Annotated in this window: 53 protein-coding genes and 1 pseudogene (1 of these 54 running past the window's edge); 26 read left to right on the top strand and 28 right to left on the bottom strand. The window is 39.4% G+C overall.

Going from position 1 to position 57671, the window contains the following annotated elements:
- A protein-coding gene (locus tag O3C63_00900; protein MDA0771480.1) for a glutamine amidotransferase crosses the window boundary here: on the bottom strand, positions 1-7 show its 5' portion. 722 nt of this gene lie to the left of the window's left edge; 7 of the gene's 729 nt are visible here — the first part of the coding sequence; its start codon is at positions 5-7; its stop codon lies beyond the left edge, outside the window.
- 189 nt (positions 8-196) lie between these two features.
- The gene (locus tag O3C63_00895; protein MDA0771479.1) at positions 197-520 is read right to left on the bottom strand and encodes a hypothetical protein; all 324 of its coding nucleotides are present in this window, start codon (positions 518-520) and stop codon (positions 197-199) included.
- Positions 521-698: 178 nt separating this feature from the next.
- Here O3C63_00895 and O3C63_00890 point away from each other — a divergent pair, with 178 nt between their 5' ends.
- The gene (locus tag O3C63_00890; GenBank protein ID MDA0771478.1) at positions 699-1277 is read left to right on the top strand and encodes a hypothetical protein; all 579 of its coding nucleotides are present in this window, start codon (positions 699-701) and stop codon (positions 1275-1277) included.
- 78 nt (positions 1278-1355) lie between these two features.
- Here the strand turns inward: O3C63_00890 and O3C63_00885 are convergent, their stop codons facing one another.
- Together O3C63_00885 and pheA are read right to left on the bottom strand one after the other, a co-directional pair.
- Positions 1356-2870, bottom strand: coding sequence for a penicillin-binding protein 2 (locus O3C63_00885; protein ID MDA0771477.1), 1515 nt, complete (start codon positions 2868-2870; stop codon positions 1356-1358).
- Between the two features lie 61 nt (positions 2871-2931).
- Positions 2932-3768, bottom strand: a complete 837-nt coding sequence (gene pheA / locus O3C63_00880; GenBank protein MDA0771476.1) for a prephenate dehydratase — start codon at positions 3766-3768, stop codon at positions 2932-2934.
- 285 nt (positions 3769-4053) lie between these two features.
- On the opposite strand from pheA, the gene O3C63_00875 reads away from it, so the two are divergent.
- Positions 4054-4371 (top strand): hypothetical protein, encoded by a 318-nt coding sequence (locus tag O3C63_00875; GenBank protein ID MDA0771475.1) that lies wholly within the window; start codon positions 4054-4056, stop codon positions 4369-4371.
- Positions 4334-5503 (top strand): hypothetical protein, encoded by a 1170-nt coding sequence (locus O3C63_00870; protein ID MDA0771474.1) that lies wholly within the window; start codon positions 4334-4336, stop codon positions 5501-5503. The genes O3C63_00875 and O3C63_00870 overlap by 38 nt, the downstream gene beginning before the upstream one ends.
- Before the next feature lie 14 nt (positions 5504-5517).
- Here the strand turns inward: O3C63_00870 and O3C63_00865 are convergent, their stop codons facing one another.
- Entirely contained in the window at positions 5518-8841 is a 3324-nt protein-coding gene (locus O3C63_00865) for an efflux RND transporter permease subunit (GenBank protein ID MDA0771473.1), read from the bottom strand.
- Between the two features lie 48 nt (positions 8842-8889).
- Here O3C63_00865 and O3C63_00860 point away from each other — a divergent pair, with 48 nt between their 5' ends.
- Positions 8890-9357 (top strand): hypothetical protein, encoded by a 468-nt coding sequence (locus O3C63_00860; GenBank protein ID MDA0771472.1) that lies wholly within the window; start codon positions 8890-8892, stop codon positions 9355-9357.
- Here the strand turns inward: O3C63_00860 and O3C63_00855 are convergent.
- From O3C63_00855 to O3C63_00830, 6 genes are all read right to left on the bottom strand, one after another.
- A complete protein-coding gene (locus tag O3C63_00855) occupies positions 9354-10406 on the bottom strand; it encodes an efflux RND transporter periplasmic adaptor subunit (protein MDA0771471.1) in 1053 nt (350 codons plus the stop codon). The genes O3C63_00860 and O3C63_00855 overlap by 4 nt on opposite strands.
- A 5-nt stretch (positions 10407-10411) precedes the next feature.
- The gene (locus O3C63_00850) at positions 10412-11950 is read right to left on the bottom strand and encodes a gamma-glutamyltransferase (GenBank protein ID MDA0771470.1); all 1539 of its coding nucleotides are present in this window, start codon (positions 11948-11950) and stop codon (positions 10412-10414) included.
- A gap of 20 nt (positions 11951-11970) precedes the next feature.
- On the bottom strand, positions 11971-12852 hold the full coding sequence (locus O3C63_00845; GenBank protein ID MDA0771469.1) for a hypothetical protein: 882 nt from the start codon (positions 12850-12852) through the stop codon (positions 11971-11973).
- Positions 12853-12958: 106 nt separating this feature from the next.
- On the bottom strand, positions 12959-14062 hold the full coding sequence (locus O3C63_00840; protein ID MDA0771468.1) for an O-antigen ligase family protein: 1104 nt from the start codon (positions 14060-14062) through the stop codon (positions 12959-12961).
- Positions 14063-14239: 177 nt separating this feature from the next.
- Positions 14240-15505: a cell division protein FtsZ gene (gene ftsZ, locus O3C63_00835; protein ID MDA0771467.1), complete on the bottom strand. Its 1266-nt coding sequence runs from the start codon at positions 15503-15505 to the stop codon at positions 14240-14242.
- A gap of 201 nt (positions 15506-15706) precedes the next feature.
- Positions 15707-17287: a signal recognition particle receptor subunit alpha gene (locus O3C63_00830; protein MDA0771466.1), complete on the bottom strand. Its 1581-nt coding sequence runs from the start codon at positions 17285-17287 to the stop codon at positions 15707-15709.
- A gap of 113 nt (positions 17288-17400) precedes the next feature.
- On the opposite strand from O3C63_00830, the gene O3C63_00825 reads away from it, so the two are divergent.
- The gene (locus O3C63_00825; protein ID MDA0771465.1) at positions 17401-18870 is read left to right on the top strand and encodes a DUF4331 domain-containing protein; all 1470 of its coding nucleotides are present in this window, start codon (positions 17401-17403) and stop codon (positions 18868-18870) included.
- On the opposite strand, the gene O3C63_00820 is transcribed toward O3C63_00825, so the two are convergent.
- On the bottom strand, positions 18863-20062 hold the full coding sequence (locus O3C63_00820; protein MDA0771464.1) for a HupE/UreJ family protein: 1200 nt from the start codon (positions 20060-20062) through the stop codon (positions 18863-18865). The two genes, O3C63_00825 and O3C63_00820, sit on opposite strands and share 8 nt — an antisense overlap.
- The gene (locus O3C63_00815; protein MDA0771463.1) at positions 20055-20840 is read right to left on the bottom strand and encodes a hypothetical protein; all 786 of its coding nucleotides are present in this window, start codon (positions 20838-20840) and stop codon (positions 20055-20057) included. The genes O3C63_00820 and O3C63_00815 overlap by 8 nt, the downstream gene beginning before the upstream one ends.
- Before the next feature lie 88 nt (positions 20841-20928).
- On the opposite strand from O3C63_00815, the gene O3C63_00810 reads away from it, so the two are divergent.
- The 3 genes from O3C63_00810 (at position 20929) to O3C63_00800 (ending at position 24869) form a co-directional block, all read left to right on the top strand.
- Entirely contained in the window at positions 20929-21330 is a 402-nt protein-coding gene (locus tag O3C63_00810; GenBank protein MDA0771462.1) for a hypothetical protein, read from the top strand.
- A 218-nt stretch (positions 21331-21548) separates the two neighbouring features.
- Positions 21549-23504, top strand: a complete 1956-nt coding sequence (gene nuoL, locus O3C63_00805; protein ID MDA0771461.1) for an NADH-quinone oxidoreductase subunit L — start codon at positions 21549-21551, stop codon at positions 23502-23504.
- A gap of 120 nt (positions 23505-23624) precedes the next feature.
- Positions 23625-24869 (top strand): aminotransferase class I/II-fold pyridoxal phosphate-dependent enzyme, encoded by a 1245-nt coding sequence (locus tag O3C63_00800; protein ID MDA0771460.1) that lies wholly within the window; start codon positions 23625-23627, stop codon positions 24867-24869.
- On the opposite strand, the gene O3C63_00795 is transcribed toward O3C63_00800, so the two are convergent.
- Positions 24866-25051 carry a TatA/E family twin arginine-targeting protein translocase gene (locus O3C63_00795; GenBank protein ID MDA0771459.1) on the bottom strand — a complete coding sequence of 62 codons (186 nt, stop codon included), beginning with the start codon at positions 25049-25051 and terminating at the stop codon, positions 24866-24868. The genes O3C63_00800 and O3C63_00795 overlap by 4 nt on opposite strands.
- A gap of 385 nt (positions 25052-25436) precedes the next feature.
- Here O3C63_00795 and O3C63_00790 point away from each other — a divergent pair.
- Together O3C63_00790 and O3C63_00785 are read left to right on the top strand one after the other, a co-directional pair.
- Positions 25437-25778: pseudogene (locus O3C63_00790) on the top strand (lytic transglycosylase domain-containing protein).
- Between the two features lie 280 nt (positions 25779-26058).
- Complete coding sequence (locus O3C63_00785) at positions 26059-26622, top strand: peptidylprolyl isomerase (GenBank protein ID MDA0771458.1); 564 nt, start codon at positions 26059-26061, stop codon at positions 26620-26622.
- A 97-nt stretch (positions 26623-26719) separates the two neighbouring features.
- Here O3C63_00785 and O3C63_00780 read toward each other — a convergent pair whose 3' ends face one another.
- Complete coding sequence (locus O3C63_00780; GenBank protein ID MDA0771457.1) at positions 26720-27586, bottom strand: hypothetical protein; 867 nt, start codon at positions 27584-27586, stop codon at positions 26720-26722.
- 95 nt (positions 27587-27681) lie between these two features.
- Between O3C63_00780 and O3C63_00775 the strand changes: the two genes are divergently transcribed.
- Entirely contained in the window at positions 27682-28992 is a 1311-nt protein-coding gene (locus O3C63_00775; protein ID MDA0771456.1) for a hemolysin family protein, read from the top strand.
- On the opposite strand, the gene O3C63_00770 is transcribed toward O3C63_00775, so the two are convergent.
- A complete protein-coding gene (locus O3C63_00770; protein ID MDA0771455.1) occupies positions 28979-30013 on the bottom strand; it encodes a Fic family protein in 1035 nt (344 codons plus the stop codon). The two genes, O3C63_00775 and O3C63_00770, sit on opposite strands and share 14 nt — an antisense overlap.
- Positions 30014-30118: 105 nt before the next feature.
- Between O3C63_00770 and O3C63_00765 the strand changes: the two genes are divergently transcribed.
- A complete protein-coding gene (locus O3C63_00765) occupies positions 30119-30550 on the top strand; it encodes a MerC domain-containing protein (GenBank protein MDA0771454.1) in 432 nt (143 codons plus the stop codon).
- Between the two features lie 276 nt (positions 30551-30826).
- The gene (locus O3C63_00760; protein ID MDA0771453.1) at positions 30827-31870 is read left to right on the top strand and encodes a ribonucleotide-diphosphate reductase subunit beta; all 1044 of its coding nucleotides are present in this window, start codon (positions 30827-30829) and stop codon (positions 31868-31870) included.
- 42 nt (positions 31871-31912) lie between these two features.
- Here the strand turns inward: O3C63_00760 and O3C63_00755 are convergent, their stop codons facing one another.
- Positions 31913-32134 carry a hypothetical protein gene (locus tag O3C63_00755; GenBank protein MDA0771452.1) on the bottom strand — a complete coding sequence of 74 codons (222 nt, stop codon included), beginning with the start codon at positions 32132-32134 and terminating at the stop codon, positions 31913-31915.
- A gap of 147 nt (positions 32135-32281) precedes the next feature.
- On the opposite strand from O3C63_00755, the gene O3C63_00750 reads away from it, so the two are divergent.
- Positions 32282-32704 (top strand): DoxX family protein, encoded by a 423-nt coding sequence (locus O3C63_00750; protein ID MDA0771451.1) that lies wholly within the window; start codon positions 32282-32284, stop codon positions 32702-32704.
- Here O3C63_00750 and O3C63_00745 read toward each other — a convergent pair.
- From O3C63_00745 to O3C63_00730, 4 genes are read right to left on the bottom strand one after another with little or no spacing between them, the layout of a single operon-like run.
- Complete coding sequence (locus O3C63_00745; GenBank protein ID MDA0771450.1) at positions 32701-33591, bottom strand: serine hydrolase; 891 nt, start codon at positions 33589-33591, stop codon at positions 32701-32703. The genes O3C63_00750 and O3C63_00745 overlap by 4 nt on opposite strands.
- 8 nt (positions 33592-33599) lie before the next feature.
- Positions 33600-33881 carry a hypothetical protein gene (locus O3C63_00740; GenBank protein ID MDA0771449.1) on the bottom strand — a complete coding sequence of 94 codons (282 nt, stop codon included), beginning with the start codon at positions 33879-33881 and terminating at the stop codon, positions 33600-33602.
- A 42-nt stretch (positions 33882-33923) separates the two neighbouring features.
- A complete protein-coding gene (locus tag O3C63_00735; GenBank protein MDA0771448.1) occupies positions 33924-35003 on the bottom strand; it encodes a hypothetical protein in 1080 nt (359 codons plus the stop codon).
- Positions 35004-35054: 51 nt separating this feature from the next.
- On the bottom strand, positions 35055-35915 hold the full coding sequence (locus O3C63_00730) for a phosphatidate cytidylyltransferase (protein MDA0771447.1): 861 nt from the start codon (positions 35913-35915) through the stop codon (positions 35055-35057).
- A gap of 266 nt (positions 35916-36181) precedes the next feature.
- Here O3C63_00730 and mgtE point away from each other — a divergent pair, with 266 nt between their 5' ends.
- Entirely contained in the window at positions 36182-37552 is a 1371-nt protein-coding gene (gene mgtE / locus O3C63_00725; protein MDA0771446.1) for a magnesium transporter, read from the top strand.
- 57 nt (positions 37553-37609) lie between these two features.
- On the top strand, positions 37610-38464 hold the full coding sequence (locus O3C63_00720; protein MDA0771445.1) for a hypothetical protein: 855 nt from the start codon (positions 37610-37612) through the stop codon (positions 38462-38464).
- Here O3C63_00720 and O3C63_00715 read toward each other — a convergent pair.
- Positions 38430-39260 carry a pyridoxine 5'-phosphate synthase gene (locus O3C63_00715; GenBank protein ID MDA0771444.1) on the bottom strand — a complete coding sequence of 277 codons (831 nt, stop codon included), beginning with the start codon at positions 39258-39260 and terminating at the stop codon, positions 38430-38432. The genes O3C63_00720 and O3C63_00715 overlap by 35 nt on opposite strands.
- A gap of 29 nt (positions 39261-39289) precedes the next feature.
- The gene (locus tag O3C63_00710; GenBank protein MDA0771443.1) at positions 39290-40513 is read right to left on the bottom strand and encodes a CofH family radical SAM protein; all 1224 of its coding nucleotides are present in this window, start codon (positions 40511-40513) and stop codon (positions 39290-39292) included.
- A 72-nt stretch (positions 40514-40585) separates the two neighbouring features.
- Between O3C63_00710 and O3C63_00705 the strand changes: the two genes are divergently transcribed.
- From O3C63_00705 to O3C63_00695, 3 genes are all read left to right on the top strand, one after another.
- Positions 40586-41590, top strand: coding sequence for a class I SAM-dependent methyltransferase (locus tag O3C63_00705; protein ID MDA0771442.1), 1005 nt, complete (start codon positions 40586-40588; stop codon positions 41588-41590).
- Positions 41591-41674: 84 nt separating this feature from the next.
- Complete coding sequence (gene ruvB, locus O3C63_00700; protein ID MDA0771441.1) at positions 41675-42739, top strand: Holliday junction branch migration DNA helicase RuvB; 1065 nt, start codon at positions 41675-41677, stop codon at positions 42737-42739.
- A 7-nt stretch (positions 42740-42746) separates the two neighbouring features.
- Complete coding sequence (locus O3C63_00695) at positions 42747-44438, top strand: hypothetical protein (GenBank protein MDA0771440.1); 1692 nt, start codon at positions 42747-42749, stop codon at positions 44436-44438.
- 138 nt (positions 44439-44576) lie between these two features.
- Here the strand turns inward: O3C63_00695 and O3C63_00690 are convergent, their stop codons facing one another.
- Positions 44577-44906, bottom strand: coding sequence for a hypothetical protein (locus O3C63_00690; protein MDA0771439.1), 330 nt, complete (start codon positions 44904-44906; stop codon positions 44577-44579).
- A 92-nt stretch (positions 44907-44998) separates the two neighbouring features.
- On the bottom strand, positions 44999-45985 hold the full coding sequence (locus O3C63_00685; protein MDA0771438.1) for a KpsF/GutQ family sugar-phosphate isomerase: 987 nt from the start codon (positions 45983-45985) through the stop codon (positions 44999-45001).
- 47 nt (positions 45986-46032) lie between these two features.
- Between O3C63_00685 and O3C63_00680 the strand changes: the two genes are divergently transcribed.
- Positions 46033-48120 (top strand): DUF4968 domain-containing protein, encoded by a 2088-nt coding sequence (locus O3C63_00680; protein ID MDA0771437.1) that lies wholly within the window; start codon positions 46033-46035, stop codon positions 48118-48120.
- A 50-nt stretch (positions 48121-48170) separates the two neighbouring features.
- Positions 48171-48617 carry an AAA family ATPase gene (locus tag O3C63_00675; GenBank protein ID MDA0771436.1) on the top strand — a complete coding sequence of 149 codons (447 nt, stop codon included), beginning with the start codon at positions 48171-48173 and terminating at the stop codon, positions 48615-48617.
- A 110-nt stretch (positions 48618-48727) separates the two neighbouring features.
- Here the strand turns inward: O3C63_00675 and O3C63_00670 are convergent, their stop codons facing one another.
- On the bottom strand, positions 48728-49162 hold the full coding sequence (locus O3C63_00670) for a hypothetical protein (protein ID MDA0771435.1): 435 nt from the start codon (positions 49160-49162) through the stop codon (positions 48728-48730).
- 246 nt (positions 49163-49408) lie between these two features.
- On the opposite strand from O3C63_00670, the gene O3C63_00665 reads away from it, so the two are divergent.
- The gene (locus tag O3C63_00665; protein ID MDA0771434.1) at positions 49409-50575 is read left to right on the top strand and encodes an ATP-binding protein; all 1167 of its coding nucleotides are present in this window, start codon (positions 49409-49411) and stop codon (positions 50573-50575) included.
- Here O3C63_00665 and O3C63_00660 read toward each other — a convergent pair.
- Complete coding sequence (locus O3C63_00660; protein ID MDA0771433.1) at positions 50568-50912, bottom strand: hypothetical protein; 345 nt, start codon at positions 50910-50912, stop codon at positions 50568-50570. The two genes, O3C63_00665 and O3C63_00660, sit on opposite strands and share 8 nt — an antisense overlap.
- Before the next feature lie 198 nt (positions 50913-51110).
- Here O3C63_00660 and O3C63_00655 point away from each other — a divergent pair, with 198 nt between their 5' ends.
- The 4 genes from O3C63_00655 to O3C63_00640 all read left to right on the top strand — a co-directional run bounded on the left by O3C63_00655 (position 51111) and on the right by O3C63_00640 (position 57244).
- Positions 51111-52460 (top strand): AAA family ATPase, encoded by a 1350-nt coding sequence (locus O3C63_00655; GenBank protein MDA0771432.1) that lies wholly within the window; start codon positions 51111-51113, stop codon positions 52458-52460.
- Positions 52461-52693: 233 nt separating this feature from the next.
- Entirely contained in the window at positions 52694-54376 is a 1683-nt protein-coding gene (locus O3C63_00650; protein ID MDA0771431.1) for a glycerol-3-phosphate dehydrogenase/oxidase, read from the top strand.
- Positions 54376-55905, top strand: a complete 1530-nt coding sequence (locus O3C63_00645) for an FGGY family carbohydrate kinase (GenBank protein MDA0771430.1) — start codon at positions 54376-54378, stop codon at positions 55903-55905. Before O3C63_00650 ends, O3C63_00645 begins: the two co-directional genes overlap by 1 nt.
- A gap of 7 nt (positions 55906-55912) precedes the next feature.
- Entirely contained in the window at positions 55913-57244 is a 1332-nt protein-coding gene (locus tag O3C63_00640) for a replication-associated recombination protein A (protein ID MDA0771429.1), read from the top strand.
- Here the strand turns inward: O3C63_00640 and O3C63_00635 are convergent.
- Positions 57241-57606: a hypothetical protein gene (locus O3C63_00635; protein ID MDA0771428.1), complete on the bottom strand. Its 366-nt coding sequence runs from the start codon at positions 57604-57606 to the stop codon at positions 57241-57243. The genes O3C63_00640 and O3C63_00635 overlap by 4 nt on opposite strands.
- Positions 57607-57671 lie beyond the last annotated feature (65 nt).

The raw sequence follows: 57671 nt of genomic DNA, 5'->3' as shown, positions 1-57671 counted from the left end.
TGAGCACATTTCTATTCTAGCATCCGTCTTCACTTTGCTACGACGCAATGAGTATTTCTGAAGCATACCAGCTTCGATATCCGTCTTCGCTTTGCTACGACGCAATGAGTATTTCTGAAGCTTACCAACTTCGATATCCGTCTTCGCTACGCTTCGACGCGATGAGCATTGCTGAAGCTTGCAGCTTCAGCAATGCTCACATAAAAAGTTGTTTTTGCAAAGATTCTTCTTGAGCAATTAGTTTCGCTGGATAACGCAGGTTAAGATCTTCACCATTTTCAACAGCACGCTTGATTGAATCAACTAAGGAGCTGCGTATTTCTGGAGTGTCTTCAATAATCGTCAAAACATTTTTATAATATGTTTCAAGATCACCAAAACTCATCTCGGAAATATCAACCGATTCCTCACTTACTTCATCAGAAGCAACAAGACGACCATTGCTCTTGACTTTCTTTTTATTAATCAGCTCTGATACAAAACTGTATGCGAGCATCTTGCTTACTTGAGAAACTTCCATCTAAACTTCCTGTAAAATCCCTATCCTATGAGCCAAGCTAGTGCTCTGTTGCACACCATATCAGCTTTTTGTCTTTATCCCAACCCTCTAGAACCCGCCGTAAACAAGCTCTAATTTTTATATCGGTCATTTGACCTAGAAGCTTTAGTATAATAAGCAAATAAGCTAAAATTAATTAATGACAAGCCTTATTTGTGCAGCCTGTGTAAGCGAATTACCTAAAAATCCATTAAATTTGCCAAATTTGAGAGGCAAAGAGCCAATTTTAGAGGTCGTTGGTATAGGCTATCTTGAAGCTGCTATCAATCTCTCTAAACTACTTCAATCAAGAAACGATATCTCCGAAATCATCTTTGTAGGCACTGCTGGTGCCTATAGCCAAAATATCAAGATTGGCGAGCAAATCATAGTTAGTGCTGCAGCTCTTTTAAATCTCGGTTCAGTTCAAGGACTTAGCTACACTATCAAAGATATTTATCCTATCCTTCACGCCAGTCAACCAGATTCAAAGAATCTTTTATGTCTCTCAAGTCTTGAAATCACTCAAGACGAGACTATCTCCAAACAAATTATTAAACATTATCAAACAGACGCAATTATAGAAAACATGGAGCTCTACGGTATAGCCAAAGTTGCAAGTGATCATCAAATCCCTTGGTCAGCTCATTTGCGTGTTACCAACTACACCAATAAAAATGCACATGAAGATTATATCTCCAACATTAAAGATGGAGACCCCGGGTATCTCCATTTTTAATGTTGGAGATTATTTACGCGCTATATCAATGATTTAAGGCAAGCATAGATTAAAATGGAGATACCCGGGGTCTCCATTTTATAGATACAAGTCTCTAGTATAAGCAGCGATTTTGTTAAACAAAGGTCCAGCCACAGTATCACCCCAACGACCATCTGTCTTTGGATCATCAATTACAACTAAGGCAATATATTTAGGATTATAAGCGGGGAAGAAACCTAAGAAAGAAGCGACAGTTTCTTTCTTAGAATAACCACCACCTTCTTTAATTTTCTCTGCCGTACCAGTTTTACCAGCGATAGTCAAATTATCAACACGACCAGCAATGCTAGATTTAAATTTCAGATTGTGATCAATTGCTCTTGCCAAAAGGCTTCTAACACCATAAGCATTTTCAGCGCTTATAATGGGCTCAGACTTGTCAGTCGCCAGCGGCTTAGTATCAAGAAACAAAGTCGGACTAACCCAAAGACCATCATTAGCAATCACATTCACCGCTGCTAGCAACTGTAGCGGAGTAACTGAAATCGCACCATGACCCATGCCAGTAGTTGCAGTATCAGAGTTACGCCATTTTTTGTGCTTAATTAAAATACCCTTGGACTCACCGCTTAATTCAATCCCTGTTTTTTGTCCAAAACCAAACTTGTGAATATATTCATGGAAAACCTTAGGTCCCATTGCCAGAGCCAAATGAGCAGCAAAAGTATTACTCGATCTTTCAAACAAATTTTGTAGATTCAATTCTTCAACTTTGGTTTCACCTAGTTTGTATTCATGGTTTTTGATTTTCCATTTATCAATCTCCAAAAAACCTTCATCTACAAAACGATGGCTCAGGTCTATAGTCCCCGACTCTAGAGCTGAAGCAACTGTCACTATTTTAAAAATAGAACCAGGTTGATAAACATCAACCAATGGCCAGTTCTTAATTCGTGACAAACTAAAATCAAAATAGTTATTGGGATTAAAACCAGGACTAGTAGCCATTGCCATCATTTGTCCCGTTGCAACTTCCATCAACAAAACAGTCCCTCTCGTTGCCTTGGTTTCAGCGATTCGTTTCTTCAATTCTTTTTCTGCAAAAACTTGCAAGCGAGAATCCAAACTCAACTTAAGCTTGTGTTCAGGATCTTCTTCTAGCCTCTTCTGGTAATCAACTTCAAGACCCTGTCTTGCTTGTCCATAAAGATCAACATAGCCAAGCACATGAGAAGCCAGTTCATCTTGTGGGTAGAACCTACGCCTAACCTGGCGCAAATAGAGCAATTTAGAATCGAGCTTCCTGATTTTGTTGGCCTGTTCGCGGCTCAAGCCATGCGCAAGAGTCTTACTATAACGAGCCTTAAGATCTTCTGGGTTTTTCAAATCAATAATTTGCTCCAGCCTAAAAGCAAGCATACCCCTATCTTCACTAGTACTAACTGGATTGTATTCAAGTGTATACTTCATCAAATCCAAAGCAAGGACTTTATCATTACGATCAACGATCTCTGCTCTTGCAGGACTAAGTTTGTAAGCCTGTCCATAACGCTTGATGTAGGCAGAATATTTTTGTCCGTCGATGATTTGAAATTGAAATAAACGACCCAATATAGCAAGGAATGCTAAAGCGATAAGTATTTGTATACTGCGGTAACGAAAATTTGACATATTACACTAATGAATAAGATCCTAACCACTTGAAATAACTAAAATGTTGCCTTACTTGACGCACAAGCGTGTCATAGCGCGGGTCTTCTTTGTGCAAATCAAAATCAACCAAGAATAAATACTCGCCAATATTTTTCTTTGCCGGTCTTGATTCAATACGACTCAAATTAACATTGTTAACGGCAAATAATCTAAGTATTACCTGCAAACTCCCTGGCGCATCTTTTGTTTGAAAAAGTATTGTAGTTTTATTTTTGGCTGCTGGATTAAAATCCTCAAGATTTTTGGACAAAATCCAAAAACGAGTTTCATTAATATCACTATCATTAATTGCTTTTGCAATTAAATCCAAACCGTAAATCTCAGCACAGAGTTCACTTGCAATTACAACTTGATTGGGATTCTGCGCTTCATTAGCTTTGAGCGCCTTAGCTGCTGAGCTATTACTAGAGCTTGGCAAGATTTCTACATTCGGCAAATTATTACGAATATAATCCATACACTGCCCTAAAGCCATATGATGGGCTCTGATTTTTTGAGTCTGGGCAAGCTTGCTCTTATCAAAGCTAGGCAAAGCAAGTAAACAATGATCTATCGGCAAAATAAATTCTTGAATCACATAAATATCTTCTGACTGTTGCAAAGCCTCAATCGTCTCGGCAACGCCACCAGCAATTGAATTCTCCACAGGCACAATCGCTCTATCAACTAAACCAACAGCAAGATCATGAACTATATTGGTAATAGTAGAACTGGGTATTAAATCAGCTCCATTAAAGACTTTTTGAGCAGCGATATGAGTATATGAACCTTCGGGACCTAAGTAAGAAACTTGCATTCTCTATAGATTAGCAGATAAATTCTAGCCCATCGTGTTAAGATAAAGGAAATGGCGCCAGCTTTGCCTCGCACATTATGCACTTCCAAACTTACCAACTAAGCAAGAATTAGAAGCATTAGTCAAACAAATTACAAATACTAATCTACCAGATAAGTTTGCGCTAAGCTATTTATAAGACATGGTTTGTCTTATAAGTATAAATAGGAGCAGCCCATCAATATCAAAGAACTCAATCAAGCTCTCGATCAATTCGATCAGACATTCTTTGCCAAACTTGAACCAGTGCTCGAAGAAATTCGCTGCCAATCTAAAGCCCTAGCTTCCAACCTCAAAGAATGTATTACTAGACTTCAGAATAGCGACCGGTATCAGCGTGCTGCTCGCGGCGAAGTTATTGCCTGCAAAGACAGTGACTTAGAGGGCGAAGAATTTGAGATATTTCGCAAATATGTAAGACTACTTAGATCTTGTACAATTATTTGCGGGCAGAATTGCTCTAGAGATTTTAAAGTATTATTTCTTGATTTCTTTAGTGGTAGCCGTTTAGAATTAGCAAAATCATATGAGTCTGGCAAAAACCAAAAAGAAAAAACGACGTAATAAATTATTTGCTTCCGCCAAGCCCAAAGTCCGCAAGAATTATCAACAACTCTATTCTGACAAACACCTCGAAAATTTTTCTAAGTTAATTAGCTTTGATGAGAAGCTCCATCTAGATCTCGCTGAAGGCACTCTAATAATTGGTTTTGATGAGGTTGGCAGAGGCTGCGTAGCTGGACCTGTTTGCACCGGCGCTTATTCTTGTTCTAGTTTTTATGCCGAAAAACAAGATCTACTAACTGAAGTCAAACGATCTAGTCAATTAATGAGTGGTGATTTCATCTCACTGAATGATAGAGATAGATATTACGCTGAAACAATTATCAACGAGACCAGTATTAGACATCCTGCAAAACCTCGTTTTGCTAGTGATGTCGACACAAAAGAGGTCGGAACGGTACGGCGCACTAGTTCCGCTAGTAAAGACAAAGGGAACTTTCGCAAAAGGTCTATTGAAGCAGACTTGCAAGATGTCCAAGAAATTAGTTCATTATTACTGCTCGATGATAGTAAAAAAGTCCTCAAATCCAAACGTAAAGCACTCTGCAAGGCTTTACTCGACCTACCTTATTTCAGTGCCGATCAACACCTGTTTCATTCAACTAATATGCAAAGTGCCGAATATATCGACAAATACGGTATTGTCAAAGCTATCTGGCGCTCTATGACAGAAAACCTCATCAATATCGTTCAGCAGCACCTTGATCTCTATCACCGTTACCCAGATGAGATTCTCTTATTAATTGACGGCACAAAGACCATACAAAACCTAGCAGAACTAAGTAGAGAAATCTTTAAAAAACGCAAAATCATAGATTTTAGTTTCCTAGAACTTGGGCTTGATTACAAGCAAACTCACATACAACTTAAACGCGAGCAAAACGAGATCATCATCAGACAAAAAAACATAGTCAAAGGTGACTCAACGAGTTCTCTGATTGCAGCAGCTAGCAACCTTGCTAAAGACAAGCGTGATGATTATATGAGAGAACTTGCAATCTCACAGCCACAGTATATCTGGGAAACTAATGTCGGCTACGGCACCAGCAAACACATGCGAGCCATTCAAGAACATGGCTTGACCAAAGAACATCGTAAGACTTTCCTGGGCAATATCAACGCCGGGTCGTAACAAAGTAACGAACGTTACTTTGTTACGACCCGGCGTTGGTAAAACACAGCATAAACTGCCGGCACCAAAACCAAGGTCAAAACAGTCGCAACTGTCATCCCAGCAATAATCACGACCCCAAGACTTTGTCTAGATTCAGTACCAATACCTAAAGCAAGCGCGATAGGCAGCAAACCCAAAATCGTAGAAACTGCCGTCATTAATACTGGGCGCAAACGCAAACGAGCAGCCTGTTTGATTGCATCCATTGTCGACATTCCTTGCTCGCGCAGCTGATTCATAAACTCAACAAGCAAAATTCCATTTTTGGTTGCCATACCAATAAGCATAATCATGCCAACTTGAGAATAAAGATTGAGACTAATGTTTTTAAACTGCGGAATTGCATATTGAAGCCAAAAGAATTTCTCACCTAAAATACCAGTCAGGACATGAGTAATCCACGGGAAAAATTGAAAAGCAAAAATACCAAATAACGCACCTACCAGCGCCAGTGGTACTGTAAGCATAATTATTACTGGAGACAAGAAGCTCTCAAACTGTCCAGCCAAAAATAGATAAGCAAAAATCAAAGCTATAACAAAACCGAAATAAAGCGCAGCATTGGAGTCTTGCAATTCTTTAGAAGTACCCAAATAATCCATCTCAAAATCTGCAGGCACATTCTCCATTCCAGCAATTACTGTCTTAGCAAGTCTCTCCAATTCCATAAGCCCATCAGAAGGCGTAACACCCACTTGAGGAGAGGCTTCTATGGTTACTGATTTCTTGCGATTATGATGATTCAGATCCTCAGCTCCAATAGTCTCCCTTACTGTAATTAAATTACTCAATTGAATCATCCGCCCATCTTGGTTACGAAGCGCAAACTCGCCAATCTTGCTGATACTATCTTTCTGGTCTCTAGCGACAGTAAGTATGACTTTATAATTCTCTCCCTTATCATTAAACTCGGTAACATCAATACCGGTAAACAATAATTCTATTGACTTAGAAATATCCTCCATCGACAAACCAAGGCTCTGAGCTTTTTCTCTGTTGATATCAACAGTAAGCTCTGGTTTATCAAGACTCAAATTAGAACGAGCAAACATAATCGCTGGCAAGGTCGCCGATTGCTGAGTAATTGCAGCTGACGCCTTAACCAAGAAATCAAGATTGTTTGATTTAAGGACAAGCTGAATTGGCTGACTACCAAAACCACTATCTGGACCTGATTTGGGCATAATTGGCAAAGTAAAAACCTCAGGCATTGCAAAAAGCTGCGGATAAAGTGGCCCAACGATAGCTCCAACCTTGCGAGCTCTTTCTTTCCAATGCTTAAGCCTGGTGATTATAATCCCTTCTGTCACTTTACCTGGCGCATCACGCCCAAAGGCAGCAACTGAAATAGTTGTAGCAATTTCGGGTATCTTTGCAAGCAAAGTCTCAACTTTGCGTATCTGCTTATCAATTACATCTATATTACTGCCACGTGGGCTTTTAAAGATCACAAAAAAGGTCCCTCTATCTTCATTAGGTATAAAATCCTTGGGCAAGCTATTAAAAAGAAATACTGAAGCAAAAACTGAAACCAATAATACTATTGAAACAAATTTGTTTTTATGTTTTAAAACCAAATCAAGCATTGAAGCATAAGCTTGTTCCAGTCTCACAAAAAGTCTTTCGAGCCATATTTTAATTTGATTATAGAAAGTAAAACCTTGATGGCTAGATCTTGAAGGTATCTTCACAAAAACTCTTGAGCACAACATTGGCACGATAGTGAGTGCCACAAAACTAGAAATACTAGTAGCAAAACACAGTGAAAAAGCAAACTCAGAAAGTAATCTACCAGTAATTCCTGACAGAAAAGCCACCGGCAAAAATATAGAAATCAAAACCAAAGTAGTAGCTATAACAGCAAAAGTAATTTCTTCTGCTCCTTTCTTGGCTGCAGCCTTAGCGTCCATACCTTCTTCTATATAACGATAAATATTCTCAAGAACAATAATCGAGTCATCAACCACAATTCCAATTGCAATAATTAAACCAAGCAAAGTCATTTGATTTAACGTAAAACCAAAAGCTTGAATCCCAATCATCACACCCACAAGGCTAATTGGAATCGCCAAACTTGGAATCAGAGTAGTTCTGATATTACGCAAAAATACAAAAATAACTAAGAGCACCAATAAAGTCGCTTGGAAAATAGTCGTGTAAAGCTCTTGAAGACTCAGGCGAATAAACTGCGCAGCATCATAACCAACCTCAAGCTCAATATCCTCAGGTATCTTCGGCTCTAATTCCTTAATTAATTTGTGAACAGCATCTGAAATTTTGACTGTATTAGACTGAGCTTGTCTTACAATACCAAGCCCAAAACCCTGTTGTCCATTGAATCTCACAAAACTCTTATCATTCTGGGCACCAAGTATCACTTGAGCGACGTCTTTGAGTTTAACTAAACCAAAGCTTGAATCCTTAATACTGATATTGGCATATTCCTCAGGAGTCGTTAGCTTGGCATTAACATTGATACTAAACTCTCTAGTCTTTGACAAAATAGTACCAGCGGGCAATTCTATATTATTAGCGTCAAGAGCTTTTTCTATATCAATAACCGTAAGACCATAATAAGCGAGCTTCTTGGTATCAAGCAGAACTTGAATCGAACGGCGCCGCTCACCACCAAAAATCACCTTGGAAACACCTGGTACATTTTGAAAATAATCCTTAATCTCCTGATCAACATACTCAGCTAGGTCAATTAGGTTTCTCTCGGGAGAGTCTGTTCGAGAAGTTCCCAGATGCAAGGCTTGCGACGAAAGTGATGGCTGAGTTGACTGAGCCGTCAATGATGACATCACTTGAGGAGTGTAACGCAGCAGATGGGGCTTCTCGGATAGACTCTTAGACTGCACTTTGATCCACATGATAGGCTGGGCGTCAGCATCTGCCTTGGCAATAATCGGATCGTCAGCATTATCAGGAAGCTTTCTTGAAATCCTAGCTACTTTATCTCTAACATCTTGAGCTGCAATATCAATATTGCGCTCAAGCACAAACTCAAGCACAACAGTACTCACTTGATCTCTAGAACTAGAGGTCATTGTTTTGATTCCAGTAATTCCAGAAAGCTCAGACTCAATCAAATCAGTAATCTCTGACTCAATAACAGTAGAACTAGCACCTGGATACACAGTAGTAATAGTAATTACTGGCGGATCAATATCCGGGTATTCACGGACTGGTAATTTGCTCCAAGCTAAAAACCCAGCAAAAACAATAACCAGAGACATTACTGTTGCCAGTACTGGTTTTTGGATTGAGAGGTCTGGTAGAGAGCTGATTTTCATTGCTGTTGTTACAATCTTAGCAATTTAGAATATGCTAAGATAAGAAATATGGAAGTAACAGAAACAAGACATAATAGTGCACATGTACAAAGGGGAGTGATGGCAGCGCGAGTATCAAAGGCCTTCACGCATGCTCTTGGCCACGAACTTGTAGCTAGCTCTACAACTATTACTGAGGCTGAAAGCAAAGCAAAAGAAATTGCCAAACGACTTGCTGCAGACACTAGCGCCACAACACCAACTAAGCTACTTCCTGGTGAGCTCACCGAGGCAGAAGATAAACAACTAAGTGAGGGTATCTTCCCTAAAACCTTACTCGATGATAGAGGTTATTTGAAATCTGAAAAAGCTCAAGCACTGCAAGCTAAGCTAATTAAGCTCTCTAAAAATGATGATGATGCTGAATTAATCTACTGTGCATTCGAATCGGCAAACAATCCAAACTACAATCTCGCAACTGCAATACCCCTTTGGCTAAAACATCAGGAACTTGGCGCAGCACAAGAACAGTCCTAGTCTTCAACTATCACCAAGTTCGCCCCCGGATAAATACTATGCAAACCTGCATAAATCACATCATCCCCCTCTTGAATACCTTCTAGAATTTCTACCTTACCCTCTTGTCGGTGACCGGTTTTGACAGCGATACGGGTTGCTGTATATGAAACGTCATCGCGAGCGCCTTCGGCGCGCGGCGATCCAGACTGGATTGCTTCGCCTTCGTCTCGCAATGACGATGAGTTTACCGCCAAATAAAGATACTCCTGTCCTTGATCCAAATAGAGCGACTCTTCTCTAACCAGTAAACTATTACTAGAACTCTCGATCACTTGTTTGACTTTCACGAATTGATTAGCCTTGAGCTTAGTGCTTGGACTTGTGATCTTAGCTCTAAGCAAAACCGTTCTTGTTTCGGGATCCACCCTTGGTGAAATAAAATCCACACTGGCATCAAAAACCTTGCCGGATTCTGAATCTGTCTCAAGCTCTAGTTTTTGCCCAATCATTATTTTCGAAATCAATTTCTCCGGCACAGAATAACTCACTCTCAGAGGATAAACCTTGACCAAGTCAAGTATTTTGTCACCTTGTTTAACATAGTCACCAGGATCAACATAGATCACACCAATCACACCAGAGCTAATTGCAGAGATTTTGAGGTTGTCAATTTGTGACTGAACTCGTTTAAGCTGCGCCTCATAATTAATCAGCTCTTGTTTAGAAATCGCTCCTTGCTCGTATAGATTTTGGTAAGAAGCAAAATCACTCTGAGCTTTTTTAAGATCAGCATCAACATCCTTGCCTTCAATCTGAATCAAAGCATCTCCAGCATTAACAAACTTGCCTTCATAAACATAAATCTCTTTGACCATGCCTTGACGTTCAGCAGCCACTAAAATCTCTTTATCGGCTTTTAGTTCACCAGAAGTCTCAAACTCTCTAGTAATTTCACCAAGCTCTGCTTTTGCTACTTTGACAAAAAGGGGTTTAGCTACAGGTGTTTGTGTAACTTGTTTTGAACAGGCAACAGTAAAGAACAATAAAATTAAACATAGCAGACGCATCTATACTATTTTAACACTAAGCTTGACCCATTCTTACGTCTATCGGCATAAGCCTTAGCATGAGCAAGATCTATTCCATTGACAGCAGTAGGGAAACCAATCTCAGACTCATCATAGACTTTGCCATCACCTTTGATAAAGACTCTTGGTTTTTGAATCGCAGCTTCAAGACTCATCCCTCCATCAACTATATTAGTGAAGACCTGATAAACCGAATTAATAATAGTCCAACCACCAGACGCGCCCAAAACCAAACTTGGTTTATTTTTATCAAAGACAATTAGAGGCGTCATAGACGACCTTGGTCGTTTGGCGCCATAAGTCTTGTTAGCTTCTTGCCCATCACTCGTTAGTCCAATTGCACCAGCCCGTAATCTACGCCCGCTTTGAATTGAATTACATTGACCACGCTGAGGATCAAAATCACTCAACTCATTATTCAAAAGAAAACCATAGCCTGGCAGCAAACGCCCACTACCAAAGGCACTCTGAATAGTGACAGTACCGCTAATTGCATTACCATAACGATCAGTGATAGCAATATGAGTGGTGCCTTTTTCCTCATGAAAGCTAGTAAAACCATCAAGCTGACTCAAATTTTCAAAAGCATCATCTTTTACTCGACATTTACTCTCAGTAAAATCCTCGTCTCCAAAACTTTGCTTCCGTATTTTGTAAGATGCATCAATCGATTTATATTCACCAATACCAGCAAAAACTAAATCAAAAATACGATATAAAGTAGAAGAACCGGAACTCGGTGAACCAATACTCACAACTTGATACTGACCGTAGTTATAGGTTTGCGGCTGGCGAAAAACTGCTCTGTAGTTATTAAGGTCATCAAGATCCATTGCACTAGGGATTTTGTCTTCCTCTCCAAGCTTGACTATAGCTTCAGCCAAAGCCCCATTATAAAAGGCTTCAAAGCCATTTGTGGCAAGTAAATTAAGCGTCTTAGCATAGTCCTTGTTAATAAACAAATCACCAACTTGATAATCTGTCCAAGGATGTAAGTCAGGATATTTTTGCAAGAGCTTATAAAAATACTCCGTCACTGCAAAACCATTCTCGGCAATATCTATTGCTGGCTCAATAATCTGATCTCTATCCAGCTTACCAAAATTCTTATGCAAAACGGCCATACCATCAGCAACTCCAGGAACCCCGATACTCGCTGCACTTGTATACCAGCCATCCTTAGGTTCAGCACTAGAATAATCCCAAAAAATATCTGAACTTAAACTAGCTGGCTGCTCTTCTCTAGCATCAAGCGCATAAGTTCTCTTGGTTTTGGCGTCGTAATAAATTGCAAAAAATCCACCACCCAATCCAGAAGCCTGCGGCTCAACATCAGTGAGCACCAAAACCGCAGTAATAAATGCATCAGCAGCCGTGCCGCCTTGTTTCAAAATCTTGATTGCAGCCTCTGTGGCAAGTGGATCACCTGTAACAACTGCAATTGGTTTGTGAAATAGACTGCAAGAACTTAAGCAAAAGGCTAACAATAGGGCTGTGCAATATCTTAGTTCCAAGACTGACATTGTTATATTCTAGCTTGGTTTTAAGATACGGCTTCTTGTCTTCGTTTGGGAGATGCTCTCTTCCAATCATTCTTAAAAAACTCCTCTGGATCACCACCGCTAGTTCTGTTATTCCAACGCTTAATCCAAGCCACAAGTGAAGTACCACTATGACCACAAGCTTGACCAATCTCTCTAGCAGAAGCTGTTTTATCTAAGGCATATTCTCTCATGGCAGTCAGTTTCATGTGAGTCACCGCAGGTAAATCTGTCCTTATTAAAGCTTCTTCCAACTTATCCAAAAATCTTACATGAGCTTTCAAATCTTGCTTACCCTTATCAACACCAGCATAATCATGCCTAGTGCCCTGCACATCACGAGAAGCTAATTTAATAACGATATCTCTTGGTGGGCTTAGCTTGTCATGAGCCTTACCAAGCATCTCAAAGATATAATTCGTTAATTGATCTGTTTTGATACCAAATTCTTTTTCAAGAAATTCTTTACCATGCCCTTCTTGATACCATTCAAGTAAACGATGAATTTCTTCAATTCGTTCTAAGATCTTCGGGTGCGCTCCAGTATAGTCATAGCCCTTGAGTCTTGTTGCAATTACTTTTGCATCTGCATTTAATTTATCTCTTTCTGTGTGTTTCAAAATAGGAAATCTGCAAAGAGTACTGTTTAATAAATGATCCAAACCCTTGCCAGCTTGTGATTCTTTTAAGTCTCGCAAATATCCGACAAACTTGCTGCCAAGCTCAGCAAATGCTGATCTCACTACTCCATCCTCGCTATTTGTTGGTGAAGTTTCTGCCTGTACGTGTTCAACAGCACAAGCCAATGCAACTCCACTTGAAGCAGACAATTCTTTAACAGATTGCGCTAATTCAAAGTTGCGACTTTGACCTAAACGGCCCAAAAAGGTTGATAAGTAAGATAAACGGTTAAGCGCGGCAATGGACATAATGATAATAGCTCCTGTTCTTATCGTAACAGAGTTCCTGTTGAATTATGTCTTTCTCAAGCTATTCCTTATATTTACTCTGCCCCAGAGCTAGTATCAAAGCCAACAAAAACAAGCTCAATACCTCACCATCACCCCACCAGTTCTCCAAAACCCCCTCGATACTTAGCGCAATAAAGATAGCAAAAAACTCTGGTGCCTGCCTGGCTTGCCGCAATAAAAAGAAACCCGCGACTAAATAAAAACTCAACCAAGCAATAAACCTGAGCCAACCACCAGTATAGAGTTGCTGAAAATAAATATTGTGGGCGTGTCTCAATTCTTCATATTCAATAATTTCATTGATGCCAGTTAAGGGCTTTGCTTGCCATGCCTGTTTATTAATCTCCCATAATTTCTGTCTGACTTTAATACTATTAGCCTGAGTCCAATAATAAGGATTCACAAAACGTTCAACCTTGCGACCAACACGCTCAGAACTTGAAATCACCAAACTGCCAGTAAGCACCAAGAGAATTAACACTAACCAAAAACTTTTTTTGAGATATTGTTTAGTCATAATCAAATAAAATAGCAAAGACAAAATCAAGCCCGTCCAGACAGAACGCTGTCCTAAAGCAAATAGTGCAATCAGTTGCATAAACAAAGATATTTTTAACAACAGGTTATTGCCAGCTGCAGTAAGCAGTGTAGCAATCCAGCCCGGTGCATTAGATTGCTTCGTTACAGTACCCGCTCCTCGCAATGACGATAAGGTCATAAATAATCCAACTAAAATCATCCCCGAACTAGTAAAAGCCTGAGACAAAATCCCAAAATAATCTCCAACCATTGGCACTAAACCAATCAACTGCAACACAATCACCACACTACTAAATGACGATACTCCAATCACGGTTAATTTGATTTTGTTTTGAACATCAAACTTGAGACCAGCCAACAAAGCAAGAGCCCAAAACCATTGTGCGTAAGTGCCAAGTAAAGTCTTAATCCAAACAAAAACACTCAAGTCATGAATATAAGCAAGAATAGAATTGATACAAATATATATAATGAACAGTTTGTTTAATACTTGTAACTCGTTACCAAAATTGGACTGGATTAACTTGATCCTCTTAGGATCTTGTAATAAAGCAATAGCAAACAAAGCTAAACCAGCAAGCAAAAATACCGTTCTCGCTGTTGGGCTAAAAAAGCTTGTAGCTATAAAAGCGAGAAAACAGTAATAAGAAGATTGCAACAACATATGAAACTATTGAGAAAATTTTCTCAAGTACAATTCTGAATGAATTAACCTAGATTTATCCGTCTTCACTACGTTTCGACGCGATGATGCTTCGCATCATTTTTTCATGCGTAAAAAGTCTGGAATATCAACATTACCCGAAAACTTGCTAGTAGTTTGAGCAGTAGGAGCAGAACTAGGCTGAGCCTGTGGGCGAACCTTCATTTCAGTATCAACTTGCGCTTCCAAAGCAGTTTCTTCAGATCTATTTGAATTAGAAAAAAACATATTGTTTGGACTTGTAGCTGTTTTTGCATATGTGTGCATCTGCGGCTTAGCTTTAGTAGTTGCACCGAAGTTACCACCGAAGTTGAGGTAGAAAGGTGTTTTTTCTTTTTCACTAGTTGTTTGAGCAAGGCTGTCACCTTTTTCGACTGATTTAAAACCAGTTGCAATAACAGTGATCTGAATTTCACCTTGAAGTTTTTCGTCGATAACAGCACCAACAATAATATTGGCGTCCTCTTTAACATCCTCGTAGATTGACTCAGCAGCTTCATTCACTTCATGAAGAGTAAGGTCTTTACCACCAGTAACATTGAAAATGATTCCAGTTGCACCAGCAATCGAATTCTCAAGCAATGGAGAATTTACAGCTTGCTTAGCAGCAGCAACCGCTCTACCTTCACCGCTCGCTCTACCCATTCCCATGATTGCGTTACCAGCATTAAACATCACTGATTTAACGTCAGCAAAATCAACATTGATCAAACCAGGAACTTGAATTATGTCACTGATACCTTGTACAGCTTGAAGTAAAACATTATCAGCAAGAGCAAAAGCGTCTGTCATGCTAGTTTGACGTTCAGTGATTTCTAATAATCTATCGTTAGGAATGACGATTAAAGCATCAACCTTATCTCTAAGTTGTTTGATACCTTCTTCAGCAAGCTTGACTCTGCGACGTCCTTCAAAACTAAATGGCTTTGTTACAACACCAACAGTAAGAATCCCTTTATCTCTAGCAACGTCAGCGATAACAGCAGCACTCCCAGTACCAGTTCCACCGCCCATTCCAGCAGTAATAAAGATCATATCGGCGCCATCAATGGCTTGAGAAATAAATTCATAGCTTTCTTCGGCAGCCAATTTGCCTGTTTCTGGGTTTCCACCAGCTCCAAGTCCGCGAGTTAACTTCTCGCCAAGTTGAATTTTGTTTGCAGTTTGAGAAACTTCTAGAGCTTGCCTATCGGTATTTGCCACCCAAAACTGAATGTTAGATAGACCGTTTTCGATCATCCCATTAACTGCGTTTGATCCTGCGCCACCTGCGCCTATAACTTTGATATCCGCCCCTACTAAACCTTGATTTGTATATTCCATATGACCTAGCGTATATGTAAAACACAAGTTCGTCAAGGCAGAACTTGACATTTTTCTAAAAGATTTTTAAGCCCAAACCCGAAGGGCTGCGTCGTAGCAACTTGCCGCGTCGTAGCGGAGCGTAGACGAGTGGACCTTATTTAAAGACTTCGGAGGGGGAATTTAGTTCCTCTCAAATGCAGGAAGTCTAATGAAATTGCCCTAGCTACTAAAACCCTTGATTCCAGGCTTAGTCCCTTTCTTCATTTTTACACCAGGATTCTTAGCTTTACCAGGCAACATTCCCTTGGCACGCATAGCTTTTTGCTGTTGCTTCGACATAGACGCAGTTGCCATTTGTCCCATCATTTGTTTTGGATCCATTTGCCCGCCACCTTGTTGCATCATAGACATCATTGGGCCAATTTTTTTGAAAGTCTGTGCCATTTGACCAAACTCTTTAATCAATTGATCTATGTCAGATTCTTTAAGACCAGAACCTCGAGTGATACGGGCACGGCGTGACTTTGCAGTAGTGTCAGTAGCAAGTAAATCAACTTGTTTGCGTTCTTGTTTGGTCATACTATTGATAGCAATTTTGAATTTAGTCATCTTAGTTTGAGTTTGATTAAGAACTGCTCCTTGATCAGCAGACTTGAGCCCAAATTGAGAGAGCATACCGCCCATTCCCATCATTTGGAAGATCTGTCCAAAATCTCCGAGCTTAGACATCATGTTTTGAAAACCAAGAAAAGTCTCATAATTAAAATTACCCTTCATTAACTCAGCTTCAAGTTTTTTGGATTCTTCTTCGTTTATTTGCTCTTCGGCACGTTCTACTAAACTGAGCACATCACCCATACCCAAGAGCCTAGAAGCCACTCTGTCAGGGTAAAAGACCTCTAGGTCCTCTAGTTTCTCGCCAGTTGAAGCGAGCTTAATTGGCTGCCCGGTTGCTTCAACAACAGAAAGCGCAGCACCGCCACGAGTATCAGCATCCATCTTAGTAAGAAGGATCCCAGTAACACCAATTTGAGTATGAAAACTGTCAGCGACATTGGCTGCTTCTTGTCCAATTAAAGAATCAATTACTAATAATTTGGAACTAGCTTTCACTTGTTTTTCAAGAAGCAAAAGTTCTGCCATCAAATCAGTATCAAGTTGCAAACGTCCAGCTGTATCAAAAATCAATACATCATTATTGTTGGCGGCGGCTTGTGCTGTGGCTAATTTGGATAAGTCAAGTGGGCTCTTGACTATATAGCCTTGCTCATCAGTTGTAATGATATTAAGGAAGTCAACATCAGCTTGCCCAGCTAGAATCTGCAATTGTCTTACAGCAGCTGGTCTTTGTAAATCGCAAGGAACCAACAAAGGATTCTTACCTTCTTTTTTGAGATTAAAAGCAAGTTTGGCTGCAGCAGTAGTTTTACCTGCGCCTTGAAGCCCCAAAAGTATAATTGATTGAACAGCTGAATCACTTGATAAACCTATTGTTTCTACCAAGGGAACCTTTTCTTGCTTATCGGATCTAACGTCTCCTCCTAGTCTTTCGACCAGTGCTTCATAAACTATTTTTATAAATTGTTCACCTGGCTTAACTCCACGCAAAACTTTTTCATTGAGAGCTTCTCTGCGAACTCTCGAAATAAATAATTTGACAGCCTTGAGTGAAACATCAGCTTCTAAGAGCTGGCGCCTAATTTCTTCAAGACTACTATCAATATTGGCTTCAGTGATTTTGTCCTGACCACGAAGTTTCTGTAATGTATCTTGCAAATTGCCTGAGAGAGAGTCAAACATAGCAATAAATAATAGCATTGCTACCTGAAAGTTACTGACGGCACTTTCAAGATAAATGGTATAGCAAACCAAATTCAGCAGGGAAATACCAACCTATGTTAATATTTTAAATAATGAATAAACTATTTTCTGTTGTACTAGCTCTCCTAATAATGATCGGGACGAATCTCTCCGTGATGGCTTCAAGTCACCGCGAGGCACCACAAATCACTCATAGCCCCAAAATAGACGGGACAGATCTCTACTTATTTAGAAGTTATGAAACCGGTCGTGATGGGTTTATCACGATCATTGCTAATTACGACCCACTACAAGATGCTTACGGTGGACCAAATTATTTTACACTCGACGAAAATGCTCTTTATGACATCAAAATCGACAACGATGGTGACGCAGTGGAAGACATCACTTTTCGTTTTGAGTTTACCAATGAACTAACCAACCAAGGCAAGGGTCAAGTACTAACTATCGATGACAAAGAAGTTTCAATCGCTCTTGCAAATATAGGTTCTTTCTCATCAACAGACGAAAGCAATCGCTCTAGACTTTCTACTTACACAATTGGACAAATCAAAGACAGAGCAGCTTACAAATATGGCACTACGTCAAACAAACCACGCAAAACTAAAGCAATCACTGGAACAAACTCGATCACCGAATTTTCAATACCAGAAGACAATATCGGCAACAAATCAGTAAGTGACTATGCAACTTATGCTGCAAGTTTTATTCACGACATCACAATCCCTGGCTGCGATACAGCCGGCAGAGTTTTTGTTGGACAACGCAAGGAAGGATTCCAAGTTAACTTAGGAGAAGTATTTGACCTTGTTAATCTCAACCCACTTGGTGCCGAAGATGGAGAAGCAAGTGACACCGCAGATAAAAACATCACTTCAATTGCTCTTGAAATACCAACGTCTTGCTTAACAGAAAGCGATGAGCAACCAATCATTGGCGCTTGGACTACAGCTAGCTTACCTGCTAGACAAATCCTCAAAAACAAACCAAGCTTCTTAAAAAATATAATTGGCTCTACAACAGACTACGTTCAAGCCTCTCGCCTGGGAGCTCCTTTAGTGAATGAGCTTGTAATCGGTCTCCCTGACAAAGATCTATTCAACAGTTCTCAACCAAAGGACGATGGTCAATTTGCAACCTATGTAACTAACCCAACAATACCTGCAATTCTTGAAGCCTTGTTTGGAGTAACTGCACCAACTCTCTTCCCTCGAACTGACTTAATTTCAATCTTCTTGACTGGTGTAACAGGCTTGAATGAAGTAGATGGAGTTACAGCTTCTGAGATGCTCAGACTCAATACTTCAACTGCTATTACAGCAAGTGGTTCACAAAACAAGCTCGGCGTAATCGCAGGTGACAATGCTGGTTATCCCAATGGTCGCAGACCTGGCGATGATGTCGTTGACATTACCCTAAGAGCCGCAATGGGTGTCTTGCTTGATATAGCAGACGCACCCTCAAAGGATCTTGCTTACACTGATGGTGCATTGAATGATGAAACTCAGTTTGATACTAGTTTTCCTTATTTGCTAGATCCACTACCTGGTTCGCCTAACTAAGCCTCTCCAAAAACCACCACATTGCCATCACAAAGATAGCAAGCGAACCAAATCTAAAAACAATCACCTGATAAAACCAAGTGTCTCTAAGCCAATAGGCAAGGGGTACAAAGCAAGCAACAATTGCAAGTTGTCCAATTTCCACTCCAAGATTGAAACTAAACAAAGAAACCAATAAAGCCTTCAAGGGCAAACCAAGGTCTTGAAGTGCCCCAGCAAAACCAAAGCCATGAATTAAACCAAAACAAAAAGGGAGAAGGGTAACGGGAAGAGAGAAAAGGGATCGAGGGACTAAATTCAATAAAGCGCTGAAGGCAACAGACAAAGCAATCAAAATTTCAACCAAACGAGAATTAACTTCAACAATCTCTAAAGCTGCCAGAGACAAAGTAATGGAATGTGCAATAGTAAAAGCGGTAACTATTTTTACGACAATCCAAAAAACAGATTTCAAAGTTACTTCTGTCTTCTTCCCTTTACCTGTAACGAATACAGCTGGCAATAAAAGCGCAAGTAAAAACAATATATGATCAAAACCAGTCCAGATATGCCATTTACCCTGATCTAAGAAATTGAAAATTTGATACTTGTAATCAACATTGCCTAGCTTCGCTTTAAAATGTCGCTGATCTTTAGTCAAGGCATAGCTTTGAACCTGACCATTATAATCCAAACTCACCAATGCTCTATGTTCTGGATCAGCATCAAACAGTAAATTATAATCGACACTGAGTTTATCAAGCTCAAGCCTGCATTTATAGTCAAACAATAAAACAGCATAGTTAAGCTCACTAAGTTTATCCACTAATAAATCAACTTGCTCTGATCTCTTACAATATGCTCCGATCCATTTCCTCAAGCCAGTCTCATGGTGATGAGCTGAAGACGAATGAACATGACTATGCGCATGATGATGAGCAGCTACTGATTCAGGCTTCAAAAAAGCCTCTAGTTTAATTTGTGAAAACAGATAGTCTCTAATCTTCTGTTCTTGATTTTTAAATTCAAATCCACTAATCTCAGAATCATTATCCAGATCCAAATCAATCAAATAATCTAAATCCCTAATTGCCACGTTCCATTCAATAGTTATTGCTTGACTAGCAGCTTGGATTTTCAAAAAACTTTCGCTTGGCTTATGTGCTTGCGCCGGTAGCACAAACAAAACTAGCAAGAAGATTAACCTAATCATGATTCACCCCTTGAGCCATTCTATATCGCAAAGCCAAACTCTCTACTTCTCGTATCTCTTCAAGCAAATCAATCACTGCTTGATTCTCGGCTTGATCCAAAAGAAAATCAGCATAGGACCCAAGCAAATAAATATCATGATCATTAATCGCAAGTGCTCGTTGATAATATTGCTCAGCCTCTTCATACTTTGCCAAGCGTGCCGCAACTTCAGCTACAATCGTAAGTGACCAAAGACTAGCTTGATCATCACCAAAACTTAAGGCTCGCAGATCTTCATAAGCCTCTACTGGATAGCCGTTGAGCGACTTGTTTAAAGCCAAACAAGTTGTTTCAAGACCACGATCTTTGAGCTGACGGCAATCGTCATCAGAGCGCGAATACTTGCCAAGCTCGGTATAAATTGCTGCTCGCATCAAAATTGCTTCTTGATAATTTGACTCAGCTAATAAAATCGCATCCAATAATTCCAAAGCTTCATTAAATCGATGTTGATATTGTTTAATATCAGCAAGTAGTAATTTAATACTCACTGGACTTTTTTTCTGCTTCTCCCATGGAGCTAATGTCGCAGTAGCGTAACTGTAATAACGAGGATCACCCTGGGCCTTGCCTAATGCAATATATTGTTTTGCAAGCAAATGAGCCAAATCAATATTGCTTGGATCCTGTTTCAAACTTGCATTAAGTTTTTTGAGTTTCTTTGAAGAATCAATCTTGGTTAATACTTCAGTATCAGCAGGTAAATATGGCTTAGCCTGGACAGACGCCAAACTCAAAAATAAAATCAACCCAAAGTACCTAAACAAAGTAATATTAAGTATAGTCTCTCGGATCAATTAAGGATATTTGTCGTCTCTTTTCTTAATGGCTACCTGTGTAGTCTATTTTGCTATGGTGCAATTTAATTACCCACATAATATCGATTTTCAAACCCAGGCTATCCCAAGCCTTGAACTAACGCAGCCAAATAAAACCAATCAAGCAAGCCTTTCCCATAACCAATCCAAGACCTTGTTTTGGTTTATTTTGGCTATTTTGCTATTGCTACCATTTTCAAAGAGTTTTTTCGTTAATTTTTTTGACTTAAGTCAAAATATCAAAAAAAATATAGAGCTAAGAGTCAAACGCAAAGAACTTATCCAAGACAATCAAAACCTCAATAACAAAATCAAAGAATTTCATTCATTTCTTGGTATGAAACGAACCATTAAAGAAGAGATCAAGGTTATTGAAGAGAACGAGATTTTGCTCAAAATCACACCCTAAACCCTATAGTCAGACTTTAGGCATTATGCTAAAACCATGAGCTAAACAACGCATATTATTGCTCATTTGATCTCAAAATCAGCCACGCAACACTATGTCAGTGGAACTCACTAATACTTTATGGCAAAAAAGATCTCAACACTAAATTAAGACTGGTAATCCAATCGCAATTCCGATTTACATACAAATCCCCCGAAATACTATAGAATAAACCCTGTATGAATAATATTGATAATGCTTGGTTAATAGCTATATATCCTCTTGTCGCTGCTGTGGCGATTATGTTTGTTACCCACAAAAGCCGCATAGTTTCCATGGGACTTTCGGTTGGCGCTGTTGCTTTGGGTTTAGTTCATTCCGTCATAGTTTTTCTTAATTTCCACGGGCACCATCCATATGAAATCAACTTCAATTGGATCAGTGCCGGCGATTTTCATCTAGAGCTTGGCTGCTTAATTGACCCACTAGCTATTGGCATGCTACTAACTGTCAACTTGGTAAGTTTGCTTGTACAAATCTATACTCACGGCTATATGGCTGAGGATGAGGGTTACACTAGATTTTATTCTTACCTCTCTTTATTTACCTTCTCGATGTTAGGCTTGGTTATTGCAACTAACTTGTTCCAGATGTATTTTTTCTGGGAGCTTGTTGGCGTTTGCTCATTCCTCTTAATTGGTTTCTGGTGGCACAAACCTACCGCAGCGCACGCTTGTAAGAAAGCTTTTGTCGTCAACAGAGTCGGTGATGCTGGCTTTTTACTTGGCTTATTAATGCTCTACAACTTCACCAAGGATTTCTGGACTAGTAATCAAGAACAAGCGACGCTTAGTTTTGGTAAATTAGCTGCTGCAACTCAATGGGCAATTGCTCACAATGAGCTTGCTGTTACTGGCATAGTTTCAGTTACTGCAATTGGCTTACTTATTTTTATGGGCGCAGCTGCAAAGTCAGCCCAGTTCCCGCTTCATATTTGGTTACCTGATGCGATGGAAGGTCCTACTCCTATTTCTGCTCTAATCCATGCTGCAACGATGGTTGCTGCTGGTGTTTATTTACTAGCTCGTATCTTTCCGATACTTGGGATCACTGGCTCAGAAGCATTGCCAGTCATTGCTTGGGTTGGTGGAATTACCGCGATCTTTGCAGCGACAATTGCTTTCTCGCAAAACGATATCAAAAAAGCTCTAGCTTATTCAACTTGCTCGCAGCTTGGCTACATGGTTCTAGCAGTTGGACTTGGTGCCCCGATCATTGCGATGTTTCATTTGATCACTCATGCAATGTTCAAGGCGATGTTGTTCTTAGGTTCTGGCTCAGTGATTATGGGCTGTCACCATGAGCAAGACATGAATGAGATGGGTGGCTTGCGCAAAGATATGCCAATAACTGCGATTACATTTTTGGTTGGAACCCTCTCTATTGCTGGCTTCCCGATGATGTCAGGTTTCTGGTCTAAAGACATGATCATCGCTAAAGCATTTGAAGTTAGCCCGGCTCTTTTCTGGATTGCCACTATCACTGCTGGCATGACTGCTTTTTATATGTTTAGAATTTACTTCAAAACATTTGAAGGTAAGTACCGTGGTCACGCGCATCCACACGAACAACCTCTTTGTGTAACAGGACCACTAATGGTTTTAGCTATCCCTTCAATTGGACTTGGGCTTTTGGGTTCACCTTTGATGGGTTATAAATTACAACACTACTTCGATCATCATTTCCATTCTCATATGGCACATGGTCAAAGCGGTTGGGAATTCTTCCTTCACGAACTAAGTCAGCCAATGGGTTACCTGCCGTTCTTGATGTTTATTTTTGGTACTATCGCTGCTTACCTTACCTATATGGCACAAACTAAAATCGGTGATAAAACAATCAACGAATGGTTCAAAACTCAATTCTCAATTATTTATCAAGGCTCACTCAACAAGTGGTATATCGATGAGATTTATAATTTCATCGTTGCGATCTTGATGGGCTTCTTTAGAATCACTTTCAAAGCCTTCGAGCGCTTCTTTATTGAAGGTATTTTTGTTGATGGACTTGCTTGGCGCGGCACTGAAGTGATTGGGGAAGTTCTCAAGACTCAACAATCAGGTAAGTTACAAAACTACGTCTTGATTATGGTTAGTGCAGTTGGTTTAATGCTTGCTTGGTTTATTCTTAGATAAATCCAGACAAGACTATCTCGTTTATGGAAAGACCAGTGTATTTTGTTAGGTTTGAGGATGTGGATCAGCTTGTGAATTTATTAAGCCCTCAAGAAGAATAACTTGATATACTAATCAGCAATGAAATCCCCTTACAACAAAATCCTGCCCTCCCTGAGACTTGTCGAAATGCCTTCATACGCCTTTGGGCAACTCGATGCGACCAAAGAAAAACTACTTAAAGAGGGCAAAGAAATCATTGATCTATCGCTCGGTTCACCAGATAGGGAAACTGATCCTAGAGTTTTGCAAGCACTGACTGATGGTATGGCAAAACCTCGCAATCAAAAATATCCGATCTTTACCGGGCTGCCAGCTTTTAAGAAAAAATGTGCTGCTCATTTCAAGCATAGATTTGGTGTGGATATAGATCCAGAGACTGGAATCCTGCCTCTCAATGGTTCCAAAGAAGGTATCGCACATATCGCTTTTGCTTATATGCAAGAGGGTTTGCTGACTATAATTCCGTCTCCTTATTACCCAGTGCATATGCGCGGAACTGTGCTTGCTGGCGGGCATGTACATGAGTTGCCGCTTAATGCAGAGAACAATTTTGTTGCTGACCTTGATGCAATCCCCGAAGATATTTTATTACGCGCGCGAATGATGATCTTGAGTCACCCAAATAATCCGACAGGATCTGTTGTCGACAAAGCCTATCTTGAAAAAGCTGTGGCTATTTGCAAAGACTACAACATACTACTTATTAATGATTTAGCTTACGCAGATATTTGGTTTGACGAGCCGGGCGATAAGCCTGGCGACAGACCAAAAAATAAGCCTCACTCTATTCTTGAAGTGCGAGGTGGAGCCGATATTGCAATTGAGTTTCATACCTTCTCTAAGGTCTACAATATGGCTGGAATGCGCCTGGGCTATGCCGTTGGTAACACTGATATCATCAACACTCTCTACAAACTCAAAACCAATATCGATTATGGTGTTTGCATGGGAATTCAAGAAGCAGGAATGGCTGCAATCGACCTGGGTGACGAGTATCGCGAGGAAGTGAGACTTGAGTATCAAAACCGCCGTGATTTTATTTATCAAGCGCTTTGTGATATGGGAGTCAAGGTCAACAAACCTGGTGGCGCGATGTATTTTTGGATGCCAATTCCAAAATCATATATAGATCAAAACAAAAATTCATTTGACTTTGCCGCAGACTTACTTGCAGAGACTGGTGTTGCTCTAGTACCTGGGCTTACTTTCGGTAAATTTGGCGAAGATTATGTGCGCATAGCAATGGTTCAACCAATGGACAAAATCAAAATTGCAATGGAAAGATTGGCTGGGTTTTTAAGCTCAACTAAGGTGAAATCTTAGTTCTTAGATTCTTCTACTTCAGCTTTAAACTCTTCAGTAGCTTCTGAAAGTCCTGATTTAAAACTCTTAAGACCTTTACCTAGATTTTTACCAAGCTCGGGTAGCTTTTTAGGGCCAAAAATAATTAGCGCTAATACTAGAATAACAATGAGTTCTGGAATGCCGATACCAAATGGGAGCATAGTTTCATCTTAGCATCAGCATGATAAGAGGGCAAAATAGTCCCAAAAGCCTATAGAGCCCAATCTTTTTGGGCTTTTCGGGCTAGGTAACTGAAGCTAGAACGTGGCTAAATTTCTATAGGTAGCTAAAATGTCGATAGATTTCATACAACAAAGACTGTCACAAATTGATAACTATCTAAATCAGATAGACAACAAATTTGCTGCCAAGTTTAAAGCAAATGACCCAGGCAAAACTATCGCTAGTGGTTTTGCAAATCTCTTACAAAGTAGTATCAACACTCAAGAAGTCAGAGCAACAGTCAAAGCGACTATTAAGCAAGATGATTTTTCTAAATTACCTAACAAGTTTGAAGACTATATAGATCAAGTCAGCAATGAAACTAGTCTACGTTATGGTGTTGAGCTACCGAGCAACTTAATCAAAAGCGTCATCAAACAAGAGTCTGGTTTCAACCCGAACGCCAAGAGCCATGCTGGTGCTGAAGGCTTGATGCAATTAATGCCAAGCACTGCTAAATCAGTTGGCGTCTACAACTCGATGAACCCTTATCAAAACCTCAAAGGCGGAGTAGAGTACCTAGCTCAGATGCTACAACGCTTTGATGGTAATTTACAAAAATCTCTTGCCGCCTACAACGCCGGGCCCCAAGCTGTCGAGAAGCACGGAGATATCCCTCCATACAAGGAAACTCAAAACTATGTCAAAAGCATCATGCGTGATTATTTAGCAAGAGAGGATTATCAGTCAGTTGATATGGTTGGTTAATTATGAGTCGTAGAAAGGAAGCAACTTGTCCATTGCCTCAGATAAGGTCTTTTTCAAGTTGAATCACACTAATATTAGGTATAAAAGCTAATATAAATAAGAACCTTGTCATATTATGTCGAATCTCAACAAATCTTAATCATAAAATCAAAAAGAAAACTTTTATATTGGGTAGATAATGTTGTAGACTAATATGGTCTTTAAAGATAATCAGTAAATACAAGGAGTATTTTTCAATATGAAACAAATCAAATTATTAGTAGCAGTATTGCTAGCAGTCTCAATAACTGCATGTTCAACAGCACCAAAAATCACAAGTGGTTCTGTAGTTAAAGTAGAGTACAAAGGTACACTCAAAGACGGTACAGTTTTTGATTCAACAGATGGTAAAGCACCGCTTAGTTTCCTTATGGGATCTGGTCAAGTGCTTCCTAAGTTCGAAGAAAATATCGCCAAGATTAGCACAGGCAAATCTTCCAAGTTCACACTTAAGGCTGAAGATGCTTATGGCGTTACTGATCCAGCTAAAATAGTCAAAATTCCTAGAGACGAAAGATTCAAAGGTGTTGACCTTAAAGAAGGCGTAGTTATATTTGCAAACAACAAACTTGCTAGTGGTGAGATCAAACAAACACCAATGAAAGTAGTTGGAGTTTCTGATACAGAAGTAACAATGGATTACAACCACCCATTAGCTGGTCAAGATCTAACTTTTGAAGTTAAAATCATTGACGTAACTGCACCGCAAAGTGCTGCTCCAGCTGCTGAAGAAACTCAAGAAGAAGCTCAAAGCGAAGCGTAAGTTACAGTCATCAATAGACCTGTACATCAAAACAAGTCTAATAGACATAAACTATCTAAAAGCCCACTCTTCGGAGTGGGCTTTTTTTTGACCAAATCTAGTTTTCTATATAATTAAGTGGGATCGATTCCAAATTCCCAATCCTGTCGTAAGCGAATCCAGGATCATTATTCACATCCACCTGCAATTCTTGTTCATTAGGAAAATCTTTAGTCAAGTTGCGGGCAAGCGCGTGCTCTTCAGCAAAAGTCTCAAGTGCAGGTGCGTCCATAATCATTTCTAATCTTGTACCAGATTCAATTCTCATATCGTCTTTGGTTATCATCTTAGTTGCTAGGTAAGCCCCCGTCAGCCCGCTACCTAAAATGAAGACATTGTCTAACATTCCTCCTATCCCGTAGCTGGCAAACGGTCTTACAAACTCAATAACACCATAACCTGTGGCAGCACTTGCAATACCTGCTGTGGCACCAAATATTTTTTTCTTGGTTTTATAAGTCATCTTGCTATCAGTCACAGGCGTGCTATTTCTTTGCAAAGCAACCTCCTTGACACTGGCTTTGATGTTTACAAAACGCCTATTCGTTCCTGAAGGAAGCGAGATAGTATCAAACTGGATTTCCAATTTAGGGTCTTTGCCCCAGTTGCCTGGTCCCTTGAATTCAGAAATATAACCATGCACAAAACTATTCGCTGGAATAATTACATAATCACCAACCAAAACATCCTCAGTCACTTGTGCTGTCACTTGATCACCTTCCTTGGTAAGTCTTGTATCAAGCGGGGTGTTTAAACTAATCGGTACTTGCATACCTTTAGGTAAATAATAGCCATCTTGATGAACGATCCCAGCTGAAAGCGTCTCTGGATTCAAGCCAGAAGTTCCTGTTTCAGCAGCCTTGGCCATTGAACTAGAGAGTAAAATAGAGATCATCACGACTAGCCTAATTAAAGAGAAATTCATATAATAGTTAATCGGCTTTAACTGGGATATCTCCATAGTCTAAATAGGGGAGGCTGCGAGCGACATTGGGCATTGGGTATAATATAAGCAGCACAATGCTAGAAAACCTATACTCAATACTACTAATTTTTGGATTAATACTTCTCAATGGTAGCTTTGTAGCAGCAGAATTTGCTATTGCCCGAGTTCGTAAAACTCACATAGATCAAATTGTCGAATCTGAAAACAATAGCTATTCACCAAGTCAAATCCAAGCAGCTAAGATTCTGCAAAAAATGATAGTCAATATCAATGACTATATCTCTGCTTGCCAAGTTGGTATTACTATTGCCAGTCTTTCTCTAGGTGCCGTTGCTGAAGCCAGAATAGAAAAATGGATCACCCCACTGATACACCAATTTGCTTTGCCGCTCGACGAGCATGTTGTATCAATTATTATTGCAATCTCCATTATCACTTTCTTCCATGTAATTCTTGGTGAGGTAGTTCCTAAAAACATCGCTATTATTAACGCTGAAGAAACCAGTCTCAACCTTGCCTATTTCCTGCGAGCACTTTATTGGCTATTTAAATTTCCAGTACATGTGCTCAACACTTGTGCCAACCTCGTTCTAAGACTTCTAGGCGTAGAGCTCAATTTCGATGACACAGCTCACTCTGAAGCTGAACTTAAAATGATACTCAGTTCTTCTCAAGCACAAGGGGTCTTGGAAGCAGAAGAAGAACAACTAATGCAAAATGTTTTTCACTTCAATGACACTATTGCTCGTGACGTCATGGTGCCACGCTCAGACTTGGTTTGCCTGAATGACAAACTCTCGATTGCTGAAGCTGCGCATGAAACCAACAAAACCACTTTCACACGCTTCCCGGTCTATCACGAAAAAATCGATAATATAGTTGGCTACATCAGCATCAAAGATATTCTCAAATCCTACGAAACTGGTAACACCGACAACAACATCAAATCTATTGCAAACGACGCACTCAAAGTTACTGACGGCATGTATCTTATTGATCTAATTAAAGTCATGCAGGAAAACAAAAAACCTGTTGCCATGTTAATTGATGAATTTGGTGGCGTAACTGGTTTAGTCACAATCGAAGATATCGTAGAAGAAATTTTTGGTGAGATCGACGACGAGGATGAAGAAGAAACATATGAAATTCAAGAACTTGCCAATGGTGATTATTTAATCGATGGTTTAACCAATCTTGAAGACATCAACGAGGCGCTAGGATCTCATTTCAAGTCAAGTCGCTTTGATACCATTGGCGGTTATATTTTTGGGCAGATTGGTACTGAACCAAAAATCGGCGATACAATTCAAATAGACGGCTACACTCTATGCGTTGAGCAGCATGGTAAAAATAGGGTTAGGGAAGTTAGGGTTAGTAAGATCTAACTTGATACCAAGTCCCACGCCCACGCCCATTGCGGCTAATAAACTCCTTCTCAACAAGAAGCTCTAAATCGAGACTCATGGTAGACCTTGGAATCTCAGTAAATTTAGCAACTAAATCCTTCATACGCAGAGTTTTTTGAGAAGCTATAAAATCTAAAATCTTTTGCTGCCTATCGTTTAATCCAATAGCCACCCATTGTTTAACGCCAATCACTTTCTTGGAATTATTTTTCAATCTTTCAATCGCTAGTTCAATACAATCCAAAAAGAAAATAATCCAAAGATCAATATCCTCCTCCTCACTATATCTATTTTTCTGTCCATGCATTAAGTATTGGTAATAGTATTTCTTACGCTCTTCGATGATCTTTTCAAGCGAAATATATTGCACAAAATTGTAACCAGCTCGCATCAAAAGTAAATTAGTCAAAATACATGAAAGTCTACCGTTACCCTCTTGAAAAGGATGAATAGAAAGAAACTCATAAATAAAAATTGCAACAATTACCAATTGGTGAAAATTAGTGTCTGAGAGCTTTTCATTAGTCCAAGCAACTAGCTCAGACATCTCCTTTGCTGTAAGATGTGGTTCAGTCGTATTAAAAATCACTTTTGAAGTCCCGTCTGGATATTTAACTACTACCTTATTAGTAAGATGCTTATAGTCTCCCTTCGGTCTAGTATCTTGTGAGCTGTACTTGAGCAAAATTCCATGCAACTGTTTTATAGATGATTCTCTTAAGGCAAATGTATCATAGCTCTCAAAAACCAAACTAAGCGCTTCGTAGTAACCAAGTACTTCTTCATCACTCAAACTAGAGCCTTCTATCCTGGTGGAAGAACCCACACTAGCAATGGTTGATAGCTGCTTTAGCTCTTTAAGTAAGTCAACTGGTTTCTTCGCTAAATCAGTTTGCCAGTGAAAATTAAAGGCTTCAATACGACAAATACGCTCTTGACTAAGAAGAACGGTTTCCTCATCAAATAAAATTTTTCGATCTAGATGTATATAATTAGACATAATTATATACAATTATACATATTTATCCACAAATTCGTCAAAAAACCACTTAATTTGCAAATATAAGTTATGTCATAATCTTTGCATTGATTAAAATCTAAAAAAATGTCCAAACACAAACTAATTGATAGAATCGGCATGAGCGCAAGTACACTCTGTGCTGTGCATTGCGCACTAACGCCTTTGTTAATTACCATCGCACCACTAGTTGGACTTGGCTTTTTGTTTGAAGAAAAGTTTGAAGCGATTTTCTTGATGGTCACCGTTGGACTTGCCTTCCTGAGCATCGCCTGGGGCTTTCTGAAAAAACATCGCAGCTTTGAACCGTTTTATTTATTACTACTGGGAGCCGCACTTTTCTTTCTCTCACACTACTTTGAGGCTAATCAAAATATTCAAAACATCATGCCTCATCCAATCTCTATGGGCCTTGGTGGGCTTTCAATTGCCATCTCCCATTTTATTAATCTAAGACTTTGCCATCACTATGACTGCAAAACTAGCTGCAGCAATCCTCTCCACAGTCAAGAGCACTAAAGCATTAAACTCTTTTAATGACTGCAGTCTCGGGAACAAAGCACAGAGCCCAACAGGCATAGAGCAGATTCTTCGCCAATATTAGATTTTTATCACTGACTTACCCCTTGAATTCAAGATCAAAAGGCCCTATATTTAATAGACCCTCTAGCCAAGGAAAAAGAAGCTGCTAGAGAAACCCTAGATCCAGTGTTCAATTAAAGAATTTTAAGTATCGAAACACTATATCCGGGATCTAAAGAAAACCTTAAGCGTCTTAAAAACTAAAGAATAAATATGAGCCCACAAACACAAGTACTAATAGATGATTTCGAAACAGAAACAAAAGAAACTGTTGAAGTTGAAGAAAACCGCGTATATGAAAGCAGTGAAACCACTGGTCTATTAACCTTGCGAGATTACTATAAGCCCTTTGAATATCCACAATGCTTTGAGTACTTCAAACTACAACAACAAGCGCACTGGCTGCCAACTGAGGTGCCGATGGCTGATGATATCGTTGACTTCAAAACTAAACTAACGGCTCAAGAATCCAACTTGATTATCCAAGTCTTGCGCTTCTTCACTCAAGGTGACTTGGAAGTACAAAACAACTATAACCAACAACTCGTTCACGTTTTTCCAAAACCAGAAATCACCATGATGCTTACTAGTTTTGCGGCCATGGAAACTATCCACGTTTGGGCTTATTCTCACTTGAATGACACTCTTGGCTTGCCAGAAGTTGAATACAAAGCCTTCCGTGAATACGAGGCCATGAAAAACAAGTACGAATACCTACAAAACTTTTCAATCAAAAACGATCAAGACATCGCACGCAACCTCGCTATCTTTGGTGGCTTTATGGAAGGAGTTAGCCTCTTTGCAAGTTTTGCTATTCTAATGAACTTCCCGCGTCGCGGTCTGCTCAAAAATGTAGGGCAAATTATCACTTGGTCAATTCGTGATGAGTCGCTTCATTCTGAAGGTATCTGTAGTCTTTTTAGAGAATTTATCAAAGAGAAACCAGAACTTTGGACTGAAGACTTTAGACAAGAGCTTTATAAAGCCTGCGATGAAATGGTTTTACTTGAAGACAACTTTATTGATACTTGTTTTGCACTAGGAGCAGTAGAAGGACTCTGTCCAAATGACGTCAAACTCTATATTAGATATGTTGCCAATAAACGCCTCGGCGATTTAAATCTTGAAGCAATTTATGATGTCAAAGAAAACCCTCTACCTTGGCTCAACCTCATGGTCAATGGCAAAGAGCATGCTAATTTCTTTGAGACGAGAGCGACTGAGTATGCCAAAGGCGCAATTATCGACGACTGGTAGTTTACCGCGGTCCTGTGTTTCAATTACAAGGAGGAGCACAGTTTACTCTAAAATCTTCACTTCAAAAATCTCTTTAGGCTTCTCAATTTTTTTATCCAAAGCCTTGGTAAAAACCTGATACTTTGTCTTAAGCAAAACAAATTCTTGCAAGATATATTGATATTGTTTTTGACTAGTTTGATTAGCCTTGATTTTCAAATTACTCAGGTTCTGCTCAGGCAGAACAGCCCTGCTCCAATTAAACAAAAAACGATTTAACTTCATTAATAAGCCAAAAAATAACTGATTTAAATTCATCCTCTCTCCAAATGCAGATCCCGGGTATCTTCATTTATTCGTTAACCGATACAGATACAACGTCAATACTTATTAATTTTTGACAGCCAAGCTCCGCAGGTTTATGCTTAAGCCATGAACAGTTTAATAGCCTTCTATAATAGAATTACTAGCTCTTTTGCTGATCTCTCTTTACTATTAGTGCGCCTCACCTTAGCTTATGGTTTTTATGAACCTGCTCTCAAAAAACTTGCTCACTTTGATAACATCGTAATTTGGTTTGATCAAGGTCTGCATTTGCCTTTCCCTTATCTCAACGCCGTCATGGCGACAGGTGCTGAGGCACTAGGTGTCATCTCATTAGTACTTGGTCTCAAAACTAGAATTTTTTCACTGCCACTCATGGTAACAATGCTGGTTGCAATTTTTATGGTGCATTTTGATAATGGCTTTGCTGCTAAGGCTAACGGTTTTGAAATTCCTTTTTACTACTTTATAATGCTTTCTGTTCTGCTAACTCACGGGGCTGGCAAGTTTAGTCTTGATGGTAGAGACTAAACATCACGTAGTAGCGCAGCAAAAACAGACTGAGCGATCGCTGGTATCAAATCAACACACTCACTCAAATTCTTAGTCATGATTGCCAAAATAAACTCTTCTCCAGTTTGCATTTTTAAATAAGCAACATCATGCCTGACTTTAGAAGTCCAACCTGCCTTAGAGTAGTATGCCTTGATTTGATTTTTATAATCACGCAAACCTTTGGCAATAAACTGAGTTTGTTCATCCTCTGTATCATCAAGCTCTCGTTTCATCAGTTCTAATAATTCAGGGAAATCAACTTTGATCGCATAGATAATTTGCACAGCATCCTGAACACTCATACTATTGCGTCCCAGACCACCTAGTTCCAAACTTAGCTGAGTCTCTCTACCGTAAGGTGCAAAGCTAAAGCACTTACCTGGAATATTCAAGCTCTTGGTATAGCCGCGCTCATGAAAAAACTCACTAAGCGCACCGCGCGCTTCTTTAAAAGCAGCAAAATCTTCTTCGCCAAGTCGAGGACCCGAACAAGTACCACTATTATAATCCACCAAATAGCTCAAAGCATCATTATCAGAGTCTTTGAGGCTCGCTTCAATTGCCTGGTAAACATCTTCCATGTGATTTAATGAAGCAAAAGAATCTGGCTCAGCAATTTTTTCTCTAGCAAAATCAACAACATTGCTTTGGATTGTATATTTAGCTAAATATGCTTGAAATAATTTAATCAGACTAGCAGGATGATAATTCTCATCGCCATGTAGGTGGTAATAAGTCATTGGCAAAGCGCCAAGTTTGAATAAAGCCAGAGAGACATTAGCATCAGCGTCTAACTGTTCCGGGACCGTCTGTTGAATCGCTGCATTAATAAGATCTTTCAAATTAAGATTCTGAAGCTGCATAGAAATCATTATAAAGCTAAAATGGCAAGATCTTTATAAGGAACATGTTTGATTGCAAAAACAGCGACCTTGTCAGCAGCTGTCGCTTTCACTCCGGCCTTGGCTGTTGACATAGCTACTTTAACTGGCACCGAAACAACTTTGTAAACGACCTTCGTTGCAAGTTTGACAACAGTAAATGGAACTTTGAAAACTAACTTAACCGGGTTAAAGGCTCGCGCCGGCCCCTGGGCCAATAAAATCAACAATAAAACAATAATAATCCGCAAAATCTCCCTCCCGATAGACACTCCTATCTTATTCCCAGTTTCAGCCTCTCAAATCATAAAATCCTAAGCAGCCTGTAAAACCGAGGTTTGTACAGGTGTTTTGATGTTTTTCTTACCATTGAAAGCATTCCAAAGAGCATAAGCCGATACATTCAATGCCGAGCCCAAGTGAATTAAAACCCTTGAAGTATCATCACTCACCCAACGTTTAACGACATCAGCACAAGCACCAATCATACATAAAATACCACCGGTCAATTTATATGGATTATGTGGTTCACCCCAAATCCAACCAATGTCTCCAAGGATTCCACCAGCGTTGCGAATCAAACCTAAAGCCCTAACCAATAAAGTATCGCGTGACTTACGTGCAAAAAGCATAATTGGCAAAGCGCCAGCAAGTATCATTGGGCAATTAATAAAAAATATTCCTTTCTTTGGATCCATCTTGCCTTGCACAAACTCTTTCACCAATTCCTGAAATACTTCCCATGTGAGCTTGATATTACCAGTATTAGTACTATTGGCTTGTTGAGCATATTTAGCATAGCTGGCAGAGCTTTCTGACTTTTCTTCGATACGATCTAGAACCATGTCATAGGGCTGGTTAAAGCCCGTACTACTACCATAGACAGTATCAATATTGGCATCACCAACAAAAGGTAAAAACGAAGGTGGTACCAATTTCAAAATAGCCTCAATTGGTTTTTTGTTTCTAATTGCTTCAACAGCAGCATAGCCATATGAAACGATGGGAGCGATCCAACGCGTAAATAAAAATGCCGCATTATTAGATACTTTGTTTACACTGGTCATTAACGAACCAGCAGTTGATTTATCAAATGATGTGATGGTTGCAACAAAATGCAACATTGCATTTATCGAGCTAATAAAAATATTGCGATGGTTTGGTTCAACCAAAAGCTTGTGCAATAAAGAACGATCATCTACTGGCACTTTGGGTTTAATAATCACCGGTTGTTCAATTTGATGGAATGCTTTTGAACTTGCTGGTTCTGGTTTAAGTGCAATTTGCAAATCCTGATCAGCGTCATCTGTTTTATTTTCAGGCACAACAAACTCTGCACTCGGCCGCTTAGGCAATGCAGGCATAGTTTGTACATCGATGGTTGTATTTTCCATCCGTTGTGTTTATTTGGATCCCAAACGAAACCCGCTATATATATTAACAGATTAAGCCAGGAGATAAGCAAAAATAAAATAAGCAAACCAAACCGCAAAGAAATGGCTGTCGATCCGATCTAAAATACCGCCATGAGACAGTAATAATGTCCCAGAATCCTTAACACCTGCTACACGCTTCAAAGCACTTACCATTAAGTCGCCGACCTGGGCCACAATTGCAAACAACAAACCAAGAGCAATTAAAACAACTAACTTAGCGTTAGTAAACGAATCCAAAGCCTGGTAATAAGGAGCGATACAAGAATCAGAAAATACTGAACTCAACTCAAAACCCCATAAACTGGTCAATCCACAAAAAGCAAGTACCGCAGAAAATAAACCACCAAGACTTCCAGTAACAGTTTTATTTGGGCTAATGCGCGGAGCCAGTGGTGTTTTACCAAACAAACGCCCGAACAATAAAGAGCCAACATCATTTGCAGAAATTACCAAAATCATCAAGAGTGTATACTCACAACCGTGATCCATCATGCGGATCCAAGTAAAGAAAGAAGGCAAGAGTCCAAATTGAAACACCGCCCACAAAGATGCTGTAAGATCTTCAAACCTTGTATAGTCCTTTTTAAGCAAGATACGCGGGAAAATAATTACATAAGCAGCGATAACAGTTGTCAATAAAAAACTATAAACAATACCAGTGTCATGAGCATGACCAATTAAAAGTGGTACCAGAATGAAAACCGTAATAAAAAAATAAATCCATAAATCTTGCGGGAAGACTCCTAAGTTATTACAAAGAGCCTTAAACTCTTGGTAAGCCAGAACGCTAAAAAGCAAAATTACAATAGCCCACAGAACTGGACCCAAATAAACGGCACAAAAAGCAAAAGCAATTAAAGCCAAACCAATTAAAATTCTATTTGTAAGATTACCCAGTTGTAGCTCCTTTTATTTGGTATTTTATATTACTCTATAGATTTTCACACGAAATCACTATCTAGTACAAGCTTAAGGATTCTGTAAAAAGGTCGGAACGCTGCTCACTAGTTCCGTTAGTAAAGATAAAGGGGGTTTTACAGTAGACCTGTACATCCTTCCCAGGATAAGATCAGCCATCTCAAGCTAATAGTTTTGCTAGTATGATGCTCGTGGCTTAATGTATTTAGGATTATTAAATGTCCCAAAACCCTCTCAATTTAAACAATATGCTCAGTGAGATCGATAATTGCGATCTTCAAAAGTTGCGCGCAGTTTTAGATGAATTTTTTCCACAAGATATTGCAGAAGAATATCACAATCTCGAACAAAACAAAAAAGCACTTCTTTTCGATATTCTTTCATACAAACAAGGTGCAGAGGTTCTTATTGAATTAGAGAATCATGAGATCCAAGAAGTGATGTTAACTTTGTCTGATGAACAAATAACCAAATTCGCTAACAATTTGGAGCTGGATGATGCTGCCGATATCGTCAGCCTACTTGATGACAAACGCATGATGCGCATCTTGGAAAACATTCAAAGACCTTATGAACTCAAAGAACTATTGAGCCATGAGCCTGATACCTGTGGTGGTATCATGAAGCCCAGTTTTATCAGCGTACGTGAAGACCTCAAAATAGCTGCTGCATTACGTTACGTAAGGCTTAAGGCGCGCGAAGAAGATATTGAAATCAAGTATGTTTTTGTCACCAAAAAATTTGGCGAGTTAGTTGGCATCATGAGCCTAAGAGAATTATTCTTAGCTGCAGACACAGACACAGTAGCAATGCATATGAACACAGAAGTTATTGCTGTTCACACTAGTGATGACCAAGAGCTTGCAACTAATTTATTTGTGAAGTATAAATTCCTTGCGATACCAGTTACCAATGATCATGACCAACTAGTCGGTATCATTACCATTGATGATGCCTTTGAAGTTCTTGAAGACGAAACAACTGAGGATATATATCAATCAAGTGGTATTAATGTTGAAACTGAAGATAGCTCAAACGTAGTCACATCCTTAGTTAAAGATTATGCCAGTGCCTACAAAGCAAGAACTCCTTGGATCATCATCACCTTGCTTGGGCAATACTTGGCAGCTTCTTTAATTGCGAGTTATGACGCAACAATCATGGCAATCCCAATTGCTATTTCGTTTATGCCACTGCTCTCTGGATTATCGGGTAATTTAGGCAACCAAAGTTCTACCATTATCGTTCGTGGGATTTCCACTGGTGAAATTCAAATGGGCAAAAGCTCTCAGATACTGGTTCACGAGCTTATTATTAGTTTTAGTATTGGACTTACTTGCGCGCTGATTACTGGGCTAATGTCATTCTATAGTTTTCATAATCAAACTCTCTCTATTTTAATTGGACTATCATTAATTATTTCTATGATGCTCGCCGTTGCCTTTGGTACTATCACTCCATTTTTATTCAAGAAACTTAACCTTGACCCAGCAGTTGCAAGTGGTCCTTTGATTACTACAGCTATTGATATCATCACATTTGTGGTTTACCTAAGCTTGATTACCAAATTTATTTCTAGTTTGGTTTAACTTCATAAAGATAAGACCCTAGCTTGAGCGGCAACGATCACGGGTATAATATCTACAATGAGAATCCTCCTTAGTTTAACTTTATTGCTGCTACTAGCAAGTCCAGCACTAGCAATTCAAAAACCAATTTCTTTAAAAAGTTACCAGCTCAAAGAACTAGCACCACATCATGACCTTAAAGAAGCAGTAATGGAAGGCAGAGGTGTCTGGGTCAATGTTTGGAATTATCCCCAAGACGTTAACGCATTTATGGACAGACTTGAGAAGTTTGATATGAATACAATTTATCTTCAAGTCAATAGATCAACAACTGATATTTTTAAATTACAGGATGGTGTTGATGGAATCCTCAAAGCTGCTCACCAACGTGATATCAAAGTCATAGGCTGGACTTACTGCTACCTTAGAGATATTCCAACTGACGTTCGCAAATTTGTCGAACCAGCACTTTATGTCAGTAAAGACGGCGAGAAACTTGACGGCATGGCAGCCGACATTGAAGAAAATACTGCTCTTTGGGCAGTCAGAAGCTATACCGAAAAAATCAAAGCGCAAATCCCTTCTAACTATCCAATGATAGCAATTGTTTTCTCTCCAGAAATCAAAACTCTATACCCGTGGGAATATATGGCAAGCAACTGGGATGTTTTGATGCCAATGACATACTGGCATGGGCTCAAAAACCGCAATCACGATACCGTCTACAACTTTGTCAAAGACAGCATTATAGGACTTCGCAAATTAACCAAAAAAGACGATCTCAAAATTCATTTAATCACCGATGGTGATAGAACCAATAGTGAAGAAGTTAAAATCTCCCTACTCGTAGCCAAAGAACTTGGTGTCGGTGGAGTAAGTATCTATCCAGAGCATCTCGCTACTGATGCAATGCTAAAAGAGATGGGCAAGTAGAACTTTTCAAAACCCGACTAAACTTGTCTGTAATATCAATTAAACCAAAATAAACACTATTGGCAACCAAAGAATGTCCGATGTGCAATTCTCTAATCGACTCTAGCTTCTCTAACAATGGCGGCAAGTTAGGAATAGTCAAACCATGTCCAAGATTGGTTTTCAACCCAAGCTCTTGAGCAAATTTCATAGCGGCATCGATTCTCAATAGCTCATCTTGAACTGGCTTCACTAAATCATTGAAAGCAAGTGGCATTAAATCTCGAGCCAATAAATAATTTGCTCTATCTGCATGATATTGAATAAATAAGTTGGCATAGGTACCAGTATGAATTTCAACAAAAGCTGCTCCAATTTCTTTACTAGCAGCAATCTGCTCTTCAACAGGATCTACAAAAAAAGAGATCTTGGTTCCATTGTCCATAATTGGTTTTATAAACTCCGACAAAAATTCTTTTTGCGCAGTAAGATTGAGCCCGCCTTCAGTTGTTAGCTCCTGACGCTTCTCTGGGACTATTGTTGCCAACTTCGCTTCAGTAGTCAAACATATTTGGCGGATCTCTTCAGTTGCACCCATCTCAAAAGTCAAAGACAAACGAGATGATCTCAAATATTGATCAATCTCTTTAATATCCTGATCATTAATATGACGTCTATCCTCACGCAAGTGAGTAGTAATACCAGCAGCCTTAGTCATCTCCAAAAGCTTGACAGCCTCAAGCGGACTAGGCTCAACAGTTTGACGAGCCTGTCTTAGCGTAGCTATGTGATCGATATTAACGTGAAGTTCTTTCATAGGGATGATTATAGCAATAGAGAAGATATCTAATGATTAACAAGCACCCGGTGCTCACTCAACTCAATTGGATTATAAGTCGTGTCTCTTTCAATAGCTTCAAAACCCGCTCCTTGAATAAGATTGACAAGATTGTCTTCAGCAAGTGATCTTTTATTAGCACCCGCAGCCCGAGTAATTCTCTCTGCCTTGACTGTACCATCAAGATCATTAGCTCCAAAACTCAATGCAAGTTGTGCCATCTTCTCGCCAAGTTGAATCCAATAAGCCTTGATATTGTCAAAGTTGTCGAGCATGATTCTTGAAACTGCAATATTTTTGAGCTGATCGTAACCAGTCAAAGGTTTTACACCACGCTCAAGTAAATCATTACCTTCATAATGACAAGAAAGTGGAATAAAAGTTTGCCAGCCTCCGCTTGCGTCTTGCGCCTTACGTAAAATATCCAAATGCTCAACTCGTTCTTCAGCCTCTTCACCAATCCCTGCAAGCATTGTTGCGTTAGTCCTCAAACCCAATTGGTGAGCGACTTGGTGAATCTTAATCCACTCATCAGCGGGGATTTTATCCGGGCACATCTCGTCTCGCACCTGACGAGAAAATATCTCAGCCCCGCCACCAGGCATACTATCCAAGCCTGCTTCTATTAATGCTTCAAAAACTTCTTTATAAGAGGTCTTAGTAAACTTGGCAAAAAACTCTATTTCAACAGCAGTAAATGCTTTGACATGAATCCCTGGAACTTCTTTTTTGATAGCCCGAATCAAATCACTATAGTACTCAATCAAAGTCTTAGGATTCAAACCGCCAACTATATGAACTTCAGTTGCACCTTCAGCTCTTGCAATAGCAACTCTATCCAACGCCTCGCGGATAGTCATGGTATAAGCACCTTCTTCATTAGGTTTACGAGCAAAAGAACAAAAATCACACTCGCCAATACAGACATTGGTTGGATTAAGATGCAAATTAGTGTTCCACCAAACTTGAGTCATGCGTTTAACTGCAGTCGCTTCATCAAAACCACGAGCAATTGCTGTGTCATAAGCCTTACGCTCACGAACAAAGTTGCCCATGTGTCCGAGAAGAAAAAGCTCAGTAGAGTTAATTAATTGGACACCCTCGTCATAAGTCACTCTCTCTTGATTCACAATCTTGGTTGCAATCGGTGCAAAAGCATGACTAGAGTTGGCAAGCTCATTGATAAAAAAGCTCGAACTCGTCTGAATATCTTGATTGGTTTTGAGTGCCATCCATCGTAATGATATCACGGAGCCATCCTATAATTGCTTCGCTTCGCTTGCAATGACGATAAAATATAAACAGTGAAACTAGAACTGATACAAGACTGGACTGATTACAATAAATCATTACTTTGTAGCCACGATTACTACACCGATAACGGCAATAAGATTTATCAGCTTGATCATCCCTATCCCATTCCTAATCTATTAACCAATAGCCAAGCTCACGCATCTAGTCTTTTTGAAATTCTTCAAGCTAATATCCCAAACTATCCTCCTGATCATAAAATCACAATTCTTGATATCGGTTCCGGTCAAGGACTCTTTGCAAGAGAGCTATTAATCGCTGCCAAAGAATCTGGTTTACTAGATCGCATAGAAATTATAGTTAGTGACATCAGCGTGAAAGCACTTGAAGATATAGCTCAAAGCAAAATCCTAGATGAATTCACAGGACACTATCAGCTCATGGAACTTGATGCCTTTAATCCACCTACATCACTCAAAGATATTTCAATGATCACCATGAACTATGTCTATGACGCTCTTGAAATGCAGCCTCTGAGATACCAAGATGATCAATTCCAAAAGATGCAAGTTAAATTATTGAGACCAGTGGATTTAGAGCCTGGTCCTTTCCCATTACAAACACTAGTCATGGAAAGCCGCTGGCAAGACTATAAAGCCGAAAGCCCAAACGAAAAAAAATACTTCAAGCACCTCAATCAAGATCCTGAGCAACTCTACAGCTACCAAGCAATCGCCATAACAGAAAAACTGGCTAGCTTACTTGACGAACATGGTTTTATTTTTGTAGCAGAGATGCTCGAAGCCAAATCCCCTGATTTATGTTTTGATCTTTATGGTAATTGCTGTGCCCACGAAACTAATGAACTATTGATTATTAGAGCGATGGAGGCTCAAGGAATGGAAGCTCTGCTAGCAAAGGACTCTCAGTTGATGAGAATATTTTTCTTTCAAAATGCAGAAATCAAAGCAAGACTAAAAGATATCCTTTATAAGGAATTTAATGGAATAACAAGAACAGATAAATTTCTAAAGTCAATACAACAAAAAGAACTATAGCTGTTAAACCATACCTTATAGAGCAATAGGGTTTGAAAACTCTCTTCTCATAATCCGCATAACATGCTATGCTTACAAAAGTAAGTGGCTATCAACTCATCACATCAAGAATCCAACAATAGTCTGCTTAACGCTGAGCCAACTAAAGTCGATCTGAGTATTGAAAATAAGAGTGGCAACAATCTTAGACCACACAATTTTGATGAGTATATTGGTCAAAAAGAACTAATCAAAAGCCTCAAAATCTCAATAAGTGCAGCTAAGAAACGCAAAGACATCTCTAGTCTTGGACATTTGTTACTTTACGGCCCGCCAGGGCTTGGCAAAACCTCTCTAGCTTATTTACTTGCTAGTGAGCTTGGCACCGAAGCCAAGATTTTTTCAGCACCAGCACTTGAGCGCCCCAAAGATATTCTAGGGATATTAATGTCAGCCAATGATGGAGATGTGATTTTTATTGATGAGATTCATCGTCTTAATAAAATCACTGAGGAGCTTTTATATCCAGCGCTTGAGGATTATCAAATTGATATCGGTAGCGGCAAGGGCACTAGCTCACGTTTGATGCGCCTTGAAATTAACAAATTCATTTTGGTAGGAGCCACTACCAAACTAGGTTTCATCAGTGCGCCACTGAGAGATAGATTTATTCATATACACAGAATGGAATACTACTCCAAAGAGGAGCTTGCTCAAATTATTCAAACTAACGCCAAAACACTTGGGCTCAAGCTCGATGAGCCAGCAGCTCTGGTGATTGCAACGAGAAGTAGAGCAACACCGAGAATCGCCAACCGCCTACTAAGACTAGTGCGCGACTTTGCTGAACACAGTAACATCAGTGAAGTTAATCAAGAAACTTGTAACCAAGCTCTTAATTCCTATCGCATTGATCAAACTGGCTTAGACAATATGGACCGCAAGATACTTAGCTCCATGCTCAAACACTATAACGGCGGACCAGTGGGACTTGAAACGATTGCGGCGATTACTGGTGAAGACAAATCCACTATCGAGGATTACTATGAGCCTTTTTTGATTCAATCAGGGTTCTTACTCAGAACTCAACGCGGCAGAATGCTGACAGAGCAAGGCATCAAGTATTGCACTCACCAAAACGCTCGCAATGACGCCAATTCTACCGTATAATAAAAACATGAATCAAAAGCGCATCATCGTCGGCTGCTTAATTGGAATTTTGAGTTTTACTATAGTCTCTTGGATCAGTCCCAATAGTTGGAAAGGGGTCGAAGGGTTTTTACTTTCAACTCAATCATTGCTGAGAATATTGAACCCTTTTCAAAAAAGCAAGTACACTGTTTTTGAATTCACCGAAGACGAAAAAATAAACCTCGCCGACAAGACCGTTGCTCAACAAAAAGAACTCATCCTAAACCTAATTACCGAGCTATCAAGCAAAGGAGCTGAATCAGTAGACCTGGTAGTTTCTCAAAACAATGTTTATCAATTCAGTGACTCCGATTTAGAGCTTGCAATTGGCGGCACTGATACCATGTATCGCAGCCTCAGCAGTAAAGATATTGAAGAAGATATGGTAAGGGAAGAAGAGGCGAACCTCTGGTTAGATCAAAAACAATACAATATCAAAAAAAGACCAGTCAGTGACATCCTCAGAACTGACTTTGACAAAGAAGTTGTCAACCAACAAAAGATCATTATCCTTTCACCCAAAATAGAACTAAACAAAAACGGCTTAAGCCTAATCATCAACTATCTTTCAGACCGCTGGGTCAACTACGTACCACTCAATCCTTTTTTTAGTTTCACACTTCTTATTGCCGCTGGTATTTTTCTTACTGCTCTAATTTACTGGGCTAGAGTAATTAGTTTCATTGCAATCTCAGCGAGTTTATTAATACTTGGTCAAATTGGACTCTCGCTATTCAACACTCACCTAGAGATAGTGCCTCTACTGGTAGCCCTGACTAGCATCTTGATTGTCTCAAGTCTTTTTGATCTCAATCTTTTCAATTTTGAATTCCAAAATATTTTCAACAAAAAACTACCAATAAGCCCGCGAGCCAAAACCAGTGAAGATCCACAGAGAGTACCCGCAACACCGTTGGTCGAAACTAGTGACAACGTTAATCATAATCAAATCGCCGCAATCCAAGCTACTGTCTTTCGCCAACAGGAGCAATTACTGGAAGACATTGCCCTTAGTTTTCAAGAAAGAGCAGTCCCCTCTGTTGTCAGTATGCAAAAAAACATTGCCGATATCATTAGCTCAAACACAATGATAGCCAGTGACCCAGCTCAATTAAACTTGCTTCAAAATGATTTCAACCAGTTGGTTGAAGAAATTGATACCATACTTTTTGATCTAGTACCATTTAAATTCGAGGATGAAAGGGGACTAATTTGCCTACTAGAGATTTATGCAACTAAGCTCTATGGCCAAACTGATCACAAAGTACATCTGATGATAGAGACTGAATTTAGCAAATTACGCCTCTCTTCAGATGAAAGAATCAATAGCTACAGAATCATCCAAAAGCTTGTAGAACTCATACTGGAAAACAACACGAGAAACTCTGAATCCAAGTTTATGATCAATCTACAACTTATGGTTGAAAACCACAACCTTGTTTGCAAAATCAACTATGAAGGTAAACCAGTCCGATCTGATAGCGCCAAATTAATTGACCTAAACAAAAGACAAGGCACTTTGACTAAAGCCAATATTAATTATGGAATTACAGAGCTTGCTGACCTTGCAGAAAATATAATTAACCGATTAGAATTTAGTTTTGAGGCTGCAAGCCTTGAATATGACACCTCGCCTAGAATCTTGCTCACTCGGGGTCAAGCCCACCGAGTTCCCTGAGCAAGATTCTTCACAACCTAAGATTGTGACCGGCTCGACGGCTTTCTTCGCTACGGATAAACTCCGTGAGCAAACTCCGTGAGCAAGCTCCCGAGTTTGCGCCTACGCTCAGAATCAAAAGCATCAACGAATCACTGTTTAGATGTTGTAATCGTCTTTTTTAGAAGGGTCTTTAATTGGCTCTGATTTTTTAGCTTCCTGTGTTTTAAGTTGCATATTTTCAATTTCTGCTCTTAACTCAGGATCATTGATTGACTCAACATCAATTGACTCAAGAGATTTGAAATCAAGCTTGAATTGAAAAATTCCTGTCATATACAATAAACTAACTAAAGCTCCCCAAAGCAAAGAAGCTTGCCAGATCTCTATGCTCATATCTTTGACAATATTAGCTGAAACAATAGAGTTCCAAAAATTTTGAATCATAAAACTTGGCAAAGCAATTAATACAGCGGCCGCTATGATCATGAGTAGTATTCCAAAAAAGTTAAGCTGGAAAAGTTTCACTATGTATATTTTACCAAATTCTTGAGAGAAATTAACATTTTATCCAAATTGGGCTATATAACAAAGCCTTCAGCTAACATATCCTTAAGATCAATGACGCCTAGAGCTTTTGAATCGTTGTCGACCACCACCAAACTTGAAATTCTATATTCTTTCATAATCTCCGCAGCTGTAATTGCCAGCGCCTCCGGACTTATTATTTTAGGGCTAGAGCACATAATGTCTTTGGCTTTTTTGTTAAAACTATCAGCACCATAATTAATTTGCGCCCTGCGCAAATCACCATCAGTAATAGTTCCAATGACTTTATTGGCTGGTGTAACAACAGTTGTAAAACCAAATTTTTTGCTATTGATTTCACGTAAAATAGCTTTCATATCAGCATCAGCTTCTACGCTGGGAATTGCTTCCTTGCGCATAATTTGTTCTACCTGAACAAAGCTTCTACCTAGAGATCCAAGTGGATGCGACTGCGCAAAATCCTCTTTCTTAAAATCACGACGCTTCATCAAAGCTACCGCCAGTGCATCGCCCATAACAAGCGCGACCGTAGTTGAAGAAGTAGGAGCTAAATCTAGCGGGCAAGCTTCTTTACTGATTGGTGTATGCAAAACGATATCTGCAAAACTAGCTAGTGAACTATCTTTGCCACCAGTAATTGCAATCAACGGCAAATTACGTTTTTTGATCGCTGGCAAAACCTTACGCAGCTCTTCTGTGTTACCACTAAAACTAAGAGCCAAAACCAAATCATCAGTCTTAAGCATTCCAAGATCGCCGTGTCCCATTTCAGCAGGGTGAACAAAAAACGATGGCGTTCCGGTACTAGCCAAAGTCGCAGCGATCTTGGCACCGATATGACCAGACTTGCCCATTCCAGTAACAACGACTCTGCCTTTGACTTTGAGCACCTCTTCGACAGCCTGCTCAAACTCACTACCTAGAGAATCGAGAACCTGATTAATTGAATCAAGCTCTATTTCAAAGACTTCTCGGGCGATATCAATCGAGCTCATCTTATTATTTGTACTTGTGTGCATATGCTAATTATAGCGTATTACATGGGAATATAACCACTAAGCCTTCAATGCCCTCAGAAAATACACAATATGGACTCAAAAATCGCTTGATTCTTTCAAGTATAGAAGAAGCTGGAGAGAATCTCTACACACTTAGACTCAATCACATCACAGGCAAAGAATTATTTTTGCATATCTGTTTTATCTCAGAAGAGATAGTGAGGTTTCATTATTCAAATAATGATGATTTTGATTTATATCATCCTAATACTCATCTTGAGTTTCAGAATTTTGAAGATCTAGAAATCAGAAGCAACTTGTCGCGTCGTAGCGATAGCGAAGACGGAATTCAAATTATTGAAACAAGCAAACTAGTAGTCAAAATCCATCCTGATCCTTTGCAAGTGCAAATTTTTAATCAAGCTGGCGATTTACTAAGCTCTGATGAACCAGGGCTTGGCTTCTGGTCAGGTCAACTTGATTATGATAAAACAGAGATTCGCTGCTACAAACAATACAAAACCGCACCCAATATTTATGGACTTGGCGATAAGACAGGCTCTCTCAACCGTTGGGGCAGACGTTTTCGCAACGCACCACTAGACGCGCTTGGTTATGATTCAGAGTTTACAGATCCACTTTACAAAGACATTCCGTTTTTTATTGAATTAAATCCCGATACCCAAAAAGCACATGGAATATTTTTTGACAACTTCAACCCTAAGTTTTTTGACTTTGGTCGTGAGCGCAAACCCTCTCCATATTATTACTTTGGAGCTGAAGGCGGCGATTTAAACTACTACTTTATCAATGGTCCACAAATAAAAGATATTGTTTCTAGATATTTAGAACTTACCGGCAAACCCAATCCTGTACCGAGTTTCACCTTTGGTTATTTAGCTTCGGGGATGTCGTATACAGAAAATCGTCATCCTGAGGAGGGTGAAACCCGACGTCAGGACCTCCCTGCTGCAACGCATTTACTAAATACTTTCAAGCGCTTCAAAGACAAAAACATCCCAGCTTCAGCCTTTCACCTTAGCTCCGGCTATATTCAAGACTCCAATGGACAAAGACAACAATTCATTTGGAACAAGGACAAATTCCCAGATCCTAAAGCCTTTGCCAAAGCAGCTAAAGAGCTTGGTGTCGAGCTTTGCGCCAATGTTAAACCAGTACTATTAACGACTCATCCACTTTATCAGGAAGCAATCAAGCTTGATTTATTCATTAATAGACCTGATAATTCAACTCTAGTAATTGACTATTGGGGTGGACCCGGATCAAGTTTGGATTTCCGCAAAACTCAAACTCAAACTTGGTGGAAAGAAAAACTCAAAAGCCAAATTCTTGATAACGGCATTTGTGGTATCTGGAATGACAATAATGAATATGAGATTTTTGAGCCACATCAAGCTCAGGGTCATGAAATGGAGATGTCAATCATCATGTCTCGATTAGCGCACGAAGCTTACCAAGAATGGGCAAAGGGAATAGGGAATAGGGAGATGGGACCTTGGATTTTGTCTAGAAGCGGCTACGCCGGCATTCAAAAATACGCCCAGACCTGGACTGGCGATAATAACTCTAGCTGGAAATCACTACAATACGACAACACCATCTTAGCTTCAATGGGGCTCTCTGGGCTGATTCACGCGGGCTGTGATATTGGTGGTTTCTGGGGAGAAACACCAGATAGTGAACTGTTACTAAGATGGATTCAAAACGGTATCTTCACTCCGCGCTTTTGTATTCACTCCTACAAAAATATTCCAACTGAACCCGACTTACATCAAGCTACTCACCCTGAGCATTTTAAAATCATCCAACGCTTTATGCAATTGCGCAACGAATTAATTCCCTATCTTGAACAAGAAAGCGTGAAAGCAAGCACACTAGGAATCCCAATCATGAGACCTACTGTCTATGATTTTCAAAATGAAGCAGAGACCTATAATCAAAGCTTTGAATATATCTTTGGTGATAAATTCTTTGTGGCTCCAATTTATGAACCAGGCGCCAAGACTCGTGAGTTTTATTTACCAGGCAAGGGCGTGACTTGGACTCATTATTTTAGTGCTGAGCAATATCAAGGTGGTCAGAAGATCACTCTTGACGTGAGCCTAGAGAATATACCAGTTTTTACTAGAAATTAAGCTCTAATTAGTGATATTCATGAATATCCGTGGTATCACCCTAGATATTCATGGATATCCAGTTTAACAGGGCCCTTAATTTACCCCAAAATCCATCCAAAAGTCTTTTCTTATGGGGGCCAAGACAGACTGGCAAAAGCTCTCTACTAAAAAAACAATATCTTAATTCAATTTATATAGATTTTCTGCAAACAAATACCTATATCAAATACCTTGAAAATCCACACCTGCTAAGAGAAGAACTACAATATCAACTTGATAAATCACTGCTTGATAAATCACAACCCATCATATTAGATGAAGTACAAAAAACTCCTGTAATCCTTGATGAGATTCACTGGCTAATTGAAAATTTAGATCTCAATTTTATTCTCTGTGGTTCCTCTGCACGCAAATTAAAAAGAGGACAAGCCAATTTACTTGGAGGAAGAGCTCTAAGATACGAGCTTTATGGTTTATGCATGCATGAACTTAAGCACAACTTTGATCTAAATTGATACCAATAGAATCACAGAAGATGGGATTGAGATTATTAACTATCAAAGTTTTATAGAACAAATGTGGCAGGGTAAACTATTTAACTAGCCATAAATTACTGTTCATGAGCTTACTCTAGCGGAATGGAATCACAAACATGCCCAGCAAAATTAGAAGTATAAGCCCATAAAGTATCAAAATATTTCTTCAAGTCTGAATAAATTTCTTTCAAACTATCTTTATTAATTTGCTCATCACCCTCTCCAAGTTTCTCTAACGCGCGCATTCTAGAAAATACTCCTGTCGCAATATTTTTCATCGTATGAGAATAAGTTTGAAAAAAATAATGATAAAGCTCATTAGGACTTTTGCTTGGTGAAGAAATTACTACATCGTCTGGAATTATTGCTAATATCTCTCCAACTTTCTTCGCCTCCAGTTCATCACCACTCCTCTGCAAACGCACTTGAAGCTCTGTTAATTCTCTCCTAGTTTTTTGACCAGTATTAATTCCGAAATTACCATCAGGGTGGGGAGTATTGTCTTGTCTAGAAATACTTGTCATAATATCTAGAATAATAGCAAACACGTGAAGTAAACAGCTCATACTGTCATTTTTTATAACTTAAATAGACTTCCTGCGTAAGTCACTATTATCTCCACTGGCGGAACACATGCTCCGCATGGTTCCGACCTTTTTTGTGTCGACATCTCTAGCAAAACAGAGTTTTGCAGGATGTCTATTTATTCTACTATAATAACACCATGCAATTCTATGTTAAACCATAAAAATACATGGTATAATTATAGTATGGCTTCTAAAAAACGCCTACTTGAATTACCTCAACAAGCTCATTTTTTTCTCTTTGGGCCAAGACAAGTCGGTAAAAGTACATTAATCAAACATAGTTTTTGCAAAGAAAGTTCTGCATACTACAACCTATTGCTTGAAAAAGAATATACCAGGTTAGTTGCTCACCCAGAACTACTAGCCGAGGAAGTTCGTCAACTTGATCCTCAAATTAGCCATGTAATTATTGATGAAGTACAAAGAATCCCAGCCTTGCTTAATGAAGTTCATAACTTAATTGAAAACTTGGATAGGCAGATTTATTTTGTACTTAGCGGCTCTTCAGCTCGCAAACTCAAACGTGGGCAAGCTAACATGCTTGGTGGTAGAGCCTGGACTCGTCGCCTCTACCCACTTAGTTATAGTGAACTTGGTGAGGATTTTGACCTTGGGCGCGCCTTGCGCTTTGGAACTCTTCCTGCTATTTACCTTAACGATGATGAAGCAGCTCAAGAAATGCTTCAATCATATGTTGAGACTTACCTAACAGAAGAAATCAAAGCTGAAGCAATCGTCCGCAACATGGGAGCTTTCACACGCTTCTTGAGACTTGCAGCTAGTGAAAGTGGTAACTTACTTAATTACTCAAATATCGCCAGGGAAGCAGCTACCAGTAATCAAAGCATTAAAGAATATTTTCAGGTGCTAGAAGACACGCTTATTGGCAGCTTCTTAAAACCCTACAATAAGTCTACTCGCAAGCGCCTCGTCAAACATCCCAAATTCTATTTGTTTGACAATGGCGTGCGTAACGCCTTACTCAACAACCTTAGCGATGACATTATTCCAGCAACATATACTTATGGTGTTGTTTTTGAACATTTTATTATCAATGAAATAATCAAACTCAATCGTTATTACAAAAAAAACTGGGATCTTAGTTTTTATCGCAGTTCCAATGATACAGAAGTCGATCTAATTATAGAAAAGCCTGACGGTCACACCCTCGCCATTGAAATCAAATCAAGTGAAAACCCAAGCAAAGCAGATTTGCGTGGTTTATTTTCCTTTCAAGAAATTAATCAAGATTCAGAATTAATCTGTGTCTCAAGAGCAGCTCGCGCCAAAGAACTTGGAGAGATTACTGTTTATCCTTGGAGAGATTTTCTGGATAAGCTTTTTAGTTGATGTCTTCATCTATTGGTCTAATAGCAGTTCTATCCATAAGATTAATCAAAAAAGATCTTACTTTATCACGCACATTAAGAGTTGTTTTAGCAGCTAAGCGTGAGTTTCGATAAACGTCAGCAAGGTAAGATTTTAATTCTTTTAGTTCTTCTGTTGGTGTCATACCCTTAACAAAACTCGAGAACTTTTTCATGAAGTCTACTAAACTAAGCTTTGTCCAGTTTGCAGCACAAGCTGCTTGAGAGCAATCTAAAGCACTATGCACCATAATTTCTGTCCATGCGTCAGAGGTTCTTCTATCCATACCTGGCGCAACAGCAGCAAAGGTCAGAGGCAAATCAATTTGTTTTGCAAATGCTGAATCGATAGCCTGTTTTCGAACTTGCCGCGCTAACTCTAACTGATTAATGGGGGGGGGGTATTACTTTGTTCAGGAATACTTGTCATAATAAAGAACAATAATAGCAAATTTAGAATTATGCCACAAATGTCATTATTCATGCGTAAATAATGCCATTTGTGGCATAATATACGCATGAAACGTGACATCCTAGCCAAATTGCAGGAATGGAAGCAAAAAGCCAAACGCAAGCCCTTAATTCTTCAAGGGGCCAGGCAAATTGGTAAAACCTATAGCCTGATAGATTTCGCCAAGAATAATTTTGCTCACTATACTTACATCAACTTTGAAGAACAAAAAGAACTTAGGACAATTTTTGATGACAATATAAATCCTCAAACTATAATCCAAAGACTTTCAATTAGTCTTGAGCATAATATCTCTGAGCAAGATCTAATTATTTTTGATGAAGTACAAGAATGCCCTCGCGCTCTTACCAGCCTCAAGTATTTTTGTGAGCAAAAGCCCAATCAAGCGGTGATCTCCGCTGGTTCCTTGCTTGGAGTCAAGCTTAACGAGCTTTCATACCCTGTTGGTAAGGTAGATCACATTGAAATGTACCCTATGAATTTCACTGAGTTCTTGCAAGCCTTAAATAAAAACATTCTGCTTGAAGCATTAGAAGAAGGAATAAGCCAAGAACAAATCTATCCTGAACTACACCAGAAACTCTGGAACTTAGTCAAGCTTTACTTTATCACTGGTGGCTTGCCAGAAGTCGTGCTTGAGTTTATAAAACACCAAGATCAATTAGCAACAGCGTTTGAGCAAGTGAGATACAAACAACAAGATCTCATTACTGATTACTTGGGTGACATGGCAAAACATGCAGGTAAAGAAAACGCTGTCCACTTACAAAGACTCTGGAATAATATCGGTGAGCAGCTCTCTCAATCACAAACAGCTAACGCCAATAAATTCAAATTCAAGTCAGCCATTCCCGAAAAAAATAGATATTCAAGATTAATTTCTAGCATAGACTGGCTTGAAGCAGCCGGCCTCATTATCAAAATCCCAATCCTTGACCATATCGCTCTTCCCCTTAAATCAAATCTCAAAGCAAGCTCGTTTAAATTATTTGTTTTTGATATTGGTCTATTAGGAGCAATGATTGATCTTGCCCCCAAAACAATTTATGACTATGATTATGGAACTTACAAAGGATTTTTCGCCGAGAACTATGTCGCGCAAGCACTTGTCCAAAGCCTCTGTAACAATAAGCCTATTTTCTCATGGCAAGAAGCCCAAAAAGAACTTGAGTTTGTGCTTGATCTTGACGGAGAAATTACTCCAATAGAAGTCAAAGCTGGACAAGTAACCAAAGCCAAAAGTATATATTTATTTAGAGAGCAATATCACAATAAAATCAATACTATTGTCAGTGGACAAAACCTTAATATCGATCACAGAACTAATGTTTATAAGATACCTTTGTATCTTGCAGGAAGACTTACAGAGATTGTTTCAAAAAAGCATCCTAAGTAATTTCTTCATCAACCTGTCTAATACCAGATCTGTTCATAATATCGATTAGCAAAGTTCTTACTTTATCCCTCATAAACATCCCTGCTGCTGCTTTAGAATATTGAGAAGCTACTTTTGATTAAAATTCGTGCGGCGTATTACCTTGTCCAACACTTGTCATACAAATAATACTAGCAAAAATATCCTCTAATTACCTGAAAAACCAATGGGCATAACAGTAATGCAGGTAAAACATGCGAATAGAACACCGGCTAGATCAATACAACTTAGCACAACTCTTTGATCTCATCATAATTGGTGGGGGGATTAATGGAGCTGGTGCGGCCCGTGACGCAGCAGAGCGAGGGCTCACAACTCTGTTAATCGACAAGAATGATTTTGGTTCTGGTTGTAGCGCTCATTCCACTCGCTTAATTCATGGTGGTCTTCGCTATCTTGAACAACTTGAGTTTAATTTGGTTTATGAAAGCTTGCAGGAACGTGAAATTTTATTACAAAACTATCCTCATCTGGTAAACCCAATCGGTCTTTTGGTTCCAGCCTACAAAAAAAGCAAATATAGCCTAAGTAAACTCAAACTTGGCATGATGTTTTATGACTTACTTTCTGCAGGTAAAAGTCTACTACCTTACCAAACTGTCAGCAAAGAACAAATGGCAAGTCTCAAGCTTGATATCAAACAACAGGGCCTCAAGGGTGCTGTGTTCTATCATGACGGGCAAGTACCATTTGTGGAAAGACTAGTACTTGAAAATATCAGAACGGCTCAAGAGCTAGGAGCTATCTGCCTCAATCACTGTCAGCTAACGGATATTCAGTGCAGCAAAGTCAATGATAATTATCAAGCAAGCTCGATTAAATTCAAAGATATGCTCAATGGCAAAAAACCATACACCGTCTATGGCAAAAACATTATCAATATGACCGGACCATGGCTAGACGAAGATCATGAATGGCTCAAAACCAATGAAGGTTTTAGACTTAGTCACAGTCCAGCTAAACGCATTGGCGGCACCAAGGGATCACATATTCTAGTCAAATCCTTTGCTGGAGCACCTGCCAAATTTGGAATCTATAATGAAGCCAAAGCAGATGGTAGACCCTTCTTTATTCTTCCCTATAAAATCGGTATGAATGAAGATCTTTATTTAATTGGCACCACCGATATTTTTCTTGGAGCACATGACAATCTTGACAATCTAAAAATCTCAGCAGAAGAAGTCCAATATCTTCTCAACGAAGTTAATGACTTATTTCCCAATGCAAATCTCAGCTCAAAATCAATCACCAATAGCTTTTGTGGAGTGAGACCGCTGCCCCTAAGCAAAACAGGCAAAGAAGGCAAGGTTAGTCGCAAACATTCAATAATCAACCATGGTAAAAAAGATCATATCTCAAATTACTACTCAGTAGTAGGAGGCAAAATCACAACCTTCCGCAATCTTGCAAAAGAAGTAGTAGACAAACTAACCAAAAACAAGTGTCACACAGACCAAAGTAAAACAACTGGCTGCAAATATCCACCGAACTTAAGTTTTTATGACTATGTACAAAATATTTTAGCTGATTATAGTTCAAGGTATGAGATGGAAGCTCATACTATCTTGCATTTGTTAATGCTCTACGGCACTAACACGCCTGAGCTACTTGATCTTTGCCTCAAAAATCCTCTACTCAAAAACAAAATCTCACCAGACTATGAAGATATTGAAGCGCAAATAGTTTATGCAATTCGCAACGAATCAGCCTATACCCTTGAAGATATTCTCAAAAGACGCTTAACAATTGGCTTAAGTAGCGATAAGATAGAGAAGTCAGTGATTCAAACTATCAGCCACTATCTTAGTCAAGAATTTGAATTGATGGCAAGAACAAGAGACAATGTGACTAAAGAACTTCTGACCAAGGGTTATTAATGGATTATGTGTTAACTATTGATGAGGGGACGACAAGCACTCGGGCATTATTAATTGACGCCCAAGGTAAAATCCTTGACATTGTCCAAAAAGAAATCACACAGTACTATCCTCAACCTGGTTGGGTAGAACATGACGCTTCAGAAATTTGGGACAAGACTTTAGCTTGCTGCCGTGAGTTAATTAAACAAAACCTAGACGCTTGTAAAATCAACAAAGATTCTATCAAATCTATAGCAATCACTAATCAAAGAGAAACGACCGTGGTCTGGGACCCACGCTCAGGGAAACCTGTCCACAAGGCTATTGTATGGCAATGTCGCAGGACTAGTGACAGATGCAAAGAACTTAGCAAAACCAAAATCGGCAATATTGATTTTACCGATTATATCAAAGCCAAGACAGGGTTGATTCCAGATGCTTATTTTTCTGCGACTAAATTAGAATGGATTTTAAATAATCGTCAAACTAACGCAGAAGCTGGACAAAGCTGTCCCCTCTTGTTTGGAACTATAGACACTTGGTTGCTATGGAATTTAACTTTGGGCAGAGCCCACCTCACAGAACCAAGCAATGCATCCCGCACCATGCTCTATGATATTAACGAAAACAAATGGGATGAAGAAATTCTCAAAACGCTCAAGATAGATAAATTAATGCTTCCAGATGTCATTGACTCTAATGGCAATTTTAATTCAAGCCCATTGTTTCAAGACTTGCTTGATCAAGAGCTGCCAATCAAAGCCGTTCTAGGAGACCAACAAGCTGCGCTCTATGCCTATGACAACCAAGCCAAATGCACTTATGGTACAGGGACTTTTGTGATGATTCCCTACAGGAAGGGGCTAGCAAAAATGGGAGACACTGCTCAAAGCAAATCTCGCATTGGTAACGAACGCGACTCCATGTCATTCTCACTAGCAACCAATAATGACGGCTTACTCAAAAGTGCAGCTTACAAAACAGAAACAGCTCAAGCCTTTGCGCTTGAAGGCAGTATTTTTATTGGCGGCTCTATTGTCCAGTGGCTCCGAGACGAACTGCAATTCATCGAAAAATCAGCAGATATCGAAGCACTAGCTAATGAAGTCTCAGACAATGGTGGCGTTTATTTAATTCCAGCACTAGCTGGTCTAGGTGCACCTTTCTGGAAGGGAGATGCCAGAGGCACTATTTTTGGAATTACTCGCGGCAGCAACAAAGCCCATATCGCTAGAGCCGCCATTGAATCTATCGCTTATAGAGTCAGGGATATTTTTGAAGCTCTTGACCCAGAGCTGCGCAAGTCAATCACCCAGCTCAATGTAGATGGTGGTGCTAGTCTCAATGATACTCTCATGCAGTTTCAAGCTGATCTCTTGCAAATCCCCATTCAAAGATATACAGAAACCGAAATGACAGCTCTTGGAGTTGCCAAGATGACTGGTGAGATTGAACTAGAGCTTAAGGCAGACAAGGTTTTTGAGCCAGGACCTAACCTAGATGCTCAGTATCAAGTTTGGAAAAACTATTTAAGCAAATTGCTATAATTAGTCCATGTCCAGCCAAGCAAGCCTCTTTTACGTTGAAGCTCAAGATTTTGAGCCACTAGCTTACAAACTAAGACCTGGTTCTCTTGATGAACTAGTTGGTTCAATCAAAAACAATCCTGGCTTTATTAATTGGCTTGAATCGGGAGTAAAACAATCAGCTATTTTTTGGGGACCACCTGGCACCGGCAAAACCTCTATCGCCCAGCTTGCTGCCAAATATACCCGAAGAGAATTTATCAAACTACAGGCCTTTAATTCCGGCGTCAAAGATCTTCGAGAAATTATTGCAAGAGCAGAAAAAATCCCAAACTCAATAGTGCTCTTTGTCGATGAAATTCATAGCTTCAATAAAACTCAACAAGATATTTTACTTAATGCAATTGAACGCGGGATTTTGATTTTGATTGGAGCAACCACAGAGAATCCTGCTGTTAGTATCAACAAGGCTCTTTTAAGCAGATCACTTTGTTTTGAACTAAGACCGCATCAATACTACGATCTAGAGAAGTTGATAGCCAGAGGACTTGCAATCAGTGACGCGAGCATGGATGATGACGCTAAGAACTATTTAATCAAATCAAGTTTTGGTGATGCGCGTCATATGCTTACCAATCTTGAGCTCCTGCTCAACAATTCCAAAACTATAGACTTGCAACTTTGCAAAGACAATATCAGTACCAAGTTTTTTTCTGGTGATCCCAATACTTATTATGACTGCATTTCAGCCTTACAAAAATCACTTCGTGGTAGCGATGTTGACGCCTCGCTTTACTGGCTAGCTAGGCTCTTGCACGCTGGTGCTGATCTTGAAGCAGTTTGTCGTAGAATAATTGTCACAGCAGCTGAAGACGTTGGTATCGCCGACCCGCAAGCACTCGTGATAGCAAACGCAGCTTATCAAGTAGCAATGAAACTAGGAATGCCAGAAGCGCGCATCCCGCTCTCACAAGCAATTGTTTATATCGCGCAGGCGCCCAAATCCAACTGGGCTTACAAAGCCTTGGACAAAGCGCTCAATGATTGCTCCAACCACCCGCCATATCCAGTACCAAAGCACTTACGCAACCTAGCAGTCAAAGACTGTCCAGCTAAATCTAATAATGATAGACATCCTGCAAAACAAAGTTTTGCTAGTGATGTCGACAAAAAAAAGGTCGGAACGGTGCAAAGCACTAGTTCCGCTAATGAAAGTGAGATGGGCTTTCGCAAAAAGTCAAATGTCAAAGTCAATCCTGTAACTCAATACAAATACCCACATGATTATCCAGGCAAGCATGTTGAACAGCAGTATCTACCAGATGAATTAGTTAATAAAAAATATTATAAAGAGGATTAGAGTGCGAGTCCTAATAAAAGAGAGGCTGCCGTAAATCTTGACTCTTTATTAGCCCCGCCAATTGTTATACCATGGTCAATAGACTCATTTTCAAAGGCTCTCATTCCAGCTTCAAGTCTTTTTGTAAAAGCTCCTAGCTCATCTTGCGTTACAGAGACGGAACCAAGGCCAACTAGTTTAATTTCAACCAGACCTGTATCAGCAAAAACTCTTGCTTGACCAGCTTGACCAGCAGCAATATCAGAAGGAATAACTTGTGCCTCTACGTTAAATGCTAGTACAGAAGGCTTTTGGGCCTTACCAGTCCCATTGGCAGCATCGCCATTATCAATTCCACCTGTACCAACTCTATTTATTTCCATAAAAATTCTCTTCTCCTCCTATATAAAGCAAATAGAAGTTAAGAATTGACAAACGAAAGCCCCTA

The organism is Cyanobacteriota bacterium (genome assembly GCA_027618255.1).
GTDB lineage: Bacteria > Cyanobacteriota > Vampirovibrionia > LMEP-6097 > LMEP-6097 > JABHOV01.
Note: the sequence above shows the minus strand (reverse complement) of the source record. Positions and strands in the feature narration are given on the sequence as shown.

Coding starts and splice junctions, on each gene's coding strand:
- O3C63_00895 (MDA0771479.1), bottom strand. CDS start 520: ATGGAAGTTTCTCAAGTAAGCAAGATGCTCGCATACAGTTTTGTATCA.
- O3C63_00890 (MDA0771478.1), top strand. CDS start 699: ATGACAAGCCTTATTTGTGCAGCCTGTGTAAGCGAATTACCTAAAAAT.
- pheA (MDA0771476.1), bottom strand. CDS start 3,768: ATGCAAGTTTCTTACTTAGGTCCCGAAGGTTCATATACTCATATCGCT.
- O3C63_00870 (MDA0771474.1), top strand. CDS start 4,334: ATGAGTCTGGCAAAAACCAAAAAGAAAAAACGACGTAATAAATTATTT.
- O3C63_00865 (MDA0771473.1), bottom strand. CDS start 8,841: ATGAAAATCAGCTCTCTACCAGACCTCTCAATCCAAAAACCAGTACTG.
- O3C63_00860 (MDA0771472.1), top strand. CDS start 8,890: ATGGAAGTAACAGAAACAAGACATAATAGTGCACATGTACAAAGGGGA.
- O3C63_00855 (MDA0771471.1), bottom strand. CDS start 10,406: ATGCGTCTGCTATGTTTAATTTTATTGTTCTTTACTGTTGCCTGTTCA.
- O3C63_00850 (MDA0771470.1), bottom strand. CDS start 11,950: ATGTCAGTCTTGGAACTAAGATATTGCACAGCCCTATTGTTAGCCTTT.
- ftsZ (MDA0771467.1), bottom strand. CDS start 15,505: ATGGAATATACAAATCAAGGTTTAGTAGGGGCGGATATCAAAGTTATA.
- O3C63_00830 (MDA0771466.1), bottom strand. CDS start 17,287: ATGTTTGACTCTCTCTCAGGCAATTTGCAAGATACATTACAGAAACTT.
- O3C63_00825 (MDA0771465.1), top strand. CDS start 17,401: ATGAATAAACTATTTTCTGTTGTACTAGCTCTCCTAATAATGATCGGG.
- O3C63_00820 (MDA0771464.1), bottom strand. CDS start 20,062: ATGATTAGGTTAATCTTCTTGCTAGTTTTGTTTGTGCTACCGGCGCAA.
- O3C63_00810 (MDA0771462.1), top strand. CDS start 20,929: ATGGCTACCTGTGTAGTCTATTTTGCTATGGTGCAATTTAATTACCCA.
- nuoL (MDA0771461.1), top strand. CDS start 21,549: ATGAATAATATTGATAATGCTTGGTTAATAGCTATATATCCTCTTGTC.
- O3C63_00800 (MDA0771460.1), top strand. CDS start 23,625: ATGAAATCCCCTTACAACAAAATCCTGCCCTCCCTGAGACTTGTCGAA.
- O3C63_00795 (MDA0771459.1), bottom strand. CDS start 25,051: ATGCTCCCATTTGGTATCGGCATTCCAGAACTCATTGTTATTCTAGTA.
- O3C63_00785 (MDA0771458.1), top strand. CDS start 26,059: ATGAAACAAATCAAATTATTAGTAGCAGTATTGCTAGCAGTCTCAATA.
- O3C63_00780 (MDA0771457.1), bottom strand. CDS start 27,586: ATGAATTTCTCTTTAATTAGGCTAGTCGTGATGATCTCTATTTTACTC.
- O3C63_00775 (MDA0771456.1), top strand. CDS start 27,682: ATGCTAGAAAACCTATACTCAATACTACTAATTTTTGGATTAATACTT.
- O3C63_00770 (MDA0771455.1), bottom strand. CDS start 30,013: ATGTCTAATTATATACATCTAGATCGAAAAATTTTATTTGATGAGGAA.
- O3C63_00765 (MDA0771454.1), top strand. CDS start 30,119: ATGTCCAAACACAAACTAATTGATAGAATCGGCATGAGCGCAAGTACA.
- O3C63_00760 (MDA0771453.1), top strand. CDS start 30,827: ATGAGCCCACAAACACAAGTACTAATAGATGATTTCGAAACAGAAACA.
- O3C63_00755 (MDA0771452.1), bottom strand. CDS start 32,134: ATGAAGTTAAATCGTTTTTTGTTTAATTGGAGCAGGGCTGTTCTGCCT.
- O3C63_00750 (MDA0771451.1), top strand. CDS start 32,282: ATGAACAGTTTAATAGCCTTCTATAATAGAATTACTAGCTCTTTTGCT.
- O3C63_00745 (MDA0771450.1), bottom strand. CDS start 33,591: ATGCAGCTTCAGAATCTTAATTTGAAAGATCTTATTAATGCAGCGATT.
- O3C63_00735 (MDA0771448.1), bottom strand. CDS start 35,003: ATGGAAAATACAACCATCGATGTACAAACTATGCCTGCATTGCCTAAG.
- mgtE (MDA0771446.1), top strand. CDS start 36,182: ATGTCCCAAAACCCTCTCAATTTAAACAATATGCTCAGTGAGATCGAT.
- O3C63_00720 (MDA0771445.1), top strand. CDS start 37,610: ATGAGAATCCTCCTTAGTTTAACTTTATTGCTGCTACTAGCAAGTCCA.
- O3C63_00715 (MDA0771444.1), bottom strand. CDS start 39,260: ATGAAAGAACTTCACGTTAATATCGATCACATAGCTACGCTAAGACAG.
- O3C63_00710 (MDA0771443.1), bottom strand. CDS start 40,513: ATGGCACTCAAAACCAATCAAGATATTCAGACGAGTTCGAGCTTTTTT.
- O3C63_00695 (MDA0771440.1), top strand. CDS start 42,747: ATGAATCAAAAGCGCATCATCGTCGGCTGCTTAATTGGAATTTTGAGT.
- O3C63_00690 (MDA0771439.1), bottom strand. CDS start 44,906: ATGATCATAGCGGCCGCTGTATTAATTGCTTTGCCAAGTTTTATGATT.
- O3C63_00685 (MDA0771438.1), bottom strand. CDS start 45,985: ATGCACACAAGTACAAATAATAAGATGAGCTCGATTGATATCGCCCGA.
- O3C63_00680 (MDA0771437.1), top strand. CDS start 46,033: ATGCCCTCAGAAAATACACAATATGGACTCAAAAATCGCTTGATTCTT.
- O3C63_00675 (MDA0771436.1), top strand. CDS start 48,171: ATGGATATCCAGTTTAACAGGGCCCTTAATTTACCCCAAAATCCATCC.
- O3C63_00670 (MDA0771435.1), bottom strand. CDS start 49,162: ATGACAAGTATTTCTAGACAAGACAATACTCCCCACCCTGATGGTAAT.
- O3C63_00665 (MDA0771434.1), top strand. CDS start 49,409: ATGGCTTCTAAAAAACGCCTACTTGAATTACCTCAACAAGCTCATTTT.
- O3C63_00655 (MDA0771432.1), top strand. CDS start 51,111: ATGAAACGTGACATCCTAGCCAAATTGCAGGAATGGAAGCAAAAAGCC.
- O3C63_00650 (MDA0771431.1), top strand. CDS start 52,694: ATGCGAATAGAACACCGGCTAGATCAATACAACTTAGCACAACTCTTT.
- O3C63_00645 (MDA0771430.1), top strand. CDS start 54,376: ATGGATTATGTGTTAACTATTGATGAGGGGACGACAAGCACTCGGGCA.
- O3C63_00640 (MDA0771429.1), top strand. CDS start 55,913: ATGTCCAGCCAAGCAAGCCTCTTTTACGTTGAAGCTCAAGATTTTGAG.
- O3C63_00635 (MDA0771428.1), bottom strand. CDS start 57,606: ATGGAAATAAATAGAGTTGGTACAGGTGGAATTGATAATGGCGATGCT.